Source organism: Burkholderia sp. HAN2018 (assembly GCF_024704855.1).
Classification (GTDB): domain Bacteria; phylum Pseudomonadota; class Gammaproteobacteria; order Burkholderiales; family Burkholderiaceae; genus Burkholderia; species Burkholderia cepacia.
Genome location: NZ_QOBB01000022.1, coordinates 1 through 53,665 on the forward strand (window position 1 = coordinate 1; position 53,665 = coordinate 53,665).

Here is a 53,665-nt window from a genome sequence, read left to right on the forward strand (position 1 = left end):
CGCGAGCGGCTCGCGGCCGACGGCGAGCGGCTCGCCGCACTGCTGCGCGCGCACGGCTTCGCGGCCCGCGCGACGCCGCTCTTCAGCTGGACCGACGACCCGCGGGCAGCGGCACTGCATGCGGCACTCGCGGCACGCGGGATCTGGACGCGGTACTTCCCGACTCCGTCGAGCGTACGCGTCGGCCTGCCGGGCAGCGAAGCCGAATGGCAGCGCCTCGGCGACGCACTCGCGCACTGCGTGCCGCTGCTGCAACGGGAATCCGCATGATTCCGCGCCTGTTGCGCCGGCTGACACCGGTCGCGATGCTGACCGCACTCGCTCATGCACCGCTCGTCCACGCCGACGTCACGACGCGCGACGACGCCGGCAACACCGTCACGCTGCCTGCACCCGCGCAGCGCGTGATCAGCCTCGCGCCGCACGCGACCGAGCTCGTCTACGCGGCCGGCGGCGGCGCGAAGCTCGTCGGCACGGTCACGTACAGCGACTATCCGCCCGCCGCGCAAGCGATACCGCGCGTCGGCGACAACAAGGCGCTCGACCTCGAGCGGATCGCCGCGCTGAAGCCCGACCTGATCGTCGTCTGGCGGCACGGCAACGCCGAGCGGCAGACCGACGCGCTGCGCGCATTGCATATCCCGCTGTTCTTCAGCGAACCGAAGCACCTCGACGACGTATCGTCGTCGCTGCGCCGGCTCGGCACGCTGCTCGGCACGCAACCGGCTGCCGATGCGGCCGCGGCCGCCTATACGCGCGACATCGCGGCGCTGCGCGCACGTTATGCGGCGCGGGCGCCCGTCACGATGTTCTTCCAGGTCTGGGACCGGCCGCTGATGACGCTCAATGGCGCGCACCTGATCAACGACGTGATCGAGCTGTGCGGCGGCCGCAACGTGTTCGCCTCGCTCAGGCCGCTCGTGCCGACCGTCACCGACGAGGCCGTGCTCGTGGCCAATCCGGAAGCGATCGTCACGACGAGCGCGGGTGCGTCGCGTACGGACGAACCGTTGCCGAGCCTCGCGCGCTGGCGCACGTGGCCCGCACTGACGGCGGTGGCGCGCAACAACCTGTTCGCGATCGACGGCGATCTGCTGACGCGGCCGTCGCCGCGGATCGCGCAGGGCGCGGCCGCGCTGTGCGAGGATCTCGAAGCCGCGCGTGGGCGGCGGCCGGCGCGCTGAGTTCCGGCGGCTTGAGCCCCCGTCGCGCACCTGTCGGTGTTTGAGACAGATCGACCGCGCGCCGCGTCGTCCAGATGCGGACGCCGGTGCGCCTATTCGTCCCAGTGCACCACTTCCCAGGTTCGCGTGGCGGCATCCGCACGCAGCCAGACGACACCACCGGGCGGCACCGGCCGCGACAACAGCGTATCGAGCGGCACGCACAGTACATGCGCCGCGAACACGCGGATCACGCCCGCATGCGTGACCGCCCATTGCGGCCGGTCGAACTGCGCGACGGCATCGGCCTGCCGGGCGACCCGGGCAGCGAATCGCGCGACGCTTTCGCCACCATGCGCGCACGCATGCATCAGGTCGGCCGCCCACGCATCGAGTGCCGCGCGATCGATATCGTCCCAGCGCCGCATTTCCCACGCGCCGAAATCCATTTCCTGCCAGTCCGCCTCGCGTTGCAGCGGCACGCCGCATGCCTGCGCGAGCCGCTCGGCAATGGACGCGCAGCGCGTCAGCGGGCTCGTCCAGACCTGTTCGGGAAGCGGCGCGCCGAGTACCGACAGATGCGCGCGCACGGCCTGGGCGCCGGCGTCGGCCGGCGCGGCGAGCGGCACGTCGCTGTGTCCGTAGCAGAGGCCCGGCTCGACACCGACGACCGGATGACGGATCAGGACGACGTCCATCCGAGCACCACGAGATAGATCGCCAGTTCGCACAGTTGTTGCGTGAAGCCGAGACAGTCGCCGGTATAACCGCCGATCCGCTTCACGAAATAGCGGGCTGCCCACGCGCGCACGAGCACGAGCGCCACGCAGGCGGCGACGCCCATGCGCCAGTCGGGCCAGAACAGCCACGGCAATCCGAACAGCGCGGCGACACACGCCGCGCGCGCCCCCATCCGTTGCGCGACCGGTTTCGCCTTGCCTTCGGGCCGCACGTAGTCGAGCGTCATCAGCAGGCTCACGGCCGCCGCGCGGCTCGCCGCGTGCGCGGCGATCATCGTCCATGCGGCACGCAACGGCAGCATCGACGCAAGCGCCTGCCATTTCACGCCGAGCGCGATCACGAGCGCGACCGCACCGAACGTGCCGATCCGCGAGTCGTGCATGATGCGCAGCACGTCGTCGCGCGTATAGCCGCCGCCGAACGCATCGCAGCTGTCGGCGAGGCCGTCCTCGTGGAAGGCCCCCGTTGCGAGCAACGTGGCGGCCATCGACAGCCCGACCGCGATCGACACGGGCAGCGCGCGCAGCGCGACCAGATACACGAGCGCGCCCCACGCGCCGACGCATGCGCCGACGAGCGGGAAATATCGCGCGGCCTGGTCGAGATCGCCGGCCGCGTAGCCGATCGCGCGCGGCACGGGCACGCGCGTGAAGTAGCCGAGCGCGACGAAGAAGTAGCGCAGTTCGGCCCGCACGCCGCGCGCGCGATCAGGCGTCACGATCGTCGACACCGGCGGATTCGAAGCTCGCCATTTCCGTGAGGAACGCAGCAGCCGCACGCACGAGCGGCAGCGCGAGCGCCGCGCCCGTGCCTTCGCCGAGCCGCAGGTCGAGCGCGAGCAGCGGTTTCGCGCCGAAATGCTCGAGCATGCGCCGGTGCCCGGCCTCGTGCGACGTATGCGAGAACACGCAGTAGTCGCGCACGCCGGGCGCGATGCGCTCGGCGACGAGCAATGCGGCCGTCGCGATGAAGCCGTCGACGAGGATCGTCATCCGTTCGCTCGCGGCCGCGAGATACGCGCCCGTCATCATCGCGATCTCGAAGCCGCCGAACGTCGCGAGCACGTCGAGCGGCGCAATCGCGTGCGAGTGCTTGACGAGCGCACGGCCGAGCACCGCGCGCTTGTGCGCGAGGCCCTGGTCGTCGAGGCCCGTGCCGCGCCCGACGCACGCGTCGATCGGCACGCCGAGCAGGCGGCTCATCAGGCACGCGGCCGACGACGTGTTCGCGATCCCCATCTCGCCGAAGCCAATCACGTTCGTGCCGAGCGACGCGTGCAGGCGCACGCGCGCCGCGCCGGCCGCGAGCGCCGTCATCGCCTCGTCGCGCGTCATCGCAGGTTCCGTCGCGAAGTTGCGCGTGCCGCGCGCGACCGGCAGCGACACCAGGCGGTCGGACAGCGGCAGCGGCGACGCGACGCCCGCATCGACGATCTCGAGCGTGCTCTGCGCGACGCCCGAGAACGCGTTGATTGCCGCGCCGCCGGCGAGGAAGTTCGCGACCATCTGCGCGGTCACCGCTTGCGGATAGGGGCTCACGCCTTCGGCGGCAATCCCGTGATCGCCGGCGAACACGATCATCACGGGACGCTGCACGACCGGCCGCTCGGTGTGCTGGATCAGGCCGACCTGCAGCGCGACCGCCTCGAGCTGGCCGAGGCTGCCGGGCGGCTTGGTCTTGTGGTCGATCACATGCTGCAGGCGCTTGCGCAGCACGTCGTCGAGCGGTGCGATCGCGGGCGGGAAGTGGGTCGGGGTCGTCATCGGGAAACCGTGTCGTGGGCGCGGGATGCACCGCGCATCGGAAAAGGAAACGTCATTGTCGCTCGGGCCACGCCGGCAGCAGCGCATCGCGGCCGTTCTCGCGGATCAGCACGAGCGGATAACCGAACGCGTCGCTCGCGCGCTCGGGCGTCAGCACGTCGTGCACGGGGCCGGCCCACGCGTGGCCACGGCCGTCGAGCAACAGCGCATGCGTCGCGAAACGCCGCGCGAGGTTCAGATCATGGCACGAGAACAGCACCGCGCGCGGGCCCGCGTCGAGCCAGGCGGCCAGCGCGGTCAGGCAATCGATCTGGTGATGGAGGTCGAGATGCGCGAGCGGTTCGTCGAGCAGCATCAACGGCGCGTCCTGGCACAGCGTCGCGGCCAGCGCGACGCGCTGCCGCTCGCCGCCCGACAGCGACAGCACGTCGCGCGACGCAAGCGCGGTCAGGTCGAAGGTCGCCAGCGCGTCGCGCGCGGCCGCGCGGTCGCCGTCACGCTCCCAGCCCCAGCCGCCGAGATACGGAAAGCGGTTGAGCAAGACCGTATCGAACACGGTCGCGCTGAATGCGTCGTGCAGTTGCTGCGGCATCAGCGCGCGGCGCTGCGCGAGCTGCGCGGGCGGCCATGCGGAAAGCGGCCGGCCGTCGATCTCGACGTGTCCGCCGGCCGGCGGCTGCAGCCCCGCGAGGGTCGCCAGCAGCGTCGTCTTGCCCGCGCCGTTCGGCCCGGCGACGCACCAGATCTCGCCCGGACGGAACGCCTGCGTGAAGCCGTCGAGCAGCGTGCGCGCGCCAGCCTTCAGCGTCAGGCCGACGGCCGCGCAGCTCATCTCGTCGCCGGTGGCGCGCAATGCGGCACGGGTCATCGCATCGGCCTCCTGAGCAACATCCACAGGAACACCGGCACGCCGATCAACGCGGTCATCACGCCGACCGGCAGTTGCGCGGGCGCGATCGCGGTGCGTGCGAGCAGGTCGGCGGCCATCACGCCACCGCCGCCCGCGAGCATCGCGGCCGGCAGCAACATCCGCTGGTCGTTGCCGAATGCGAGCCGCAGCGCGTGCGGCACGACGAGGCCGACGAAGCCGATCGTGCCGGCGGTCGTCACTGCGGCCGCGGCGGCCAGCGACGCGACGAGATAGATCCGCACACGCAGGCGCGCGACGGGCACGCCGAGCGCGAGCGCCGTCGCATCGCCGCGCAGCAGCACGTTCAGTTGCGGCGCGGCCGGCAGTGCGATGCACGCGGCCAGCAGCAGCGCGCCCCACGCGAACCACGGTGCGCTCACGCCGTTCAGGTCGCCCGTCAGCCAGAAGATGATGCCGCGCAGCCGCGCATCGGGCGCGAGCGACAGCAGCAGCGTGACGAGCGCGCCCCACCCCGCCGCGATCACGACGCCCGTGAGCAGCAGCCGCGGCGACGCATCGCGCGCCTCGCCGCGCCCCAGCTCGCGGCGCGCGAGTCCGAGCACGAGCGCGACCGACACGAGCGAGCCGGCGAACGCCGACACATCGACGAGCCACCATGCGCCGCCCGCGATCATCGCGACGAGCGCGAAGCCGGCCGCGCCGCCGGACACGCCGAGCACGTACGGATCGGCGAGCGGGTTGCGCAGCAACACCTGCAACAACGAGCCGGCCAGCGCGAGCAGCGCACCGCACGCGAAGCCCGCGAGCGCGCGCGGCAGGCGCAGCGTGCGGACGATGTCGGCGAACAGCGCGTCGCCGCCATGCGGCACGAGCGACGCGAGCGCCTGCCACGGCGACATCGGCACGCTGCCGATCGACAGCGACGCGACGAACAGCAACGCGACCGCCGCGGCCAATGCGGCCCAGATCGCGGTGGCGCGCGCGGCGCTCATGCGGCCCTCCGCGCGACGGACGACACTGCGCGCATCGGTGCGCTACCGCTGCGGGCCGGGCGCGACATCGGCGCAGTGCAGCGTGTTGCAGGCATACCCAAGCTCGTGATCCTTGCGGTCAGGTGGTCGACGCGCGCGGCGACCTTCCGGTGGTCGCCCGGTTCGAGAACGTCAACAAGATGGCAGAAATCGGCGCCGCCGACGATTGGGGTCAGCATCGAAGATCAATCCCGTGAAGCACTGCGCGCCCCGCTTCCCCGCAGGCCGCGCGTCACGAAGCCCGTGCGGGCTCCCCGCCTCGGCCGGTATCCGGGCTGGCGGCGGTCCGGCTCGCCTTCCCGCGCGAAGACGCGCAGTGGCCCGCGTCCGCATGCGAAACGTGCATGCGGAACGCGCCCGAGCCGGCCTGCGTCATGCAACGCGGCCGCTTACCGTTGCGGGGGCAGCGCAGGTTGGCGGCGTCCTGGCGGAGCCCGCGCCCTGCTTCCCGTTTAACCGCGCGTTGCACGCGCGAGCACCGAGGCGGCGCCAGTTTAGGAGCGGGTCGCACGAGCGTCAAGGAAGCATCCGGACACGCACGTGACGCGCCGATTCGCGGCAAGAAGCAGGGGTGTTACGACTGGAAACGTTACAGATGTCGGTTTGCGCGTTATTCCGCGCTAAAATGCTGGGTCTTTAGAGGACGCAGCAAATGCTCAACGAACTCGAAACCCTATCTCAAAATATTGGCCGTCTGATTTCGCTGAACAAGCGCTATCACTCGGAACGGCTCGCGCTCGAGGAGCAGGTCGCGCAATTGCGCGCGGACGCGGACACGGTCCGCGCGGAACTCGCGCAACTGCGCGACGAACGCAATGCGCTCGCGGCCGAGCGCGACACGCTGTCGGCAAAGATCGACGACGCCCAGGTGAAACTGAACGCGATTCTCGAAAAGCTGCCGCGCTCGAAAAGTGCGGAGCAAGCCGACAACCAGCTCGACCTGCTGGATGCGCAGGCGCGTACGGATGGCGATGACGCGGCCAGCCACGGAGAACATGCATGAGCACCAAGCAGATCGAAGTCTCGATTCTCGGTCAGGCCTATCGGCTCGCCTGCTCGGCCGAGACCGAAGCGGCACTGCTCGAAGCGGTCGCGCGCGTCGACGCCGAAATGTCGAAAATCCGCTCGAACAGCTCGGTACGCGGCACCGATCGCATCGCCGTGATGGCGGCGCTGTCGCTCGCTTCCGAATTGCTGCGGCTGCAAACGAGCGTGCGGCACGGTGAAGCATTTCCGGCGGAGGAAATCCGTCGTACAATGCACCAGATGAACGAACAGCTCGGCGCGGTGCTCGCACAGCACGAGACGCAGTAACGTTTTAATCGATGCGTCGATTCCCCTTGATCTCGGCGATCAACGGTGGTCAAATTGGCGCATCGAATCACAGTTCAGTCAGCTTCCCTGCCTGGTTCGCCAAGGTCATATATTCCTTGAACCAATGCCATGTGCACGGTTGCGGAAATTTGTAGCACGGGCGCGCGCGTCACTCTGTCTGATGTACCCGAAGTGCTGCTAACTGCGACCAATTCTGAACCTCAGGTTCAGGATGCCGGCCTAGCGGCCAAGGCGGGGGCCTATCCAACGGCATCGGGCGAAGCCCGGTGCCGTTTTCTTTTGTAGCAGCCTCTTTCTGCGTCGATCACGATCCATGCAATACTGGCTGATGAAGTCCGAACCGGACGAAGCAAGCATCGACGATCTCGCCAACGCACCGCAGCGCTCGCTGCCGTGGACCGGCGTGCGCAATTATCAGGCGCGCAATTTCATGCGCGACACGATGAAGATCGGCGACGGCGTGCTGTTCTATCACTCGAGCTGCCCCGAGCCGGGCATCGCGGGCCTCGCCGAAGTGTCGTCGACGCCCTACCCCGACCCCACGCAGTTCGATCCGAAAAGCCCCTATTACGATCCGAAGTCGACCCGGGAAGCGCCGCGCTGGCTGCTCGTCGACGTGCGCTACGTGAAAAAATCGCCGCTCGTGCCGCTCGCCGCGCTGCGCGAACACGACGAACTCGCCGACATGCGCGTGCTCGCACGCGGCAACCGGCTGTCGATCACGCCCGTCACGCGCGCCGAATGGCGGTTCATCACCGAAAAGCTGATGAAGTAGGCGCACGCCAAACGTCAAATCTGGTCAGTACGCGCCGCCGCCACGGAACTCGCGGCACTTTCGCGCGGCCTAAGCAACCGCTGCCGGCCGATCGAGCCGGCCGTCGTTTTTTCGTCGCGCGGTACGCCCGCGTCGCGCACGCGTGATCCGCGTGCGCGCCCTCGCACAAGGAGTCCAACAATGACCAAGAAATCCGCACTCGCGCTGTCGCTCGCCCTTGCCGCCGCCGTTCCCGTCGCGCTGACGCTCGCGTCACCCGCCGCGCACGCGCAGGCCGCGAACCCGCACTTTCCGGAGCCGGCAGGCGTGCTGTCGCTGTCGTCGCAAGCCAGCGCCGACGTGCCGCAGGACATCATCCACATCACGCTGTTCTACGAGCAGCAGGCCAAGGATCCGGGCAGCCTCACCGCGCAGTTGAACCAGCGCGCCGACGCCGCCCTGTCGCAAGCGAAAAGCGTATCGGGCGTCACGGCACACACGGGCGCATTCTCCGTCTATCCGAGCACCGATCGCGACGGCAAGATTTCCGCATGGCGCGGCCGCACCGAGGTCGCGCTCGAATCGCGCGATTTCGCCGCGGCGTCGAAGCTGGCAGGCCAGTTGTCGAACCTGATGCAGGTCGCGAACGTCGAGTTCTCGCTGTCGCCCGAAGCGCAGCGCGCAGCCGAGCAGAAGCTGACGACCGAAGCGATCAAGTCGTTCCGCGCCCGCGCGGACGAAGCCGCGAAGGCATTCGGCTACAGCAGCTACACGATCCGCGACGTGAACGTCGGCGGCGGCCGCAACGTGCAGCCGTATCCGCGCATGATGGCGATGGCCGCAGCACCGATGGACAGCGCAAAGATGAGCGCACCGATCGCAGTCGAAGGCGGCAAGGCCACCGTGTCGGTCACCGTCAACGGTTCCGTGCAGATGAAGTAACGCGCAGCGCGCGGCAGTCCGAAATGAAAAACGCCGGCCTTCGAGCCGGCGTTTTTCATTTCAATGCGTGGGCCGATGCACGCGCCGATCGCGCGTGCATCGCCATCACATCACGCAACGGCATTCGCCGCGCGGCGGCGATACGCCCAGACCATCAACGCGATGCCCGCGATGATCATCGGCAGCGACAGCCACTGCCCCATCGACAGGCCGAGCGCGAGCAAGCCGAGGAAGTCGTCGGGCTCGCGCGCGAACTCCACCGTGAAGCGCGCGAGGCCGTAGCCGATCAGGAACAGCGCGGACACGGCGCCCATCGGCCGCGACTTGCGCGCGAAGAGGAACAGCGCGAAGAACAGCACGATGCCTTCGAGCGCAATTTCATAGAGCTGCGAAGGATGACGCGGCAGCATCTGGTATTGCATGAACACGTCGGCGAGATGCCACTTCTCGACGAGTTCCGGATGCTTCGGCAACCATGCCGCATCGTCACGCATCGCGCCCGGGAACAGCATCGCCCACGGTGCGGACGGATCGGTCACGCGGCCCCACAGTTCACCGTTGATGAAGTTGCCTAGCCGCCCGGCCGCGAGCCCCGTCGGCACCATCGGCGCGACGAAATCGGTGACCTGCAGCCAATGGCGCTTGCGCTGCCACGCGAACAGCGCCATCGCGAGCGTCACGCCGAGGAAGCCGCCGTGAAACGACATGCCGCCCTCCCACACCTTGAACACGTCGAGCGGATGCGAGAAGTAGAAATCGGCCTTGTAGAACAGCACGTAGCCGAGGCGGCCGCCGAGCACGGTGCCGAGCACGCCGTAGAACATCATGTCGTCGATGTCCTTCACGGTCCAGCCCTGCGCCGCGACGTGCGGCAGCTTCAGGCGGATCCGGCCGACGACGATCGCCGCGATGAAGCCGACGAGATACATGAGCCCGTACCAGCGCACGGCCAGCGGCCCGAGATGAATCGCAACGGGGTCGAAATTCGGGTGAATGATCATGGGTTAGCGAAGAAGTTTTCGAATGCGGTGCGGCCGTCGCACACGCGCAGCACCGCGCGTTGGACGGCACCGGCGCGCCATCGTTCACGTCACGGGGCGAGCCCCTGCGCGCGCACGACGTCGAGGAAGCCGGCCAGCACGGGGCTCACGTCGCCGGTACGCCACACGAGGCCCGTCTCGACGACCGGCGCGTGACCGGCGAGCGGCCGGTAGACCACGCCGGTGCGCCGCAGGTTACGCAGCGATTGCGGCACCAGTGCGACGCCCATGCCGGCCGACACGAGGCTGACGATCGTCTGCATCTGGATCGCCTCCTGGCCGATGCACGGGGTTTCCCCCGCCGCGCCGTAGCAGCCCGTAATGATGTCATAAAAGCCGGGCGCCAAACGACGCGGAAAGATCACGAGCGGCAACGCGGCGACTTCCGCGAGATGGACGGGCTCGTCTTCAGGCGCGTCGCTCGCGGCCGCCGGCATCGCGATCACCAGCGGCTCGCGCAGGACGGGCAGGTACGACAGCCCGGCCGCGTGGCGCGGCGGCACGGGCGGAATGACGAGCCCCGCGTCGATGCGGCCGGCGACGAGTTCGTCGATCTGCACGTCGCTCGTCGCCTCCGCGAGTTGCAGGCGCACCTGCGGATAACGCGCGCCGAACGCTCGCAGCAGCGAAGGCAGCAGCCCGTAATCGGCGGTCGACACGAACGCGAGCGACAACGAGCCGGCCTCGCCGCGCGCGAGCCGTCGCGCCAGCGGCGGCAACGCATCGGCCGACGCAAGCAGCCGGCGCACATCGGGCAACAGCGCGGCCCCGACCGCCGTCAGCGCCACCGAACGCTTGCTGCGCACGAACAGCGCGACGCCGAGCGTGTCCTCGAGCGCGCGGATCGCCTGCGACAGCGGCGGCTGCGTCATCGACAGGCGTTCGGCCGCGCGGCCGAAATGGCGCTCGTCCGCGACGGTCGCGAAATAGCGCCACTGGCGCAGGTCGGGAGTCGGATCAGCCATGCGTCTTTCATTCAGGAAACGACCTAATAGGCGACAAATAATATATTGGACATCCCAATCCGGAAACTCCATGCTTGACTGATCCGAACCGGCGCGCCGTTCACCGGCGCCGCCCAGACAACGATGGAGTCCCCCATGGCTTACAACCGCCGCTCGAGGCACATCACGCAAGGCGTGGCCCGATCGCCGAATCGCTCGATGTATTACGCGCTCGGTTACCAGAAGGACGATTTCGACAAGCCGATGATCGGCATCGCGAACGGCCATTCGACGATCACGCCGTGCAATTCGGGCCTGCAGCGCCTGTCGGATGCAGCCGTCGCGGCCGTGAAGGCATCCGATGCGAACCCGCAGATCTTCGGCACGCCGACGATTTCGGACGGCATGTCGATGGGCACCGAAGGCATGAAGTACTCGCTCGTGTCGCGCGAGGTGATCGCCGACTGCATCGAGACCTGCGTGCAGGGGCAATGGATGGATGGCGTGGTTGTCGTCGGCGGCTGCGACAAGAACATGCCGGGCGGGATGATCGCGCTCGCGCGCCTGAACGTGCCGGGCATCTACGTGTACGGCGGCACGATCCGCCCCGGCAACTGGAAAGGCCGGGACCTGACGATCGTCTCGTCGTTCGAGGCCGTCGGCGAATTCACCGCGGGCCGGATGTCGCTGGAGGATTTCGAAGGGGTCGAGCAGAACGCATGCCCGACGTCGGGTTCGTGCGGCGGGATGTACACCGCGAACACGATGAGTTCGTCGTTCGAGGCGCTCGGGATGTCGCTGCTGTACTCGTCGACGATGGCCAACCCCGACCAGGAGAAGGTCGATTCGGCCGCCGAGTCGGCGCGCGTGCTGGTCGAGGCCGTGAAGCGCGACCTGAAGCCGCGCGACATCATCACGAAGGAATCGATCGAGAACGCGGTGTCGGTGATCATGGCGACGGGCGGTTCGACCAATGCCGTGCTGCACTATCTCGCGATCGCGCACGCGGCCGAGGTCGACTGGACGATCGACGACTTCGAGCGCATCCGCAAGCGCGTGCCCGTGATCTGCGACCTCAAGCCGTCGGGGAAGTACGTCGCGACCGACCTGCACCGGGCCGGCGGGATTCCGCAGGTGCTGAAGATCCTGCTCGACGCGGGGCTGCTGCACGGCGACTGCATGACGATCACCGGCCGCACGATCGCCGACGAACTGAAGGACGTGCCCACCGTGCCGCGCGCGGACCAGGACGTGATCTTCCCGATCGACCGCGCGCTGTACAAGGAAGGCCACCTTGCGATCCTGAAAGGCAATCTCGCGGAAGACGGCGCGGTCGCGAAGATCACCGGCCTGAAGAACCCCGTGATCACGGGCCCGGCGCGCGTGTTCGACGACGAGCAGAGCGCGATGGATGCGATTCTCGGCGACCGGATCCACGCAGGCGACATCCTCGTGCTGCGTTATCTCGGCCCGAAGGGTGGCCCCGGCATGCCCGAAATGCTCGCACCGACGTCCGCGATCATCGGCAAGGGGCTCGGCGAATCGGTCGGCTTCATCACCGACGGCCGCTTCTCGGGCGGCACCTGGGGCATGGTGGTCGGCCATGTCGCACCCGAGGCGTTCGTCGGCGGCACGATCGCGCTCGTGCAGGAAGGCGACTCGATCACGATCGACGCGCACCGGCTGCTGCTGCAGTTGAACGTGGAGGACGCGGAACTCGCGCGCCGCCGCGCCGCGTGGCAACAGCCGGCACCGCGCTACACGCGTGGCGTGCTCGCGAAATTCGCGGCCCTCGCCCGGCCCGCGAACCAGGGTGCCGTCACGGGTTGACACGGGTGCATCGCCGCATGCGACCCCGTTAAGCAGGGCCGCCGGGGGAACGCGCAAAACGCGCTTTCCCTTTGCTTTTATAATGCGCGGGTCATGAAGCCGGCCGTCCCCGCCGGCGGAGAACCGCATGAAACACTCGATATTGCGCGTCCTGCTCGCCACGCTGCTGATCGGCAGCGGGGCGGCGGCGCGCGCCGACCAGGCCGACGGGCTCGCGCTTGCCCAGCGCAAGAACTGCATGGCCTGCCACGCGATCGGCAAACCGCTGATGGGCCCGTCGTTCCGCGACATCGCCGGCAAGTATGCGGCGCGCGGCGACGCCGTCGATTACCTCGCCCAATCGATCGTGAAAGGCAGCGTCGGTGTATGGGGCAGTGTGCCGATGCCCGCCAATACGCAACTGACGAGCGCCGAAGCCCACACGCTCGCGCAATGGGCGCTGTCGGTGCGCTGATCCGGGCGCAACGGGCGGAAACCGCCGTCGCGCGGGGTTCCGCCGGCAGGTGGGCCCGCCGAGGCTGATCCGCACCTCGCCGGCCGCTTGGCCGGCCCTTACTGGAATCGCACCCTGTTTTTCACCTGAACGGTCGCGCACTCAACCGGCATGACCGGCGCGGCGGCGTGCGATTTCTTCGTCGACCGCGTCGCGAACCCAGTCCATCACCTCGGTTTCCAGCGCCAGCGCCACTTCGCGCGTGATCTGGCCGACCAGCCAGGCCGAATGCTCATGCAGCGCGTCGCGACAACGGGCCTCGATGGCGTCGCGCCCTTCCCCGGTCAGATAGTTCGTCAGGCGATTGCGCAGGCGCTCGGCGATGTGCTGGGCATCTTCCTGCGTCAGCCCGGCCACGGCCTGCGCATCCTGCTGCGGCGCGGCGGCCGCTGCGGCCACTGCGGCGGCCTCCGGCATGTGCGCTTCACGCGCGTGCCCGACAGCCTCACGCGCCACCGCGGCGAACGCATGCGGCAGCACATCGTCGTCGGCCAGCGACGAGCGCAGCGGCGCACTCATCGCCGCCGAGTCTTCGGCAACCACGTGTTCCGCGGCGCCGGGCTCCGCCGGCGCATCGGTCTCGCCGAGCGCGGCGGCGGCGACAGTCGCAGTCTCCACCGCCTCGTCTCCCGGCAGTTCGACCGCCGGCACGTGCGGCGTCGGCACGGGTTCGACCACGACGGAATCGGGGTCGAGTGCGTCGGGCATGGAATCGGCCGGCGCCGCACCCGTGGTGCGTGGCGCGACCACGTCGGTCAGCACCGGAATCGCCGCGCCGGCGGGCGGCTGCGGAGCGTCGGGCGCGGGCGCGCGCGCCGGCACCGGCTTGCCCGGCACCAGCACGTCGGTCAGCGTCGGGATCGAGGATGAATCGGCTTCTGTCACGGGAACACTCCGTCGACGGTTGCGGCTAGCTGCCCTGCTTGTAGTTGTTCAGCGCGTATCCGCGGTCGCGGTAGAACCGGTAGCGGTCGCGGCCCGCGGCCAGTTCGTCAGGCGCGTTGCCGACCACTTCGAGCAGGCGCTCGAAGCGGGCGAACTGCGCGGGCACGGCCGCGCCGAGGTTCAGCAGCACGTGATGATGCGGTGCGCGGTCGAGATCCGCGGCCAGCACGATCGGCGTTCCGGCTGCGTGCTCGCTGTCGACACCGCAATGCGGGATGAAATCGAGCGGCGAGAACGTCCAGAGCCGCTCGTCGAGCGCGCGCAGGCGCGCGGGCTCGGCGAGCACGACGACCGGCTGCCCGGCCTGGTAGGCCTTGCGCAGCAGCCGGCACGCGTATGCGAGCGAATCGCCGACGTTCGAGTGGAAATCGATCCGCGTCATTGCCCGCCTACCCGCAGCGTCGTCAACACCGCCATCACTGGCCGGCGCGGTCGATCAGGAACTGCGCGAGCAACGGCACCGGACGGCCCGTCGCCCCCTTCGCCGCACCGCCCTTCCACGCGGTGCCTGCGATGTCGAGGTGGGCCCACGGATAGCTGTCGGTGAAGCGCGACAGGAAGCACGCGGCGGTCACGGCGCCGGCCGGGCGCCCGCCGATGTTCGCGAGATCCGCGAAGTTCGACTTCAGCTGATCCTGGTACTCGTCGTCGAGCGGCATGCGCCATGCCGGGTCGTTCGCCTCGCGCGACGCGTCGAGCAGTTCGCCCGCAAGCGCGTCGTTCGTCGAGAACAGGCCGCTGTTGTGGCCGCCCAGCGCGATCACGCACGCGCCCGTCAGCGTTGCGACGTCGATCACGGCGGCCGGCTTGAAGCGCTCGGCATACGTGAGCGCGTCGCACAGGATCAGGCGCCCTTCGGCGTCGGTGTTCAGCACCTCGATCGTCAGGCCCTTCATGCTGGTGACGATGTCGCCCGGCTTCGTCGCGTTGCCGCCCGGCATGTTCTCGCAGGTCGGCACGATCGCGACGACGTTGATCTTCAGGCCCATCTCGGCGACCGCACGCATCGTACCGAGCACCGAACCGGCGCCGCACATGTCGTACTTCATCTCGTCCATGCCTTCGCCCGGCTTCAGCGAGATGCCGCCCGTGTCGAACGTGATGCCCTTGCCGACCAGCACGACCGGCGCGGCCTTCGCGGCGGCGCCCTGGTAGTGCAGCACGATGAACTGCGGCGGCTCGACCGACGCGCGCGCGACCGACAGGAACGAACCCATCTTCAGCGCCTGGATCTGCTTGAGCCCGAGCACTTCCGCCTTCAGGCCCCAATCCTTCGCGATCTTCTTCGCGGTGTTGCCGAGGTAGGTCGGCGTGCAGACGTTACCCGGCAGGTTGCCGAGGTCGCGGGTGAGATCCATCCCGTTCGCAAGCGCGACGGCCTGCTTGACCGCGACCTTCGCGGCCTTTTCGTCGGACGGATCGACGCTGAACACGACGCGCTTGAGCGTGTGCGACGCCGGTTCCGGCTTGCTCTTCATCTGCGTGAAGCGGTAGGTCTCGTTGCGCAGCGCGAGAATCGCCGCGCGCACGCCCCAGTCGGAGCTGCGCTCGTCGACCGGCAGTTGCGCGAGCGTGAACGTGACCTGGACGACCTTGGTCGCCAGCAGCGCGCGCCACGCGGCCGTCGCTGCGTCGTTATAGGCTTTCTGGTTGAAAGCATCCTGCTTGCCGAGGCCGACGAGCAGCACGCGCGACGCGCCGATGCCCGACACTTCGTGCAGGAACAGCGTCTTGCCGCGCTTGCCGTCCATGTCGCCGGCCTTCACCACGCGCGAAATCAGTCCCTTGGTGGCCGTGTCGATGTCGAGCGCCGCGCCCGAGAGGGTCTGCGCCTCGAAGATGCCGAGCACGATGCAATCGGACTTCCCGGTCAGGAACCCCTTCGCCTCGCCTTTGCTCCAATCACAGCCTTTTATGCTAAAGTCCATCGCGCTTGTCCTCGGATAAAATCTGGGCTAAGGATGAAAGCCGCAATTATCCGCTATTTTTCCCGTGGCGGCGCGAGCGCTCCGCTACGCGTGCGCAGCCTCCCGCCCTCTTCTCATCAAGAATGATCTTCGAACGCTCCCTCCAGCGCGAGCTTGCGTATACGGCTGGCGCCGTGTTCATGGTGCTGCTCACGATCATGCTCACGACGATGATGATCCGCATCGTCGGTTACGCCGCGTCCGGTGAAATCGATCCTCGGGACGTCCTCGTGCTGATCGGCCTCACCGTGATCGGCTACCTCGCCGTGATGCTCGTCGTCACGCTGTTCGTGTCGATCCTGTTCGTGCTGACCCGGTGGTACCGGGACTCCGAAATGGTCGTGTGGCTCGCATCGGGCGTAAGCCTCACGCGCCTCATCAAGCCGATCGGCGTGTTCGCCACGCCGATCATCCTGCTGATCGCCTTCTTCGCGTTCGTCGGCTGGCCGTGGTCGAACCAGCAAAGCAAGATGATCAAGGCACGCTTCCAGCAACGCGACGAGATCTCGCTGCTCGCGCCGGGCCAGTTCCGCGAGTCGGCCACGAACCACCGCGTGTTCTTCATCGAGAAGATGACGCCCGACCAGAGCAAGGTGCAGAACGTGTTCGTCACGTCGACCGAGAACGGCAAGGTCAACGTGGTCGTATCGCAGACGGGTCACACGGAAACGCGCGACGGCAGCCGCTTCGTCGTCCTGGAAGACGGCCGCCGCTACGACGGCACGCCCGGCCAGCCGAACTTCAAGATCATGGAGTTCGAGCGCTACGGCGTGAAGATCACGAGCACGCCGGTCACCAACGTGCCGACCACGAACAGCACGCCGACACCGGACCTGCTGCGCAACCCGACGCGCGACAACCTCGCGGAATTCGCGTGGCGCGCGGGGCTGCCGCTGATCGCGATCAACCTGCTGGTGCTCGGCATTCCGCTGTCGTACCAGAACCCGCGCCGCAGCCGCACGATCAACCTCGTGATGGCCGTGCTGATCTACCTCACGTACTCGAACCTGCTGAACGTCGTGCAGGCGCAGATCGAGCAGGGCAAGATGTCGTTCGGCGTCGGCCTGGTCGGCCTGCACCTCGTCGTCGCCGCGATCGTCGCGTTCATCTTCTGGTTGCGCGTGCGCAATCGTCCGCTGTTTACACGCGCGCTGTTCGGCCGCTCGGGAGCATGATCGATGCGGCTCTATGAAAAGTACTTCGCGCGACAGATCTACGTCACGTTCGTCTTCATCCTGTTCGCGTTCTCGGGCCTGTTCTTCTTCTTCGACCTGATCAGCGAACTGAACTCGGTCGGGCACGGCAACTACAAGTTCGGCTACGCGGTGCTGCGCGTCGCGCTGCAGACCCCGTCGCGCTTCTACGAGATCATCCCGGTCGCCGCGCTGATCAGCGCGATCTACGTGTTCGCGCAAATGGCCGCGAACTCGGAATTCACGATCTTCCGCGTGTCGGGTCTCGCGACCAACCAGGCGCTGCGCTCGCTGCTGAAGATCGGCATTCCGCTCGTGATCGTCACCTACCTGATCGGCGAATTCGTCGGCCCGTACGCCGATCAGCTGTCCGAGCGCGTGCGGCTGCAGGCGCTCGGCGCATCGGTGTCGTCGAATTTCCAGTCGGGCGTGTGGGTGAAGGACACGCTCGCGGCCCGCGAAAACGGCGAGCAGGTCACGCGTTTCGTCAACGTCGGCAGCCTGTCGCCAGACTCGACGATCAGCAACGTGCGCATCTACGAATTCGACTCGAAATTCCAGCTGCAGAACGTACGGATCGCGCAGACGGGGCGCTACGAGCCGCCCGGCCACTGGCTGCTGAAAGGCGTCTCCGAGACCGAGCTGACGCCGATCAAGCCGATCAGCGGCCAGCCGGCCGACGCGCTCAACCCGGTGTACCGGTCGCAGCAGGTATCGCTGCCCGAATACCGGCTGCGTTCGGACCTGACGCCGCAGATCCTGTCGGTGCTGCTCGTGTCGCCGGAGCGCATGTCGCTCATCAACCTGTTCCGCTACATCCAGCACTTGCGCGAGAACCAGCAGGACACGCAGCGCTACGACATCGCACTGTGGCGCAAGCTGCTGTATCCGTTCGCCGTGTTCGTGATGCTCGTGCTGTCGCTGCCGTTCGCTTACCTGCACACGCGGGCTGGCGTGGTCGGCGTGAAGGTGTTCGGCGGCATCATGCTCGGCATGAGCTTCCAGCTCCTCAACACGCTGTTCTCGCACATCGGCACGCTGAACACGTGGCCCGCGCCGCTCACTGCCGCGACGCCGGGCCTGATCTATCTCGCGCTCGGCCTGTTCGCGCTCAAGTGGGTCGACCGGCACTGAGCGCCGCGTCACGACGGAGGCTTCGACATGAGTTCGCACGGCATCGTCCTGTTCGGCCACGGCGCCCGCGACCCGCGCTGGGCCGAGCCGTTCGAGCGGCTCGCCACGCGGCTGCGCGGCGCCGCCTCCCCCGCGGCCCACGTATCGCTCGCGTTCCTCGAACTGATGACGCCGACGCTCGGTGACGCGGTCGCCGCGCAGGTCGCGGCCGGCTGCTCGCACATCACCGTGGTGCCCGTGTTCTTCGGCCAGGGCGGCCATGTCCGCCGCGATCTGCCGCAACTCGTCGATGCGTGCCGCGCCGCGCATCCGGGCATCGAGATCCGCTGCGCGACGGCCGTCGGCGAAGACGACGGCGTGCTCGACGCGATCGCGCGCTACTGCATCGACCAGATCGACGGCAACGCGTAAGCCGCGGTTAGCGGTTAACGTGCACAAAGAAAAAGCGCCGGCTTGATGAAGCCGGCGCTTTTTTGTTTCGGACTGCGGCGGGATCCCGCTCAGGCCGCCCCGCTCAGGCCGCATTTCGCAGCGAATCGCCCTCTTTCGCCTGTCCGGCGCGCTCGGCGAACGCATCGCCGATCATCAGCAGGCTCGGTTCCGCGGGATCGAGCCACGCCTGCGCGTCGCCCGCCGCCATCTGCGCGAGCGTCAGCGTCAGCGTGCGCTCGCGCGCCGTGCTGCACGCCTCGACGATCGCCACGGGCGTCGCCGGCGCACGGCCTGCGTCGATCAGTTCCTGCGCGATGCCGGGCGCGCTGTCGCGGCCCATGTAGTACACGATCGAATCGGCGCGCGCGGCTTCGCGGATCTCGTCGCTGCCCGGCGCGCGGCTGTGCGTCGCGAACGCGACGCTGCGCGACACGCCGCGCAGCGTCAGCGAACGCTTCAGCGTCGCCGCGCCGGCCAGTGCCGCGGTGATGCCCGGCACGACCTCGTAGTCGATGCCGGCCGCTTCCAGCGCGCGCATCTCCTCTTCGGCACGACCGAACAGCATCGGGTCACCGCCCTTGAGCCGCACGACGCACGCGTGCTCGCGCGCCGCATCGACGATCTGCTTGTTGATGAAGTGCTGCGCGGTCGAGCGCTGCCCGCAGCGCTTGCCGACCGCGATCCGGTGCGCGTTCGGCGCGTAGTCGAGCATCGCGGGCTCGACGAGCGCGTCGTGCAGCACGACGTCCGCCTGCGCGAGCAGCCGCGCGCCGCGCACCGTGATGAGGTCCGCCGCGCCCGGCCCTGCTCCGATCAGATACACCTTGCCCATGTTTGTCGCTTCGCTTCGTCCATGCGGACGTTTGCATACGGCCCGCGCCGCCGTGTGGCAGCGCGGTTTGCCGCGCAGATTGACGATTACGCCGAGAACGCCCGGATCATGCCCGCGGCGACCGTGTGATGCGTCGCCTCGTCGATCAGCACGAACGCACCGGTACCCGGATGCGCGTCGTACGTGTCGCAGACGATCGGCTTCTGCAGCGTCAGCGCGACACGGCCGATGTCGTTCATCTTCAGGTCGTGACGGTCGGTCGCATGCGACAGCGTGTGCACGTCGAGCACCTGCTTGACGCCGCCGATCTTCGCGAACACCGTGCTGGTGGTCTGCTTCAGCAGGTACTTGCGCTGCGGCGACAGCGGCGTCTCGTCGAACCAGCACAGATCGGCTTCGAGCTTCTTCGCCGGTGCAACCGGCTCGCCGGAGGTGACGAACATGTCGCCGCGCGACACGTCGACGTCTTCCGCGAGGCGGATCGTCACGGTCTGGCCCGCGAACGCGTGCGCAACCGACGCGGTGCCGCCCGGCACCGGCGCGACGATCTCGGCGACCGTTGCCGTGCGGTTCGACGGCAACACGGCGATCTCGTCGCCGACCTTCACTTCGCCCGACTCGATACGGCCCATGTAGCCGCGGAAATCGTCGGCCGAGCTGCCGTCCTGGCGCGCAACCCACTGCACCGGGAAGCGCAGCGCGTCATGCGCCTGCGTCTCGACCGGCAGCGATTCGAGCACGTCGAGCAGCGGTTCGCCCGCGTACCACGGCATGCGTTCGCTCGCACCGACGATGTTGTCGCCCTTCAGCGCCGACACCGGCACGAAGCGCACGTCGGTGAGGCCGAGCTGCTTCGCCAGCGTGACGTACGCGTCGCGGATCTCGTTGAAGCGCGCTTCGCTGTAGTCGACGAGGTCCATCTTGTTGATCGCGACGATCACGTGCTGCAGCGCGAGCAGCTTGACGATCGCGCTGTGACGCTTGGTCTGCGGCAGCAGGTCGGCGACACCGTTCTCGACCGTCACGCGCGTCGCGTCGATCAGGATGATCGCCGCATGCGCGGTCGATGCGCCCGTCACCATGTTGCGCGTGTACTGCTCGTGGCCCGGCGTATCGGCGATGATGAACTTGCGCTTCGCGGTCGCGAAGTAGCGGTACGCGACGTCGATCGTGATGCCCTGCTCGCGCTCGGCTTCGAGACCGTCGGTCAGGAGCGCGAGGTCGAGCTCGTCGCCGACCGTGCGCTTGTTCTTCGCGCGCGACAGCGCGGACAGCTGGTCGGACAGCACGGCCTTGCTGTCGTACAGCAGGCGGCCGATCAGCGTGCTCTTGCCGTCGTCGACGCTGCCTGCGGTGATGAAGCGCAACACGCCGAGGTCTTCGGTGTTCTCGATGATGCTCATGATGTGAATGTCCTCGTGTGCTTCAGAAATAACCTTGCTTCTTGCGCTGTTCCATCGCGGCTTCGGAGGCCTGGTCGTCCATCCGGGTCGCGCCGCGCTCGGTGATCTCGGTCACCGCCGTCTCGGCGATGATCTTCTCGACGTCGTCCGCGTCGCTCTCGACCGGGCACGTGCAGCTGATGTCGCCCACGGTACGGAAGCGCACCTGCGCGAGCTCGCTCGTCTCGCCGTCACGCATCGGCGTGAGCGGCGTGACCGGCACGAGCAGGCCGTTGCGGCGCACGATCTCGCGCTGGTGCGCGTAGTAGATCGACGGCAGTTCGAGGTTCTCGCGCGCGATGTACTGCCACACGTCGAGTTCCGTCCAGTTCGAGATCGGGAACACGCGCAGGTGCTCGCCGTTGTGCAGGCGGGCGTTGTACAGGCTCCACAGTTCCGGGCGCTGCGCCTTCGGATCCCACTGGCCGAATTCGTCGCGGAACGAGAAGATCCGCTCCTTCGCACGTGCCTTCTCTTCGTCGCGGCGCGCACCGCCGATCAGCGCCGTATAGCCGTGCTGTTCGATCGTCTCGAGCAGCGTGACGGCCTGTGCGGCGTTGCGCGAATCGGTTTCGCGGCGCAGCACGACCGTGCCGCGCTTGATCGAATCCTCGACGTGACCGACGACCAGCTCGGCGCCGAGTTCTTTCGCGCGGCGATCGCGGAAGTCGATCACTTCTTCGTAGTTGTGGCCCGTGTCGATGTGCACGAGCGGGAACGGCAGCGTCGTCTTGCGGTTCGCGCCGAGGCCGAACGCCTTCAGTGCCAGATGCAGCACGACGACCGAATCCTTGCCGCCCGAGAACAACAGCGCCGGCTTGCTGCATTCGGCGACCAGTTCGCGCAGGATGTGGATCGACTCGGCTTCGAGCCAGTCGAGGTGGCCCATGCGCTTGTCGGCACCGGCGGGCGGGGCAAAGGCGGATTGCTCGAGCGTCGTGCTCATGATTTCAGTCCTTCTCTTCTGGGTTCGTGCCGCCCGCTGTCGCGGGCGGCGCAATATTCAGTTTCTTGTCAGGCTTTCAGTGCGTGGCGCCGGCAACGGCGTCCGCGGGAATCGGCGTGATCGTGATGTGCAGGCCGCATTCCTTCGTGTCGCGCGACTCCCACCACCAGCGGCCCGCGCGGCTGTCCTCGCCGGGGCGGATCGCCCGCGTACAGGGCTCGCAGCCGATGCTCGGATAGCCGCGCGCATGCAGCGGGTTCACCGGCACGTCAAACGCGTTAAGGTACGCCCACACGTCGCTTTCCGTCCAGTCGGCGAGCGGGTTGTACTTCGCGATCCCGCGCGCTTCGTCCTGCTCTTCCTCGTGCAGCTCGGCACGCGTGACCGACTGCTCGCGGCGCTGGCCCGTGACCCATGCCCCGACGTCGGCCAGCGCGCGATTCAGCGGCTCGACCTTGCGGATGTGGCAGCACGACTTGCGCAGCTCGACGCTTTCGTAGAACGCGTTCAGGCCGTGCTCGGCGACGTACTGGTCGACCGCGTCCTGCTGCGGGTGAAACTGCTCGATCTCGTAGCCGTAGCGCTCGCGCACGCGGTCGATCATGCCGAGCGTTTCCGCGTGCAGGCGGCCCGTGTTCAGCGAGAAGATGCCGATCCGGACGCCCTTCGACAGGATCGCGTGCGTCAGCAGCATGTCTTCCGCCGCGAGACTGCTCGCGAACTTCACCTTCTCGTGACGCGCACCGATCTGCGCGAGCAGCGCGTCGAGGCGCTCGACCTTCGCGGCGAGTTCCGGGCTCAGCGCGGTGGCGGCGGCGGTGCTCATGCGCCCACCTTCGCTTGCGCCAAGCCGGCCGCCGCGGCACGGCGGCGGAACAGCGGTTCGGGCTGGTCGAACGCGCCCTGATAACGCTGCGTGAATTCCGTGAACGCGTTCAGCGCGTCGTGGATGTCCTTGTCGGCGCGCACCGCGAACGCGTCGAAGCCGCAACGCGACATGTACAGCAACTGGTCGCGCAGCACGTCGCCGATCGCGCGCAGTTCGCCCGTCCAGCCGTGGCGCTCGCGCAGCAGGCGCGCGATGCTGTAGCCGCGGCCGTCCGCGAAGCGCGGGAAGTCGACGGCGACCAGCGAAATCGCGCCGAAGTCGGCCACGAGATCGGCCGGCTCGCTGTCCGGTGCGAGCCACACGCCGAGCTCGTCCTTCGTCTTCGCGGCGACGAGCGCTGCGCGCTCGGCCTGCCACAATGCGAACGGCACCAGCACCTTGCCGGCCGGCAACGCGTCGACCGCGGGCAGTGCACCGTCTTCCGCCGCGCGCACGACCTGCCATGCATCGTCGATCACTGCGCGGTTCTTGATAATCGAAGCCATCTGCTAATTCCTTCTACCCGGTTGGTTACGCGTTCACTGCCTGGCGCGCCGCATACACGCGCTCCTTGAACGGCGCGATGCCGATGCGGTCGTACGTGTCGACGAAGCGCTCGCCGTCGACGCGCGATTCGACGAACGTGTCGATCAGCTTCGCGATCACGTCGGGCACTTCCTCCGCCGAGAACGACGGCCCGATCACGCGGCCGAGGCGCGCGCCGTTGCGGCCCGTGCCCTGCTCGCCGCCGAGCGACACCTGGTACCACTCGGCGCCGTCCTTGTCGACGCCGAGGATGCCGATGTTGCCGACGTGGTGGTGACCGCACGAGTTCATGCAACCGGAAATGTTCAGCGACAGGTCGCCGAGGTCGTACACGTAGTCCAGATCGTCGAAACGCTGCTGGATCGCCAGCGCGATCGGGATCGACTTCGCGTTCGCGAGCGAGCAGAAGTCGCCGCCCGGGCACGCGATGATGTCGGTCAGCAGGCCGATGTTCGGCGTCGCGAAACCGGCCGCCTTCGCCTTTTCCCAGACCTCGAACAGGTCGCGCTTCTTCACGTTCGCGAGAATCAGGTTCTGCTCGTGCGACACGCGCAGCTCGCCGAACGAGTAGGCGTCGGCCCAGTCGGCCACCAGGTCCATCTGCTGGTCGGTCGCATCGCCCGGCGCGATGCGGTGATCCTTCAGCGACAGCGTGACGGCGGCATAGCCGGCCACCTTGTGCGGTGCGACGTTACGCTCGACCCAGCGCGCGAACGCCTTGTTCTCGAGCAGGTGCTGTTCGAACGATGCATCGGTATCGGCCAGCTTCTCGTAGACGGGCGACTGGAAGTACTGCGACACGCGATCGACTTCCGCCTGCGTGAGCGTCGACGGGCCGTCCTTCAGGTGCTGCCACTCTTCCTCGACCTGCTGCGCGAACTTCGCGGGCGACAGCGCCTTCACGAGGATCTTGATGCGCGCCTTGTACAGGTTGTCGCGGCGGCCGTAGCGGTTGTACACGCGCAGCACGGCTTCGCAGTAGGTCAGCAGGTGCTGCCACGGCAGGTCTTCCTTGATCACCGCGCCGATGATCGGCGTACGGCCGAGGCCGCCGCCTGCGAGGATGCTCGCGACCACTTCGCCCTGCGCGTTCTTCTTCAGGTACACGCCGAGGTCGTGAATCTGCACGGCCGCGCGGTCGTCCTTCGAGCCCGACACCGCGATCTTGAACTTGCGCGGCAGCCACGCGAATTCGGGATGGAACGTCGACCACTGGCGCAGGATTTCCGACCACGGGCGCGGATCGATCTCTTCGTCCTGGGCAACGCCGGCGAACTGGTCGGCCGTGATGTTGCGGATGCAGTTGCCCGACGTCTGGATGCCGTGCATCTGCACCGACGCGAGCTTCGCGAGGATCTCGGGCGTTTCCTCGAGCTGGATCCAGTTGAACTGGATGTTCGAGCGGGTCGAGAAGTGGCCGTAGCCGCGGTCGTGTTCGCGGGCGATGCGCGCCAGCATCCGGAGCTGGTCGCTGCGCAGGTTGCCGTACGGAATCGCGATGCGGTGCATGTACGCGTGGCGCTGCATGTACAGGCCGTTCTGCAGGCGCAGCGGACGGAATTCTTCTTCGCTCAACTCGCCCGACAGCCGGCGGCGCACCTGATCGCGGTACTGCGCGACACGCTCGTCGACGATCGTCTGGTCGTATTGGTCGTACTGATACATTCGGGGACCCCAGGGTTTTCGTGGTGACCGCGCGACGTCCTAGCCACGTCGCGCCCGAATCTCCGTTCCGCCGTCACCGCCCCCAACCGCTGGCGGCTGGATTGCTAATGACGAAAACAGATATCCATATTTGAAAAACTCCGGTGAATCGTAATAAACTCGCCTTATATTTCAAACGACTAAAAAATTCTGTTGATATGCGGAAGGGTTATAAATGAACCTGCACCAATTTCGCTTCGTGCGCGAGGCCGTCCGGCAGAATTTCAACCTCACCGAGGCCGCCAAGGCGCTCTACACGTCGCAACCGGGGGTATCGAAGGCGATCATCGAGCTCGAGGACGAGCTCGGCGTGGAGATCTTCACGCGGCACGGCAAGCGCGTGCGCTCGCTCACCGAGCCGGGCAGGATCATCCTCGCGTCGGTCGAGCGGATTCTTCAGGAGGTTGAAAGCCTTAAAAGGGTCGGGAAAGATTACGCCGCGCAGGATCAGGGCAACCTGACCATCGCCGCGACCCACACGCAGGCCCGCTACTCGCTGCCGGCCGCGATCGCCGAATTCAAGAAGCGCTTTCCGAAGGTGCACCTGTCGATCCTGCAAGGCAGCCCGACGCAGGTGGCCGAGATGGTGATCCACGACCAGGCCGATCTCGCGATCGCGACCGAGGCGATCTCCGACTACAAGGAGCTCGTGTCGCTGCCCTGCTTCCAGTGGCATCACGCGGCCGTCGTGCCGGCCGACCACCCGTTGCTCGAACGCAAGCCGGTCACGCTCGACGATCTCGCCCAGTACCCGTTGATCACGTACGACGACGCGTTCGCGGGCCGCAAGAAGATCAACCATGCGTTCGCGCTGCGCGGGCTGTCGCCGGACATCGTGCTCGAGGCGATCGACGCCGACGTGATCAAGACCTACGTCGAGCTCGGCCTGGGCGTCGGGATCATGGCCGACATCGCGTTCAATCCCGAGCGCGACCGCAACCTGCGGCTGATCCCGGTCGGCCACCTGTTCGGCAGCAACGTGACGCGTGTCGCGCTCAAGCAGGGCGCCTACCTGCGCAGCTATGTGTATACGCTCGTCGAACTGCTGTCGCCGACGCTGAACCGCAAGCTGATCGAACAGGCGCTCAAGGGCGAATCCGAATCGTACGAGCTTTGACCGGCCTGTATAAACACAGGGGCGCGAATCTGAACCGCGCCCCTTTTCGTTGCCCGACGGAGAATCCCGCATGACGCTTCCCGCCCTGTTGCGCCGCGCCGCCGCCGGCGCGCTCGCGCTCGCCTGTGCCGCCGCCCATGCCGACCTGAAGGTCGGCGTCGACCTGTCGTCGACCGGCCCGGCCGCCGCGATCGGCATCACGAGCAAGAACGCCATCCTGATGTGGCCGAAGACGATCGCCGGGCAGCCGGTGCAGGTGACGGTGCTCGACGATGCATCCGACCCGGGCACCGCGGTGCGCAACATCCGCAAGCTGGTCGACGAGGATCACGTCGACGTCGTGGTCGGGCCGAACATCACGCCGGCCGCGCTCGCGGCGCTCGATGCGGTCGCGGCCGGGCAGACGCCGATGATCACGCTGGTCGGCTCCGGCGCGATCGTCGAGCCGCAGGAAGGCGCGCGGACCTGGGCGTTCAAGATGGCGCAGAGCGACCGCGCGATGGCCGACGTGATGACGCGCTACATGGCCAACCACGGCGTGAAGACGGTCGGCTTCATCGGCTTCGCGGACAGCTACGGCGACAGCTGGCTGAACGAGTTCACGCGCTTCGCGGACCTGCGCAAGATCCGCGTCGTCGCGACCGAGCGCTACAACCGCACCGACGCGAGCGTCACGGGCCAGGCATTGAAGCTGATCGCGGCGAAACCCGACGCGATCCTGATCGCGGGCTCGGGCACGCCGGCCGTCCTGCCGCAGCGCACGCTGATCGAGCGCGGCTACAAGGGCCCGGTCTACCAGACGCACGGGATCGCGACGCCGGAATTCATCAAGCTCGGCGGCAAGGACGTCGACGGGACGCTGTTCCCGACCCAGCCGGTGGTCGTCGCGCGCACGCTGCCGGCCGATCATCCGGCCCGCAAGGCCGCGCTCGCGTTCGTCGACGCGTACGAGGCGAAATACGGCGCCGGCACGGTCACGCAGTTCGCGGGCGACGCGGCGGGCGTGTACCCGCGCCTTGCCGATGCGGTCGGCCGCGCGCTGAAGGCCGCTCAGCCCGGCACGCCCGCGTTCCGTGCGGCGCTGCGGCGCGAACTGGAACGCGCGCACGAGCTCGTCGTGCCGAACGGCGTCGTCAATACCAGCGACAAGGATCATGTGGGGCTCGATCAGCGCGCGAGCGTGATGGGGATCGTCAAGCAGGGCCGGTTCGTCTATCTGAGCCAGTGACGTGCGCGACCGGCACCGGGGCAGCTTGCCCGGCGTCGGGATTTCAGACATAATCCGCGTTTCGCCGCGCACAATCGCATGCGCGGCCAGGATCAAGCCCAGGTGGTGAAATTGGTAGACGCAGGGGACTCAAAATCCCCCGCCGCAAGGCGTGCCGGTTCGATTCCGGCCCTGGGCACCATGACATAGTTCCGGAAAATTCCCGGAAGTCCCAAAACCCGCGACAGCACAAGGCTTCGCGGGTTTTTTCATTCCGGCAAAGTGCCGTGTGGTGCGTAGACAGCCGGGGGCAAGCGGGGGCAACATTGGGGGCAACCGATCCGAAATTGCCTTACCTGTCAGGAGTTGCCCCCATGCCATTAACCGATACAGCCATCCGGAACGCCAAGCCTGCCGACAAGCCCGTGCGCCTGTTCGACGGAGGCGGCCTCTATCTGGAAATCGCCCCGAGCGGGGGCAAGTGGTGGCGCCTCAAATACCGATTTGGGGGCAAGGAAAAGCGCTACTCGCTCGGCGTCTACCCGGAAGTTACATTGGCGACCGCACGGAAGAAGCGCGACGAAGCCCGTGAAAAGCTCGCTGCCGGCATCGATCCAGGTGAAGCGAAGAAGGCGGAAAAAAGGGCCAGCCTGCTCGCGGCCGCCCATTCGTTTGAGGTTGTCGCCCGTGGCTGGATGGCCGAGCGCAAGACGACCGTGGAGCCAGCGCAGCATGCCAAGACGCTCGCCCGCATGGAGAACGATGTATTCCCATGGCTCGGCAAGCGCCCTATCGCTGAAATCGACGCCCCGGAGATACTGGCCGTGCTGAAGCGCGTAGACGGGCGTGGAGCCAGATTTACCGCCCATCGCATCCGCAGCGAGATTAGCCGGGTATTCCGCTACGGCATCAAAGAGGGGCACTGCAAGGCCGATCCGGCCCGAGACCTGGTAGATGCAATCCCGCCCGCGCAGACAACACACTTTGCCTCAATCACTGAGCCGGAGAAAGTGGGCGAGATGCTTCGCGCGTTCGACGGCTTCACGGGCACGTTCCCGGTTCTCTGCGCGCTCAAGCTAGCCCCCATGCTGTTCGTTAGGCCGGGCGAGTTGCGAAAGGCAGAATGGGCGCAATTCGACCTCGACAAAGGCGAATGGCGCTATTTCGTCAACAAAACGAAAACGGATCACCTTGTTCCGCTGGCCGCGCAGGCTGTCACGATTTTGCGCGAGCTTCATGCCCTGACTGGCGAAGGCGTCTACGTGTTCCCTGGTGCTCGCGACCGAAATCGGCCGATGAGCGAGGCCGCTATCAATGCAGCCCTTCGTCGGCTCGGCTACGACACTCGCACCGAGATTACCGGTCACGGCTTCCGGGCAATGGCACGGACGATCCTGCATGAAGAGTTGGAGGAAAAGCCGGAAGTGATCGAGCACCAACTAGCGCATACGGTCCCTGACAGCCTTGGGCGGGCGTACAACCGAACAAAGTTCATCAAGGCACGACGCTCGATGATGCAACAGTGGGCGGACTACCTCGACAAGCTCAAAGCCGGGGCGGAAATCATTCCGATCGCGGCGGCAAGATAGATCCTTGCCGCCACGCGTATGACCCCCTTGCTGCGCACCTCCCACCGGTTTCTCAGAGTTGGCACCGCACTGTCGGCCCCCTGCATGTCGGTATGAATATGACCCCCCTTAGGCGCGCCGGGAGTAGGAAAAACACGCGGGTGTGAGCCCCCGCGTCTTTGCCCTAGACGCAGGGTCCCCCGCTTTCCGGCCGCCATGACACTTACAGCCGGCGCAACAATGCCCGACCGAGGCGCGTCGCGGACACCCCCCTCGAAGACACGGTTTCGACGCCCCTCGAATCCCGGAGAGCCGCACCCCGTCTAGCTTCACGGTAGAAGCAGACGGTCGACGCCTGTCCGGTCAATGCAAAATGAGTTGGAGAGTTGGAGATAAACGCCAGAATCGGCCGCAAATCCTTACGGGGTAAGGCTTTGCCTGTCTCCAAACGATTTGGAGAGCGCTGGAGATACTGGAGATAAACCGGGCTGGATTGTTACATCCTCAGCAAGAGTCGAGGCAACCGCCCGCCCGGTTCCGTCTGGTGCGTATCGCTCAAAGTAACTTTGACGCACGGGCCAAAAGTGCCGCGCAAAGGGATGCCCGCCACCGCCCTCCCGGACGGCGGCGGTGCAGCTTAGATTTCGAGTGAGAAGATGGACGGCAGGACGCGATAGACCATGAGGCGCTTTGTCATGCCGGGGATATGTTCCTGTCGATACGGACGCCCATCGCTACGCAGCATCAGCACACCCCGCTTCATCAAAGCCTTCTCGACGATCCTATGGTCGTAACCGGCGCATACTTCCTTGCGAAACACGGTTAACTCGATCAGGTATTCCGTCTCGACGCTTTCCGCGTCTTCGGCGCTCATCTTCTCGCCGAACTCAGCGTAATACGCTTGATCCGACTCGATGGCGATGCTGCTCTTATCGTGTTTCACGAGTCGCTTCCAGCCCGCACGGTGCGGCGCGTTCGGTCGATGGTCGTCCTGCGCCCGGTTCATCCAAACGAAACGGTTGTCGCCGTGCGCGACGAGGAAGTGCAGCACTTGCCGCACCGCATCCGCCTCGTCGGAATTACCCGTGCCGCCGCGCAGTTCGAGCCAGCCTTCGAAGCAGCGACGCGCGGCCTCGACCGCTTCGCCCTGCGGCCAGCCCGTTAGCCCGTGCGCCGTCGCCAGCTCGCCGGCCACCGCGACGAGGCAGAACCGCTTGGCGACGCGCGCGACCTGCGAATGCGAGCCGTCCGGCACCCATTGCCCGACCAGCTCATCGACGCGCATGCGCAGATGCTCGGCCAGCTCGTCGGCCTGCGACGACGCCCATTCGATAAACGCGGGGCCGGCCGTGCCGTAGTGCCGGCCGGCGTGCCGCTCTAGATGCTCGATCAGCGCGGCCGGCGTCGGGAAGCCGTGCAGGTTTTCTACGACGCCCATTTCGCCAACCTCGGCGGGAATCGCGGGCAAGCGCACCTCGATACCGCCTTTCATCGGCTTGTTGCCTTCGGCCATCAGCGCGGACACGCTCTTTTCGCCGTTCGACAGGAACAGCAGCCGCCACGTGAGAACCGGCTTTGCCGAGCCGCTACGCGACGCACGGGCCTTGCCCGACTCGTTCGCAAGCATGTAGATCACATCGCCAACCAAGCGCGGCTCGACCTGTCCGATTTCGTCGAGGATCAGCAGCGCGTCGCTGTGCTGCGTGGCGACCGCTTCGAGCGCGTTGTCGGTCGCCTTCCAGCTCCGCACATAGTCCGGCGAGCCGAACACGGACGCGGCGATGACGCCGCCCGTCGACTTACCCTTGGACGTCGTGCCGAGCAGGTGGAAGCCGCCCGACTGAAGCCCGGAGAAGTGCAGCAACGGACCAGCGAAGGCGGTAGCGACGCAGAACAGCAGCCGGCTATTGCCGACGCAGTAGGCTGCAACCTCGCGTTGCCAGTCGTCCAGCGTGCCACGCTCCTTGAACTGGCTCTGGATCGGTGTATCGGCCTGATAGATCAGGGCCTCTTTGCCGGTGCCGATGACGCGATCGGGCAGCACGAACGCGCCGTGATGCCAGCCGACGCGCGGCACGCAGCGCACGCGCTCGTCGGGTTGCGCCATCTGCACATAGTTCGCGATCTGCGTGCGGGCGATCTGCGTCACGCCAAGCTTTACGCCCATATCGAGCAGCATGCGGCGCAGCTCCGTGCCGTCGCCGGCAAAGAGGCCGGCCGGCACCGCCCACCGTTTCAGGATGCCGTCGCGATCGGTGAATTCGAGCAGGTAGCCCCACTCGCTGTTCATCTCGTTGCGCGTCTCCGCAATCACGTCGATACGCGTGCTGACCCAATGCGGCGGGAGCGGGTCGCCCTGATTGTTGAAGCCGTGAAACCACACGCCCTTGTCGTCGACGACGAACCGCGACTTGCCGTCCTGCGCGCGGGCCGTTTTCGGGCGCTTGGCGGGCTTCGCGGCGGCTGGAGCAGCCTTGGCCTTGCCGGCATCCGCCGAGCCGGCCGGCGCGAGCGCAGCGCGCACGGCAGCGGCCACCGCATCCGGGCCGAGGTGCGCAGCCAGGTCGTTAAAGTCGGTCCCGGCCGCTGGGCGGTTCGGACCGAAGTCGGGCACGGCGACGATGCCGGCAACGGCCTCGGCCGCCGCGCGAGCCTTCGTCACGCCCGGATTGCCCTTCGTCGTGTGGTCGTCGTCCGCGCATACGACGATGCGGGCGTCCGGATACTGGCCGCGCAGCGCCGTGGCGACCGCGTGCAGGTTGCCGGCGTCGAACGCGACGGCGGCCGAATAGCCGGTCGCGGCCGCGAGCGTCGCGCACGTGGCGTAACCCTCGCCAATCAGCAGCGTCGACGACACCGGACCACCGATCAGCGAGAAGCAGCCCGCTTTGCGGCCGTTCGGCAGATAGCGTTTCTGGCCGTCCGTGAGGACGAATTCCAGCGTCCACAGCTTGCCGTCCGCGTCACGGGCCGGGATGACGAGTGCGCCGTCGCATGCGGCCGTGCCGATACACAAGCTGCCACGGTAGACGCGCAGCGCGTCGACCGGGATGCGCTTGCGAACGAGATACGGGTGATCGGCCGGCGCAGGCTCGGCCGCCGACCATATCGATTCGGCAAGCGCTGACGCGGCCCGCTGTTTCTCTGTCAGCTCGGCCAGCTCGGCTGCCTCGCGGGCCGCGCGTTCGGCTTTCTGCCGCTCGCGCTCCGCTGGATCGATCGGTTTGGCTCGATGCGCACGCGGATCGAAGCCGCCTTGCTTGGCAAGGTGAAACAGCGTGTTGATGGTGATCTTGCCGCCCTTGAACGACTTCCACACATCGCGCGCGTCCTTCCCGTTGTAGTTCTGCGCGCCTTGGCTCCATTCGTTCCAGAGGGCGAAGCCCTCCTCGTCAAACTCGGCCTTAAGCGCCATCCCCACCTGACGCCATGTATCGCGGTCGTCAGGCGGGACATAGCCGAGCGCGACTCTCGCCCGCTCGAATTCGGACATGGGTGTGTTACTCATAGGTTCCCACTGGACGCGCGTCGGTCGACTTCCGATTAGTAGTCCATATCGGGCAAGCAGCTACCCGACGCGCGAAGAATTGAATGATGCGAAGATGCCTAGCGGCGGGTCTTAGCCGGCCGCACGAGGCACCGACAGAACCGCACCGCCCGCCGTGACGTCGTTGCTGTAGACGTAGCGGCCGAGCCGCGACTCGCCAAGGGCGTCGTTCGCCGCCTCCAGCGCCGCGCCGATCGACGGCAGGGACGCGCGGAACAGGCTCAGCACAAGCCAGTAGTCGTCATCGGACATGGCCTTGTCGGCCGCCCAGTGCAGGCTGTCCAGCAGCTCCATGGCGTCACTGATCCGCGTGCCAATGCGGTTACGGTCAGGACGGTTCACCTCGGCCACGAAGTGCGACGCGAGCGGTTGCACGGCGTTCTTGTTCGTCTTTGCCATGACCGCCCCTCAGTGCGTCGTGCGCGGTTCGCGCGTGACGAGCCCGAGCGCCGCGAACAGGTGCTGTTGCACGCGCCCCATCAGGCCGGCCGCAAACGCTTGGCGGCTGATCGTCACGCGGTGCGCGTCGACGTCGCCGGCATCCTGCATGGCGGCCTCCATGCCGCGCGCGAACGCGGCGGCTTGATGTGCCGCGTAGTCGTGCAGCCGCACGTCGCCTTTCAGGTCGAGCCATGCGTCGGCGCAGATCGCGCCCAGGTCGACGGCGAATTGCAGCTCGATCGGAGCGCCGGTATCGAGTGGCGGTGCGTTGTCGAATCCGTCGACAACCGCGGTTCGGATGCGCTGGTCAGTCATGGCACACCTCCGGCTGCGCAGTGCGGCGCATGTCGGCCGAATACCGGCTCGCAACGCTTTGCCCCATGTCGACGAGCGCGCGCTCGTAGGTGCCCTCCGCAAGATGCGAACGCACAGCATCGAACAGCGCTTCGAGCTGGGCGAACTGATGGGCCGCGCACATGGCAATCATCTTGACTTCGTTCGGCAGGCGGTATTTAGACATGGCGGACCTCCAGAATCGACGCGAGGAGTTGCCCGACATCGATCGGGCAATCCAGCTCCGCTTCGCCGCGAATCGGCGTGAGGTTCCAGTCAAAAACGGCCGCGTGCGCGAAATCGCCAGACCGGCGACCGCAGACGCTACGCCCCGAGACGGGGCCGCCCAAGATCCGCACGCGCCAATCGTGATCGGGCGTCGGACGAGCCGATGCCACCTCGACCAGCATGCCGATACGCGAGCGAGCATCGCACTTCGTGACGATCGCCAGATCGCCAATCTTGCAGCGCAGGTCAGCCATGACGCACCTCCGCACGAACGAGCGCCGCGATCGCGGCCAATGCCGCGCCGGTTGCGTCGAGCGCGTCTTGATACGTGCTGGCGGTTGCTGCGTCGCGCAGTGCTGCGCGGACGATGGATTGAATGAGGTGGGATTGCTGCCCGGTACGGGCGTGCGTGGACTGGCGCATGGATTGCGACCTCCTCTGGTGGGTTGAACCACCCGGACCTCAACGCCAATTGAGGTGGCCGGGCGCATGGCGGCGTTGGCGTACCGGACCCAGAGGAAACCGGCGAGCGCGAGCGCTCCACCACCAAGGCCCGACCGTAGAAGGCGCTTAGTGTGCGGACGTAAAAAAACCGCGCTGAGGCGGTCATCCGCCTCTGGAGATTGCCGGACGCCAATCCGGGCCGCTGCTGTCTCAGCGACGCGCATAGGATACCGCGCGATGCTGGACGACGCAAATCGCGACGCCCACGCCGTGTATTGACCAGTGCAAAGCGACTTTGGGGGAGCATCAGGCGGTTTCCCCCTTGAGCACGGCGGTCGCCAGCTTGAGCTGTTCGATATCCAGTCGCGAGCTGCCATGCGCCAGGGACTGGCCGAGCGCGACGCCCCGCAGCAGGGCGCTAACTTGTAAGCGGCGCGTCCCGTCCGTGCACTGCGCATCGATGTCGTTGTAAAGCGCACGATAGGCTTTCCGCAGCTGTCGGTACTGCCGACGACGATAGTTCGCCGAATCCTGTTCAGCAGCGGCGATCGCCTGGACGAACTTCTCGCAGGCGGTGCCAAGTTGCTTTGTCGTCAGGCGCGGGGCTTCGAGCGCGAGCGTCGAGGCGAGCGTGACGGCGATCGCTACGAGCTTCCCGGTGTCGTCGCCACGGTTCCAGAAGCAACCCTCGATGTCATCGAGGATTCCTGCGAGCTTGCGGAGTCGGGCGTCGCGGCAACGCACGAACGCGGCGTCGCGCGCCGTGAGGGCCGCGCCCATCGCGCGACCATACGGGCCGCCGCGGTCGGTCATAAGGGAGGGCGCGCTCATGCTTGCTCCCGCGTCGATTGGCGGGATTCGACCCAGTTCTGGACGTCTTGCGCGCGCCAGCCGACGCTCCTGGCCCCTAACTGGACCGGCGCTGGAAACTTGCCTTCACGAATCCAGCGATACAGCGTTGTTTTCTTGACGCCGACGCAATCCAGCACACCAATAAGTCGAAGAATCTTAAGAGCCATTTTCTATTCAGAAATGGCCTGTTCCGCAAGAAGGAGGAAAGCGGCGGCAATAAACCGCGCCGTACTATCAAAGTACGGGCGCAATGAAGTTTCCGGGAGACGCACAAAGTAACTTTGCAAAGTTACTTTGCACGGCGCGGCGCGCGCGGTATCATTCGTCCTAACAAGAGCTATGCGTTTCCTAGGCGCGGTGGCTCTTGTGGTTCCTCCAATTATGGAACAGGCAGCCAAGCCAAAAAATCGCCGGTGGGATGTGTTGGTAGCACACCCCCGGCACCCTCTCGTCAGCTCGACGAAATATGCTCAACGATTGAGTATTTCCCGCCTTTTTTCCTTGCATCGCCCACAGATTCCTAGAGCCGTGTTCGATTAGGTACCAACAAGTACCGCAATTATATCGAAAGGTCTGCCCCCATAAAAGATTTGTCTCAGATTATCTAAGACCGCAATACAAGGTGTCCCTGTTCGGCCATTTTCGGATCTTAGCTGCGAGCGCTTAAACGTCCGTTATGCAGCGCACGGCGGACAACCACTGGATGTTGCCGTTCTTTCCGGCATCCTGACCGACCGTAAGCGTGACGCTATGGCGACAGATCGACAATCCGACGATCTGGTAGATTTGTAAACTCAACGTCGCTCCGAGATTCGATGACGCGGTTCGTGGCGTAGGTTGTCTGCCAGGTCCTCGCCAGGTATCGCATCGATACAGCAATTGCTCTACGAATATCGGCTTAATGCAAAGCGCAAACGGTTCAACAATCTCCCATCTTGGCTTGCCAAGGAATACGGGCGAAGATTTGCGACGTCCGGGCGGCTTCGACTTTTCTGTAAAGGATTCGGATCTCATGGAGCAGGCTTACGCGGCGATCGGACGCGCGGCGATCGCGATGCAGATGTTCGAGGTGGCCTTCGTGTCGATCCACGAAGGCTTCAAGATGATGAATGACGAAGCGTATCGTGAGGCAACGGGCGGCTTCATCACACCCGAGAAGTACAAGACCGCGACGGCGAACGTGGTGAAGGTGCTCTCGCAGCGCGGGCAGATTGCGGCGGATCTGGAAGATCGCCTCAACACCTTGATCGACCGGCGCAACGAACTCATGCACCGCTGGATTCTCCATAAAGGCTGGCCTGCGAATGACGATAACGATGCAGCAAGCTATGCTGAGGTGATGCAACTTGCGGAGTGGGTGCATGCCGAAGCGAACACGGTCACGCACATGATGGCGGGTTACATGGTCAGACACGCGAATCCTGACGCTGCCGGGAAAGACCCCGAGGCATACAGGCAGGCAATGGCCGAACTTTTCCACAAACTGCACGTGCAGGAGTAGCACGGTGGACGAAAGCAACGCCGTTGACGAAATCCCGGACGGCGAGGAGGCGCGCCGCGCTGCTCGCTTTCCAGCCATCTCGTTGAGCGCCGAGTACCTTGTGATGGGCCACCTGCTGCGCAGAAACGTCCTCACCTACAAGGCCCCGCCGATGAACGAAGGCTACGACCTCATCTGCATCCATCCGGACCCGCGCAAGGCGTCCCGGCAATTGCGCGTGCAGGTGAAGAGCCGCTATGCGACCGATTGCGATCGCGGGTTCCCGGTCAAGGAGCGGTCGATCGACGCGTTCGATTTCCTCGTGGTCGCTTTTCTGAACGTTGGTTACTACCTTTCTAAGGCGAAGAAGCACGCGGCGATAGACGGGGTGGCGGAGCCGGAGTTCTACGTGTTGACGCCCGAGTTTATCCGCACGCACCACCGCAAGAGCGGCGGGTGGGAAAAGGTCATGCTGCGTGGGCTTGACATCGATGCGTATAAAGGGAGTAAGGGCTTCGACCTGATCGCGCAGGCGCTGGATATCCCATATCCAGCGAAGTGAAACGGTGCATCGCGCTCCTAGAGAAGAATTTCTTCGCGGGACGAGCAGAATACGCGACTGTGGCAAAAGTAGATTGCGTTCCGATTGAATGCTCGTAGGCATTCGAGATTGTCCGCAAGATAGTAAAGCTGGACCGGATGGTTCTGTTTCTGATGGTGCTCAATTAGTTCGCGCGGCGCGTGGGGGACCAGCCCCGCGTGATCAGCAAACAAGTAACGAATAAAAGCATTGTGGCGAAGATTAAACTCCAAGCCGATCTGGTCCTGCCGGTCCGTAAATTGGCTGAAACCACGATCAGACAGTAGGCATCGTGCTTCGCTATAGCTACAGACCATGACTGCCGCAGCATGGCTTTTTCGCTCAAACACTGCTTTGACCATACTTTCGAGCATAGAGAGACTCCCTTCCCCCGATTCCACAAAGAGCATGAACAGCATCCGCAGCCATCGGCCATAGTCGGTGTCGGATATGCCAAGTCGCGAACAAAGCCGTGCCTGATGAGGCTTGCGACCATTGAGCACACGTTCGAACATCCGTTTTGCATCCGGTGCGGTCGGCTCATAGTTCGCGAGCACGCCGAACGTGTTCAGGATTTTGCCCACCGAAAAGGGGTTGCGCGCGAAGTTAAGTAGTTTGGCCGTGAAGATACTGGCGATCTCGCCACCGACATTGTTGTCGCCCGACGCGAGCTTCTGAAGCAAGCTCCCGGTGGTGACGGCTACCTCCTGTTCGAAGCGCTGAAAGCTCGCTTCGAAGTTGAGTCGCGAAGCGCGGTCCGAAGCGACGTCAAACGTGAAGAGGTCATCGAGCGAAAGATTGCTAGAGATCAGTCTTCCCCTCTTGCTCTCAAGTCGAATGGTAAAAGATTCCCGCTCTTGGACTTTGAACGAAAAGATCCGTTGATCTCGCGGCGGTGCGAAAGGGTTCGCCGCGTTGAGGCGTTGCTCGACCTGCGGGACAAAGTGCTGGTTTCGGGTTGCGTTTGAATAGTCCATTTGGCTGCGGAGCATGACGGGTACCCCATGATAGCGGGTGGTCCGTGGTGTCCTGATGCCCATGCCCGAGGCGCGAATCGGCGCATGGCGGTGACTGAGCGACTCAAACGGGTCGATCTGCGCCGGTCGAGCGTGACAGGGCGGCGGCCGGCCGCGTTCGGCCAGAACCCGCCATTCGACACGGACACCAAGATCGCCGACGATCGCTTCACCGACAAGGGCGATACCCTGGTGGACGCCCCTGGAGACAAGGGAAATGCTGCGCAGATTGCGCTCGGCATATCCCAAGCCTTTCGAGCTCGGCCTCCACGAGCACACACCCGCCTTTTCGTTCGCCTGATTGCAGAGCTCGTCTGCCTTTAGGGCGTAAGCGTCTGGGTGACTGCACGGAATACGTCAGGCTCCAGCGCAATGCCGCTCTCGTGGCTTGCTGGTGCCGCGGCGAAGACACGCCAAAATCCTCCGTTTGCCGCGAGAACATGCGCGCGAACGGTTATAGCTTCCGTGGAATCTGACGCCACACCTGCGCCGCTTCCAGTCCAGACCTGACTAGCGCCATCCGCAACGACGCTGCCGTTCCGGATGACTGCGAGCGTGGGATTTCCCTTCAGCAGTGCGTCGACATACTCATCAAGACCGACGTTCGCAGCCTCAAAGCCTACGCCAACAACCACCTGATTCGTCGCGTCGGCATACAGCCATGTGTTCGGTGGGAGGTTGCTGCTCTGAGGCAACAGCCGCCAACCTGCTGGCAAAATGGTTGCCGTCTCACGGGTTAGGGGATTCTGCCAACTGACTGGCGGGAGGTTCTGAGTGTCTTTCTGGCGCTGCTCTTCCATCTTCCCGTAGCCCAACACCGCAATGAAAGCCAAAAACAACGCTAAAGCGGTGAGATAGTGGCCAAACTTGCGAGGCGCCCGAGAAACACGGCAACCGTACTTGATGTCCCAACTGGTGCGCTTGCCGCCCAATAGGGCCCGATAGCTCGCGAGTTCGGTGAAAAGTGCCACGATTGGGATGCCCAATCCGATGCCTCGAATCCAGACGTCGACGCTGCGCGCGGCGTACGTGCGCGCAGGCAGCGGAGCACAATCGAGCATCTGCACCTTAACGCCAAGCAAGCCCTTGCCTATCGAGTTGCCAAAAGCGGCGTAGACCAGAACGTCGCACACGATGGCAATCGGGATAATCAAGATTCCACTGAGCATGTCTTGAGACGACGACGGCATGTCTGTGAACGCGAGCAGAGACCACCCGAATCTTGCGTTCAGGATTCCGACCACGAACCCCACCACTAGTGACCAGATGTACAGGTCTAGCGTACGGGCAAAAAACCGACGCCATGGACCTGCAAGCGGCGACGCAATCGTCGAAGGCGCCCAATCCTGCGCCGACTCGTCCAGAGCACCCTTCACCACGGTCATCGCGATTGCTCCAGCGGGCTCTGGACCTGTCGGGGCTGCGATCGGGGTTGCGGCCTCTACCCGCCCTGCCCGCTGCCGAAACACTCCCGCCAGAACCCAGCCAATGCCCCAAAAGACACACAGCGGAATTAGCCCCAGCACCGCGAAGGACGCGCCCGAAAAGCTGCTGTCTCCGTAGGAAAGGGCGTATGCGACAACTGCCCACACTACAGATATCACGACTGCCAGCCGAAACGGCCACTTGGTTTCTCTCATGCGGTCCCCCAGAGTGGTTTGCTTATTGTGATCACCACCAATCTACTGGCTCGCCTCTGCGAAGTAAATCGTCTGAAAAACGTATACGGGCCGGCTGCCGAATGGCCGCTTCGTCGAGTCACGAGTGGCCGCCGTCGGGTCGATCTGCACCGGTCGTGCGTCACAGGGCGGCGGCCGGCTGCATTCGGCCGAGGCTGTGTAAAACGTGTGCCGGGGCCGACCGACGGAAAAGGCGACCGACCAGAAGGCAATCGGCCTCCAATCAAATGCGCTTGTCCAAAACCGATCCCTTCCGGACAGGGGCATTTTGCCCTGTCCGAAAATAAGGGTTGAAATGTTTTGGACATTGCCTTATATTCGGACATCTATTTCGTACAGATTGAGTGCCCGATATGTCCCGAACCTTTGCCTATGCCCGCGTCAGTACGTCCGACCAGACCACCGCGAACCAGTTACGAGAGATCGAGGCGGCCGGCTTCTCGGTCGACAAGCGCCGCGTTGTGTCGGAAAGCATTTCGGGGAGCGTAAGCGCCGATCAGCGGCCGGGGTTTGCGCAGTTGCTCGTCAAGATGGAAGAAGGCGACGTGTTGATCGTGACGAAGCTCGACCGACTCGGCCGCAATGCGATGGACGTTCGGGCCACGGTCGAGGGATTGACCGAACGCGGTATCCGGGTTCATTGTCTCGCCCTGGGCGGCGTAGATCTGACGAGCGCGGCCGGCCGGATGACGATGCAGGTGTTGAACGCGGTGGCCGAATTCGAGCGGGATCTGCTGATTGAGCGCACGCACGCTGGTATCGCTCGCGCGAAGGCGGAAGGCAAGGCGATGGGGCGGCCGTCCGCCCTGTCGGACGAGCAGCGGGCGGACGTGCTGCGCGAGTTGGACGCGGGGGCAAGCGTGGCCGCGCTTGCTCGGCGATTTGGCACGAGCCGCCAGACGATCATGCGGGTACGCGACGCAGTCTAAGCGGCGTGCGCCGTTCAACTCACGCCCTGCTGGAGCCCGGCTCGCTGGGTGACTATCGCTGCCAAATTTCAAGACAGCCTGGTCGGTAGGCTGATGCGTGCCATAATTCCACACATGCCTTCCGTGTGCGCCATGCGGAAATGGCTGTCATGCTATCGGACGGAAAGGTAAGGGCCATGGATCATCCGCGTACCACCGTGACGATGCCAATCGTCACTTCCGGGCCGACGCTATGGTTTTCGGCATACGCGTTCGGGTGGGGCTATTGCGCCTTTTCACTGACGTCCGAAGTGATTTGCGAACAACTTGGCGCTGCCGATGGGACATCGAGACAGTTGCTGCTTGCGTTTGAATTGGGCAAGCGGCGGGTCTTGCATGCGGTCGAGCGGATAAAATTGCCGCAGACAGGCGAACGGATCCCACTCTCGGCGAAGGATCTGGCGCAACCCGGCGTTCGTGAGGTGGAAACGACGACGGCCACCTGAAGGTCGCTATCGCGTCCCACCCACCGCACTCAATCCACCAACGCTTTCCCGGAGGCGTCCTTGATTTTCGCCTTCCATTGCTTGCGGATTTCGGCGACGACCGGATCCGGAAGCGAGATGTAGTCGAGATCCGTGGCGGCCTGGTTGCCATTGCTAAACGCCCAGTCGAAGAACTTCAGCGTTTCCTTGCCCTGTTCCGGCTTGACCTGCTTCGTGTACATCAGCACGAACGTCGCGCCGACGACCGGCCATGCATCCTTGCCCGGCTCGTCCGTCAGGATCTGGTAGAACGACTTCGACCAGTTCGCGCCGGCCGCAGCGGCCTTGAAGGTTTCCGTTTTCGGCTCGACCACCATGCCCGTCGAGTTCTTCAGCGCGGTGTAGGTCATGTTGTTCTTCTTCGCATACGCCCACTCGACGTAGCCGATCGCGCCCGGCAGGCGCTGCACGAAGGCCGCGACGCCGTCGTTGCCCTTGCCGCCCGTGCCCGTCGGCCAGTTGACCGTCGTGCCTTCGCCAACCTTCGACTTCCACTCGCCGTTGACCTTCGACAGGTAGTTCGTCCAGATGAAGCTCGTGCCCGAGCCGTCAGCGCGGCGAACGACCGCGATGTCCGTATCCGGCAGCTTGACCTTCGGGTTTAGCGCGGCGATCGCCGGGTCGTTCCACTTCTTGATCTTGCCGAGGTAGATGTCGCCGAGCACCGAGCCCGACAGCGTCAGTTCGCCTGACTTCACGCCCGGCACGTTGACGACCGGCACCACACCGCCGACCACCGTCGGGAACTGGAACAGGCCTTCCTTCGCGAGCTCGTCATCCTTCAGCGGCGCGTCCGAACCGGCAAAATCGATCGTCTTCGCATTGATCTGCTTCAGGCCGCCCGACGAGCCGATGCCTTGATAGTTGACCCTGCCGCCGCCCGCCTTCTTGTACGCATCGGCCCACTTTGTGTAAATCGGTGCTGCAAACGTACTCCCGGCACCGGTGATATCGGCAGCTTGAGCGGCGGTGGCAACAAGAGCGAGGGCGCAGGGAATCAGGATCCGGATGTTCATGTATCACCTCCTGTCTGCGGTCGGCACGCTGGCCCACACGCTGGTTCCGATCTAGAAGTCTGATTTGTCGAGCTGGATGTGCCGGCCGTCGCTCGGCAATGCATGTCGATTGACCGCGATCGTGATCTTCTCGCGATTGCTTTCAAATGCGGTGAGCAGTTGCTCGGGGGTCGCTGCGTTTGCGCCGAGCTTGTCTCGAATGATGTCGGACGGGAGCTTGATCGCAACGTACCCCCAACCGGTGCCATACGCAGAGAACGACAGGCTCAGATCGTCACGGACGATCGGGCATGTCAGACAAGTAGCGGAGTCCGTCATGGCGCGCGGCGAGTGGTCTCGCATCGGAGGGTGATACGAGTATTGCATCTGGATGTGAAAACTCAAGGAGCGTGCAACTGCCGGAAACGCTCAGTTCCCGTCACTTGCCGCGATGGAGGCCAACGCTCGATCGCCGTCGCGTTGGGCAGTGTCTTCAACGGAAAAGGTGTGCTCGCTGAACGCGATCAGTTTGAAGCCGCTTCCCGTGGCGCGAGGAACCGTGATGCCCCAATGCCAACCCCCGTCTTGTTCGAATACGTGGAGGGCGGGGAGCGTCTGACTCAGTGCTGGTGAAGAAGTCGTCATGGCGTGCTCTCCCGTCATGGGGCGACTGCGGGGCAACTGCATCGAAGGTGCGAACCCAGTCTACGGGCATTTTTGCTGCGCCGCAATATTCGAGTTTCTGTAAAAAATCCGATGCGTCAAGCGTCACAATTTTGAAATACCGATATGCGCCGCGAGAGCTTGCTGGCATATTGATATGACGATTGCGATTCCTCGGAGGCTTTATGGACAGCGGTTCGCTTGTTTGGGCCGGAGTGCCGCACAACAGCGATGGCGTGGTCTTTCAGGTTCGTGTTGGGCGCGGACTTCAGCGTTTTCACATCGCGCGGACGGTTCTTGAAAAGGCGCTCGATCTTGAGCGATTGGCATCCGATGCGCGACAGCTTGAATGCTTTTATGAGCAACTGAGCCCGATTCTGAGCGTCGCCCGGAAAGCGCGCTCGAAGGCCAAGGCGGATACTGTCTCGCTGAACATTGTCGATTTCTTGCGAACGAGCAAGGCGCGCGCCGGGCAGGATTCTGTGGCGGTAACGCGGTGAGCGCCATAGAGAGGTTGATAAGCGTCAAGCCTTGGAGGCTACCCTCGTCGCACACTATCCTATGACTGCGTTCACTCGGAATTTGCTAAGGTGCTGCGATGGATCTCCCGTCTTCAAGCGCAACAAAGCCTGCGTCCGAGAAAGGGCCCAATTACCGGGCGGCCGGTGCCAGCCAAAGCCTCGAAATTTCGGGCGCCACCGTCGCAGAGGCGTTCGTGCTGTCAGCGTCATCTACCGTTCGCGAAGCAGTGCGATGGGCTGCTCAACTCGATCCACAAGAAGATCCGGAGGTGTTTCATAAGTTGCGGGTTGCCCTGCGGCGCATGCGGTCGCTTTGGTGGGCATATGGTCCGTTGCTTGACAAAGGGGATGCTGCGAACTGGCGTGCCCAATTTAAAACGCTCGCCAACATTGCAGGCAAAACGCGAGACTGGGACATTTTGCAGGGGCTGCTCACCCAATACGAAGCGGCCAAGCATCCTCGCGTATCGTTGCTGATGTTCGTAGCCAGTTGTCGCAGCGACGCGGCGTTGTTCAGTTGCAAGGCGATACGAGAGGCCGATGTTAAGCACGTACTTAACCGCGCTGTCGAAAGCGCTCGGCATCAACTGACCACCTCTGCCGAGACGCCTGCATTCGAAAAGTTCATCAGGAGCCGCGTGCTTGTTGCGGAACGCGCCCTGGAAAAGCGGCTCAGGCGTGCAACATCGCACGGCGAGTCGAGCTATGCGGCGCTCCACGAAGTCCGAATTGCGGGAAAGAGATTGCGGTATCTGCTCGAGTTTTTCTCACCAGTTCTTGATATTGGCCACCGCGAGACAATCAAACGATTAAAGGCTGCCCAAGACGAGCTGGGCGAGCTGAACGACGTCGTGGCGAGCGAGGCGCTGCTTCAAGAATATGGGCCTCAATTTGGCCAGCGCGAAATAGTGGATGCGGCTGTCAGCTATCTTCACGATCAAAAAAAACGACGTGTGCACCGCGCGTACGAAACGCTACGCCATTCCCGATAGCTCGAAAATTACTCAACCAGACGAATCTGCCGTTATCAAGATGAAGCCGTCGCTTCATAGAAGGCGTGATGGATAGCGCAAGATATTCGCAGGACGCCTGTCTGGCTGACGCAACCAAGCGAGCGTCGGTTGCAGCCTGGAAGCGGTCGTTTCGGCCGAGGGCCCGAAAGTCGGCTGTGGGTCGATCTGCGCCGGTCGTGCGTCACAGGGCTGCGTGTTCGCGCTTTTGAGCAAGTGTCGAGGTAATCACCACGCCAACTAGGGCGAATAAGCCGGATGCGAGCGCGGCAAGCACTGCCGATAGCACTGCGGCGTTTGTCATGGCCAGCCCCCGAATCAGCAATCTTGTCGCGATTATGCTGCGCTTGCTCGTGCCAATCACTGACGTTATGCGATGGTTGCAAAGTAACTTTCTAGCGTAACGGCGGCTCGGGGGTGTGGGCGCGCGGGGCGTTCTTTGCGCGCAGCGTTCCAGAAGGCGGGGCAACTCTCAACGTCGTCGTACGGGCCCCATGGCTAAGCAGCCTGTCTCCAACTTTATCTCCAAGAAAATGTGTACTTTGGAGATAGACTTGGAGATAACCACAGCCTTACCAGACAAGGCTTACAGCCCGATACAACCGTCTATCTCCAAATCTCCAAATATTTTTGCTTCCGGCGGCACAGCAACGTTCCGCACGGCACGGGCCTTCGACTGATCGAGCCTACGCCGATACGCCCGTCGGTATCTTCTGAACGACCTCGCCCGAACGGCACACGCAGCAGAGCGATATGAATTCTGCGGCTGCCAGAAGCGCGGGGGGCAACTCTGGGGGCAACTCAGCAACACCCAACAAGCGATGCCCTTACACTACGGGCATCACAGAGAATTATTTCATTCCGGCCCTGGCACCAGTATTTCGCAGCGTCGTGCGCTGCATCTGTCGAAACCCGCGCAAGCTCGCCGCTTCGCGGGTTTTTTGTTTTTGCCGCACGCGCCGCAACGCGCGCCCCCGCCCAACAGTCCAAGCATCATGAGGATGCGCGGCACGGAGGCACGCCATGTCCATGCGCACGATTTCATCCCCGCTCCGCCGCCGCGTGCTCACCGTGGCGCTCGTGCTCGTGCTGGGCGGATGCGACGTCCTGACCGCGCCGCCGGTGCCTGACTGGCCGGGCCCGCACGCACCGTATCCGTTCCCGGACAACATCCCGCATCGCACCGAATGAAGCGCCGGCCGTCCTGCCGCCGGCCGCGTCTCGCGCTCAGGCCATCAGTTCGCGAACGAAGTCGAGAAACACCCTCACCTTCGCCGAGACGAGGTTTGACGCGTGGTGATACGCGTAAAGCGGAAACGTCTCGTCCGCCCATTCCGGCAACAGCAGCACCAGCCGCCCTTCAGCCAGGATGTCCCGCGCATAGAGCTCCAGCAATTGCGCAATCCCCGCGCCGCCCAGGCACGCACCGAGCAGCATGCCCGTATCGTTGACCATCAGCCGGCCGGCGGCATCGAACGGCACCACTTCCTTGCCGCGATGGAATTCCCATTCGAACGGCCGCCCCGTCACCGGGTCGCGGATCAGCACGCAACGGTGCCCGTCCGCGAGGTCGCGCGGATGCCGCGGTTCGCCATGACGCGCGACATAGGCTGTCGACGCGCAGGTGAGCACGCGCGTTTCCAGCAGCAGCCGCGCACGATACGACGACGGTTCCGGAATGCCGAATCGCACGGCCACGTCGAACCCGTCGGCGACGAGGTCGCCCATCCGGTCGCGCACGCTGATCTCGACGGACAGGTCGGGGAAGCGCTCGAGAAACTCGGCCATCTTCGGCGCCAGCACGTAGTGGCCGAAGGTCGCGTCGACATTGACGCGCAGCCGCCCCCTGACACGCGCCTTCGACTGGCCGGCGTCGATCGCCGCCTCCTCGATGCCGGCCAGCAGCGGCGCGACCGCCTCATAGAAACGCCGGCCCTCGTCGGTCAGCGTGATCGCGCGCGCCGTGCGGTTGAAGATCCGGATGCCGACGCGCTCTTCCAGCCGGGCGACGGCACGGCTCACCGCCGGCTGCGTCAATCCCATCGCTTCGCCGGCCCGCGCGAAGGTGCCGGCCTCGATCACCGCCGAAAGTACGCCGATCCCGCTCAAAAGCCTGCTGTCGAATGCCATAAGACATACTTTTAGTCATTCTTGATCTTCTTATTATTCATTATTTTTATTGGCCGAGGAAGCCTACATTAGTCCTGTCGCCGGATCGCTCGGCACTCACGAACCAAGGAGCAGGACATGAGCACATCGGAACAGGTCGCCCTCGTCACGGGTTCATCGCGCGGCATCGGCGCGGAAATCGCGCGCCAGCTCGCCCGGGACGGCTTCCGGGTCATCGTCAACTATGCCGGGAGCGCCGGCCCGGCCCGCGAAGTGGTCGACGCGATCGTCGCCGACGGCGGCCATGCCGTCGCGGTGCAGGCGAACGTCGCCGACCCGGCGGCCGTGGCCGCGCTGTTCGACGCCGCGCAAGCTGCATTCGGCAGCGTGGATGTCGTGGTCAATTCCGCGGGCGTGATGAAGCTGGCGACCATCGCCGACTGCGACGATGCGCTCTTCGACGAAACGATCGCCACCAACGTGAAAGGCACGTTCAACGTATGCCGCGAAGCGGCCAGGCGGGTGCGCGACGGGGGACGCATCATCAACCTGTCGACCAGCGTGATCGGCATGCGCATGCCGACTTACGGCGTGTACGTCGCCAGCAAGGCGGCAGTCGAAAGCCTGACGCAGGTGCTCGCGCAGGAAATGCGCGGGCGCGGCGTCCGCGTGAATGCCGTCGCGCCGGGACCGGTCGCGACCGAGTTGTTCCTGCAGGGCAAGAGCCCCGAACTCGTCGATCGGCTCGCGAAGCTGAACCCGCTCGAGCGGCTCGGCCAGCCCGACGACATCGCGCGCGTCGTCGCATTCCTCGCCGGCCCCGACGGCGCGTGGATCAACGGCCAGATCCTGCGCGCCAACGGCGGCATGTGCTGACGGGCCGCCTGCCTCGCCCCCCGCTTACCGGAGATCGATCATGAAGGAAGTCATTCTCGTCACGGGTGCGTCCAGCGGCTTCGGCCTGCTGACGGCCCAGGCGCTCGCCCGCGCCGGCCATACCGTCTACGCGTCGATGCGCGAAAGCACCGGCCGCAACGCGCCGCGCGTCGCCGCCATTGCCGCCTACGCGCAGGAACACGGGGTCGACCTGCGCACCGTCGAGCTCGACGTCGGCGACGACGCGTCCGTCGGTGCGGCCATCGATCGCGTGATCGCGGACAACGGCCGCCTGGACATCATCGTCCACAATGCCGGCCACATGGTGTTCGGTGCGGCCGAAGCGTTCACGCCCGAGCAGATCGCCCAGCTCTACGACATCAACGTCGTGTCGACCCAGCGCGTCAACCGCGCGGCGCTGCCGCACCTGCGCCGTCAGGGCCGCGGCCTGCTCGTCTGGGTGTCGTCGTCGTCCGCACGCGGCGGTACGCCGCCGTTCCTCGCCCCTTACTTCGCCGCGAAGGCCGCGATGGATTCGCTCGCGGTGTCCTATGCCGCCGAACTCGCCCGCTGGGGTATCGAGACGTCGATCGTCGTGCCGGGCGCCTTCACCCAGGGCACGAATCACTTCGCCCACGCGGGCAAGCCGGCCGATGCGGCCGTGCAGGCCGCCTACGACGACGGCCCCTATGCGGGCGTCGCCGGGCAGGCACTGCAGGGCCTCGCCGCGCTCGAACCGGCAGACGCCGATGCCGGCACCGTCGCGACGGCGATTGCCGACATCGTCGCCGCACCCGCCGGCAAGCGTCCGTACCGCGTATTCGTCGATCCGTCGCAGGACGGCGCGGAGGAAGTGTTCCGCGTCGGCGATCGCGTCCGCCGCGAGATGTTCAGGAACATCGGCCTCGCCGACCTGCTGGCCGCCCGCGTCGGCAGTTGATCCGGTGCGCGCCGGGCGCCGCGCGCGCCGGCGCGCATCAGCGCGGCCCGCAGAACCCGAGGATCGCTTCCGCAACCGCCGCCGGCGCCTCGCGCTGCGGAAAGTGGCCGACGCCGTCCAGCACCTGCCGCGCGTAGCGGCCCGTGAAGAAGCGCTCACGCCCGGCCGAGCTGTCCGGGTGATTGCAGGTATCCGCGCCGCCGTGCAGCACCAGCGTCGGCAATGCCAGCACCGGCGCGGGATTCAGGCGCGCGTCGTCATCGGCATGGGCCGGCGTGCCCGGCACGAATCCCCACCGATGCCGATACGAATGCAGGACGACGTCGATCCAGTCGGGCCCGTCGAACGCGTCTGCCGCCGCCTCGAAATCGCCATCGCGATACCAGCCCGGTGGCGACCACGTGTCCCACATCAGACGGGCAAACGCGCGGCGATCGTCGCGCAACGCCTGTTCGCCGCGCGGCGTCGCCATGAACCAGTGATACCAGTAATTGCGCGCCTGCTGCAGCGACAGCGGCTGCCCGGGGTCGTTGGTGCCGTATCCGACCGACAGCATCACGAGATGCGATGCGGCGTCATCGCGCAGCCCGCACGCGTTCGCGGCCGCCCGGGCGCCCCAGTCGTGCCCGACCAGCACGGGCCGCTCGAGACCGAGCGCATCGACGAAGTCGAGCGCATCTCGTCCGAGCGCCGCGAGCTGGCCGCTGCGCGGCACGGATGCGTCACGAAAGCGCGTCGGCGCAAAGCCGCGCAGCGCAGGCGCGAGCACGCGGTAGCCGCGCGCGGCAAGGGTCGCCGCCACGGCGTCCCAGCCGATCGGGCTGTCCGGCCAGCCGTGCAGCAGTACCGCCACGCGCTCGCCGCGCGGGTTCCATTCGAGATAGGCAATATCCAGCGACGCGGTCGTCGCATGCGCGTAGGTCGTCATCGTGCACTCCGTCGGGTCGATCCGAGTGCACGATGGTAGGCCGGTCGTTCATCACGATTCGCGGAGTATCATTGTTCATTCCTCGAGTATTGTGTTGAATCGAACCATGGAACCGCTGACCGATCCCGCGTCGACCGCGCTCGACATCACGCTGCTGCGCACCTTCCTCGAAGTCGTCGACAGCCGCGGGTTCGCGCCGGCCGCGGAACGGCTTGCGTTGACGCCGTCGGCGGTCAGCGGCCACATCAAGCGGCTCGAACAGGCGGCCGGCACGGTGCTGCTCGCGCGCACGACGCGCCGCATCGCGCTCACGCCGGCCGGAGACACGCTGTACGCGTACGCGCGCAACATCGTCGACATGGAGCGCGAAGTGCGCGCGAGGCTGCGCGGCGCGCCGGCGCACGGGCCGCTGCGGGTCGGCGCGTCGGAGGATTTCGCGGGCGCGTGGCTGCCGCACGTGCTGCGCACGTTTCGCGACCGCCACCCGCGCACGTCGATCGAACTGAAGGTCGGCATCACCGCGTCGCTGCTGCGCGAGCAGACGCTCGGCCGGCTCGACGTCGTGTTCGGCAAGCAGTGCCGGCAGGTCGACACGCCGGGCGAACTGCTGTGGGAAGAGCCGCTCGTATGGGCGTTCGCGTCGGATCGCACGCTCGACTCCGAAGGTGAGGTGCCGCTCGCGCTGTTTCCGCAGCCGTGCGTTTATCGCGAAGCCGCCGTCGCGGCACTCGCCGCCGCGCTGCGCCCGTTTCGCGTGCTGTTCGAGAGCGGCAGCATGGCCGGCTGCGTGTCGGCCGCGCTCGCCGGCTTCGCGGTCACCGCGCTGGCGCGCAGCCAGCTGCGCGACGACTTGCGCGAATGCGGGCCGCAAGACGGTCTGCCGGCGTTGCCGGCCGCACGCTTTTACGCGTTCGCGGCAAAACCGGACGGCGCGGGGGCGGCGTTGATCGATGCAGTGCGGGATACCGGGCGCAGCCGGCGGTTCGCGGCGCTGCCCGGCTGAACCCGGCGCGGCGGCACGCGACGCGAACCGCGCGCCGGTCAGTCGCCCTCTCCGCCCTCCCGGTCCTCCCCGCCCCTCGTCAGCGCGCTCGCCATCAGCTCGCCGAACCACTCGACGAATGCATTGAGCCGGCGCGAACGATGGCGCCGGTGCGGATACACGGCCGACACGTCCATCGGCGCGGCCCGATGGCCCGGCATCACCTCGACCAGCGCCCCGCTGTCGAGCAGATGCTCGACATCGAAGCGCGGAATCTGGATCAGCCCCATCCCGGCGATGCAGCTGGCGATATAGGTTTCGGCGTTGTTGACGATCACGCGGCTCGGCAGCGTGAGGGTGTACCGCTGGCCGTCCGAGCAGTATTCCCAGTCGAGTTCACGCCCGGTCGTCGGCGACGCATAACCGATCGCCCAGTGTCCGTGCGCGAGCGCATCCGGATGCTCGGGCACGCCGCATTCGCGCAGGTAGTCGGGGCTCGCGCAGTTGATCAGCGTGAACTGCCCGAGCGGCCGCACGACGAGACTGCTGTCCGCGAGCCGCCCGACGCGGATCGCGCAGTCGACGCCCTCCTGCACCAGATCGATCGACCGATCCGTCGAGCCGAGCGACAGTTGCAGCTTCGGGTGACGGCGAAACAGCGACGGCAGCGCGGGCGCCACCATGCGCCGCGCGATCCGGCTCGGCACGTCGACGTTCAGCCGGCCGATCACGTCGCGGTCGCGGCGGCGGAACAGGCGGTCGAGTTCGTCGGCTTCCGCGAGCAGGCGCCGGCCGCGTTCGAGCAGCAACGCGCCGTCGGCAGTCAGCTGCACCTGGCGCGTCGTGCGATGCAGGAGGCGCGTGCCGAGCCCCGTCTCGAGCTGCTGGACGGCCGCCGACACGGTCGCGCGCGGCACGTCGAGTGCGTGTGCGGCCTTGATGAAGCTGCCCATCTCGGCAACCTGCAGGAAGATTCTGACCTGATCCAGCTTGTCCATCGGCAGGGAGCGTAGGTTCGGAAGCGCGTCGTCGCCGGATGTCGCGCGTCGCGGCAAGGTCCGGCGGCACAGAAAAACGGGCGCGCAGCCGCGAGGCCGCGCGCCCGTCCATTGTCCACGCAAACGCGCCATTGCGGTGCACGCCGCACCCCGCGACGTCCGCCGAAGCGGCGCGTTGCCCGAACGATTACTTGGTCGATTACTTGGTCGTGTAGCCGCCGTTGATCAGGATCGTCTGGCCCGTGATCCACCAGCCGTCGGTGACGAGATGGCGAATGAACGGCACGACGTCCTCGATGTCGGTCAGGCCCGTCTTGCTGAACGGCGACAGCGCGGCCGCCGTCTTGTGATACGCGACCGCATCGGCGCCCTCGGCCGGATAGAAGAACGGCGTGTCCATCGGACCCGGCCCGACGGCCGTCACCGAGATCCCGCGCGCGCCGTATTCCTTCGACGCCGCACGCGTGAAATGCTCGACCGGCGCCTTCGATCCTTCGTACGCCGCATAGAACGGCGTGAACGCGCCGAGCAGCGACGTCACGAGCGTGACGAGTTTGCCGTGATCCTCGAGGTGCCGCCCCGCTTCCTTGATGAAGAAGAACGCCGACTTGCTGTTGACCGCGAACATCTCGTCGTACTCGGCCTCGCTGATCTCGGTGAACGGCTTCTTCAGCACCTTGCCGACCGTGTTGATCGCGATGTCGATCTTGCCGAAGCGCTGTTTAGCGTCGTCGAACAGCTTCTCGACCGCGGCGGCCGTCGTCAGGTCGCCCTGGAACGTGGCAGCCTCCGCGCCGGCCGCGCGCACCGCGGCGGCCGTCTCCTCGGCCTGTGCCTGAGATGCGGCGCTGTTGTAATGAATTGCCACTGCCTTCGCGCCGTGGCTCGCCAAATCCCGGGCGATCAGGCCGCCGAGATTCTTTGCGCCGCCTGCGATCAGGACGACCTTGTCTGCGAGCGAATGAATTGCCACGGTGGACTCCTTTTCTCGATGAACGAATCCTGGAGTGTAGGCACGCGCGACGCACCGGTCAGCCGGTCGCGGCTGGATGGATTATCCAGAAAATCGATCCAATTGCCGCAAGGTAATGTGGCCTGCCGCACCGACAAGATTTCCGGAATCACCGATCGATGCCGCGGATGCCGGCCGGCTCAGCGCGCGTACAGCGCCGCGTCGATCTTGCCGAGCAGCCATTGCATGCCGGCCAGATGCTGCTGGTCGTGGCTGCACAGGTAGTGGACGAGCCCGCGCACGGTCAGCGAGCCGTAACCGTCGAACGCCCCGGTGCGTGCGAGCTGCTCGGGCGTGAGGCGCGACACGAGGTCCAGCGTCTCGCGCCGTGCTTCGCGGATCGCCGCGAGCACGTCGGACGCATACGCGTCGTTGTAGCGGCGCTCGATCGCGAGCGCGTCGCCATCGATCGACACGAGCAGCGGCCGGTCTTCCTCGAGCATCCGCCGCAGCCGCACGTGATAACCGTCGGTCTCGATGTCGCGCACGTGGCAGAGCTGTCCGAGCGGCGAAAAGTGCTCGCTCGGGATTCCGGCCCAGTCGTCGGGCGTCCAGCGCGCGTAGCCGTCGGGGACGGCCGCGAAATGAGCTTCGAGCTGACGGGGAAAATCGGCGAGTGCGTCGAGCGTCGTCGGATTCATGCGGGACTCCCTGTCGAATGGAGGCGACGGCAGCCCTGGCACGGGCCTGCCGTCGCCGTTGCGTCACGTCACTTCACGCTGAAGCCGTACGCGCCCTGCGTGCGGTGCCCGTCGGTCGCGACGGCCACCCATTTCACCGTATAGGCGCCCGTGCCGACCGCCGTGAGCGGCACCGTCATCCGCTTGCGGTTCGACGCGTCGATGCGCGCACGGCCGTCCGACACCGTCTTGCCGTTGCCGTCGACGACGACGATCGAGCTGAACGCCGGCTCCAGCGGCTCGGTGAAGTCGATCGTGACGGCAGCCGGTGCGGCGGCCACCGCCGCGCCCGCCGCCGGGTCGCTCTTCGCGAGATGCGCGTGCGCGAACGCAACCGACGAGACGGTTGCGGCGAGGATGACGGCGGCAGCCTTGCGGCCGAACGGGAACGAAGCGAAAGGCATGGACTTTCCGTGAAGAATGAACGGGCGCCGCACCCCGCGCGGCGTACCGGCAGCTTACCAGCGCATGCGGGTTCACGCCGGCCGCGCGCCGCCGCTTGATAGAATGCGCGCGCTATGGATCTCGAAAGCATTCTCTACACCCAGGGCTTCGGCTCGCGCCGCCAGTGCCGCGGCCTGATCGAAGCGGGCCGCGTCAGCGTGGCGGGCGCGCGCGCGGCCGACCCCGACGCCGCGTTCGATACCGACGGCCTTGTGTTCTCGGTCGACGATACGGCGTGGCCGTTCCACGCGCGCGCGTATCTCGCGCTCAACAAGCCGGCCGGCTACGAGTGTTCGCGCGATCCGCAACACCACGCGAGCGTGTTCAGCCTGCTGCCCGCGCCGCTCGTCGCGCGCGGCGTGCAGTGCGTCGGACGTCTCGACCAGGACACGACGGGCCTGCTGCTGCTGTCGGACGACGGCCAGTTCGTGCACGCGTACACGTCGCCGAAGCGCAAGGTGCCGAAGACCTACGTGGCCACCGTGCGCCATCCGCTCGACGATGCGCAGCTGAATGCGCTGCGCACCGGCGTGCAGCTGCACGGCGAGCCGAAGCCGATCGCGGCGGTCGCCGCCGACGCGCGCGCACCGCACGCGCTCGCGCTGACCGTCCTCGAAGGCAAGTATCACCAGGTCAAGCGCATGGT

Annotated in this window: 59 protein-coding genes, 1 tRNA gene, 1 other RNA gene, 1 pseudogene and 1 riboswitch (1 of these 63 cut by a window edge); of the genes and pseudogenes, 27 read left to right on the forward strand and 35 right to left on the reverse strand. The window is 65.8% G+C overall.

What is annotated here, in order from left to right; genetic code table 11:
- Positions 1 to 270, forward strand: a pseudogene (locus DPV74_RS07680) (threonine-phosphate decarboxylase); the annotation flags it as partial.
- Entirely contained in the window at positions 267 to 1,184 is a 918-nt protein-coding gene (locus DPV74_RS07685; RefSeq protein ID WP_119336905.1) for a cobalamin-binding protein, read from the forward strand. The pseudogene DPV74_RS07680 and the gene DPV74_RS07685, both read left to right, overlap by 4 nt.
- A 92-nt stretch (positions 1,185 to 1,276) precedes the next feature.
- Here DPV74_RS07685 and cobC read toward each other — a convergent pair whose 3' ends face one another.
- From cobC to DPV74_RS07710, 5 genes are read right to left on the reverse strand one after another with little or no spacing between them, the layout of a single operon-like run.
- Positions 1,277 to 1,861 carry an alpha-ribazole phosphatase gene (gene cobC, locus DPV74_RS07690; protein ID WP_119336906.1) on the reverse strand — a complete coding sequence of 195 codons (585 nt, stop codon included), beginning with the start codon at positions 1,859 to 1,861 and terminating at the stop codon, positions 1,277 to 1,279.
- A complete protein-coding gene (locus DPV74_RS07695; protein ID WP_042975792.1) occupies positions 1,846 to 2,622 on the reverse strand; it encodes an adenosylcobinamide-GDP ribazoletransferase in 777 nt (258 codons plus the stop codon). The genes cobC and DPV74_RS07695 overlap by 16 nt, the downstream gene beginning before the upstream one ends.
- Complete coding sequence (gene cobT, locus DPV74_RS07700; protein ID WP_042975791.1) at positions 2,612 to 3,667, reverse strand: nicotinate-nucleotide--dimethylbenzimidazole phosphoribosyltransferase; 1,056 nt, start codon at positions 3,665 to 3,667, stop codon at positions 2,612 to 2,614. The genes DPV74_RS07695 and cobT overlap by 11 nt, the downstream gene beginning before the upstream one ends.
- Positions 3,668 to 3,719: 52 nt before the next feature.
- On the reverse strand, positions 3,720 to 4,535 hold the full coding sequence (locus tag DPV74_RS07705; RefSeq protein ID WP_059697713.1) for an ABC transporter ATP-binding protein: 816 nt from the start codon (positions 4,533 to 4,535) through the stop codon (positions 3,720 to 3,722).
- Positions 4,532 to 5,530, reverse strand: a complete 999-nt coding sequence (locus DPV74_RS07710) for an iron ABC transporter permease (protein WP_119336907.1) — start codon at positions 5,528 to 5,530, stop codon at positions 4,532 to 4,534. The genes DPV74_RS07705 and DPV74_RS07710 overlap by 4 nt, the downstream gene beginning before the upstream one ends.
- A 282-nt stretch (positions 5,531 to 5,812) precedes the next feature.
- Positions 5,813 to 6,067, reverse strand: a riboswitch (cobalamin riboswitch).
- 154 nt (positions 6,068 to 6,221) lie between these two features.
- Between DPV74_RS07710 and DPV74_RS07715 the strand changes: the two genes are divergently transcribed.
- The 5 genes from DPV74_RS07715 (at position 6,222) to DPV74_RS07735 (ending at position 8,600) form a co-directional block, all read left to right on the forward strand.
- Positions 6,222 to 6,572, forward strand: a complete 351-nt coding sequence (locus DPV74_RS07715) for a hypothetical protein (RefSeq protein ID WP_021160796.1) — start codon at positions 6,222 to 6,224, stop codon at positions 6,570 to 6,572.
- Complete coding sequence (locus tag DPV74_RS07720) at positions 6,569 to 6,883, forward strand: cell division protein ZapA (RefSeq protein WP_011352906.1); 315 nt, start codon at positions 6,569 to 6,571, stop codon at positions 6,881 to 6,883. The genes DPV74_RS07715 and DPV74_RS07720 overlap by 4 nt, the downstream gene beginning before the upstream one ends.
- A gap of 81 nt (positions 6,884 to 6,964) precedes the next feature.
- Positions 6,965 to 7,146: non-coding RNA, 6S RNA (ssrS, locus tag DPV74_RS07725), on the forward strand.
- A gap of 71 nt (positions 7,147 to 7,217) precedes the next feature.
- Entirely contained in the window at positions 7,218 to 7,679 is a 462-nt protein-coding gene (locus tag DPV74_RS07730; RefSeq protein WP_021160795.1) for an EVE domain-containing protein, read from the forward strand.
- Between the two features lie 180 nt (positions 7,680 to 7,859).
- Entirely contained in the window at positions 7,860 to 8,600 is a 741-nt protein-coding gene (locus DPV74_RS07735) for an SIMPL domain-containing protein (RefSeq protein ID WP_048022579.1), read from the forward strand.
- Between the two features lie 110 nt (positions 8,601 to 8,710).
- Here DPV74_RS07735 and lgt read toward each other — a convergent pair whose 3' ends face one another.
- Positions 8,711 to 9,601, reverse strand: coding sequence for a prolipoprotein diacylglyceryl transferase (gene lgt / locus DPV74_RS07740; protein ID WP_060359501.1), 891 nt, complete (start codon positions 9,599 to 9,601; stop codon positions 8,711 to 8,713).
- A gap of 89 nt (positions 9,602 to 9,690) precedes the next feature.
- Positions 9,691 to 10,605, reverse strand: coding sequence for a LysR substrate-binding domain-containing protein (locus tag DPV74_RS07745; protein WP_060083232.1), 915 nt, complete (start codon positions 10,603 to 10,605; stop codon positions 9,691 to 9,693).
- Between the two features lie 135 nt (positions 10,606 to 10,740).
- On the opposite strand from DPV74_RS07745, the gene ilvD reads away from it, so the two are divergent.
- On the forward strand, positions 10,741 to 12,414 hold the full coding sequence (gene ilvD, locus DPV74_RS07750) for a dihydroxy-acid dehydratase (protein ID WP_119336908.1): 1,674 nt from the start codon (positions 10,741 to 10,743) through the stop codon (positions 12,412 to 12,414).
- 127 nt (positions 12,415 to 12,541) lie between these two features.
- On the forward strand, positions 12,542 to 12,868 hold the full coding sequence (locus DPV74_RS07755) for a c-type cytochrome (protein ID WP_027786715.1): 327 nt from the start codon (positions 12,542 to 12,544) through the stop codon (positions 12,866 to 12,868).
- A 141-nt stretch (positions 12,869 to 13,009) separates the two neighbouring features.
- On the opposite strand, the gene DPV74_RS07760 is transcribed toward DPV74_RS07755, so the two are convergent.
- From DPV74_RS07760 to DPV74_RS07770, 3 genes are read right to left on the reverse strand one after another with little or no spacing between them, the layout of a single operon-like run.
- Positions 13,010 to 13,792, reverse strand: coding sequence for a DUF2486 family protein (locus tag DPV74_RS07760; protein WP_119336909.1), 783 nt, complete (start codon positions 13,790 to 13,792; stop codon positions 13,010 to 13,012).
- Positions 13,793 to 13,817: 25 nt separating this feature from the next.
- Entirely contained in the window at positions 13,818 to 14,234 is a 417-nt protein-coding gene (locus DPV74_RS07765; protein ID WP_021160787.1) for a DNA polymerase III subunit chi, read from the reverse strand.
- 34 nt (positions 14,235 to 14,268) lie between these two features.
- Complete coding sequence (locus DPV74_RS07770) at positions 14,269 to 15,780, reverse strand: leucyl aminopeptidase (RefSeq protein ID WP_021160786.1); 1,512 nt, start codon at positions 15,778 to 15,780, stop codon at positions 14,269 to 14,271.
- A 122-nt stretch (positions 15,781 to 15,902) separates the two neighbouring features.
- Here DPV74_RS07770 and lptF point away from each other — a divergent pair, with 122 nt between their 5' ends.
- The 3 genes from lptF to DPV74_RS07785 are packed head-to-tail and all read left to right on the forward strand — an operon-like array spanning position 15,903 to position 18,557.
- Entirely contained in the window at positions 15,903 to 16,994 is a 1,092-nt protein-coding gene (gene lptF, locus DPV74_RS07775; RefSeq protein ID WP_021160785.1) for an LPS export ABC transporter permease LptF, read from the forward strand.
- Between the two features lie 3 nt (positions 16,995 to 16,997).
- Positions 16,998 to 18,146 carry an LPS export ABC transporter permease LptG gene (gene lptG, locus DPV74_RS07780; RefSeq protein WP_027786712.1) on the forward strand — a complete coding sequence of 383 codons (1,149 nt, stop codon included), beginning with the start codon at positions 16,998 to 17,000 and terminating at the stop codon, positions 18,144 to 18,146.
- A gap of 27 nt (positions 18,147 to 18,173) precedes the next feature.
- The gene (locus DPV74_RS07785; protein ID WP_027786711.1) at positions 18,174 to 18,557 is read left to right on the forward strand and encodes a sirohydrochlorin chelatase; all 384 of its coding nucleotides are present in this window, start codon (positions 18,174 to 18,176) and stop codon (positions 18,555 to 18,557) included.
- A 103-nt stretch (positions 18,558 to 18,660) separates the two neighbouring features.
- On the opposite strand, the gene cobA is transcribed toward DPV74_RS07785, so the two are convergent.
- From cobA to DPV74_RS07815, 6 genes are all read right to left on the reverse strand, one after another.
- The gene (gene cobA / locus DPV74_RS07790) at positions 18,661 to 19,410 is read right to left on the reverse strand and encodes a uroporphyrinogen-III C-methyltransferase (RefSeq protein WP_027786710.1); all 750 of its coding nucleotides are present in this window, start codon (positions 19,408 to 19,410) and stop codon (positions 18,661 to 18,663) included.
- An 86-nt stretch (positions 19,411 to 19,496) separates the two neighbouring features.
- Entirely contained in the window at positions 19,497 to 20,813 is a 1,317-nt protein-coding gene (locus DPV74_RS07795; RefSeq protein ID WP_021160781.1) for a sulfate adenylyltransferase subunit 1, read from the reverse strand.
- A gap of 22 nt (positions 20,814 to 20,835) precedes the next feature.
- Positions 20,836 to 21,798 (reverse strand): sulfate adenylyltransferase subunit CysD, encoded by a 963-nt coding sequence (gene cysD / locus DPV74_RS07800; protein ID WP_027786708.1) that lies wholly within the window; start codon positions 21,796 to 21,798, stop codon positions 20,836 to 20,838.
- Positions 21,799 to 21,874: 76 nt separating this feature from the next.
- Positions 21,875 to 22,624, reverse strand: a complete 750-nt coding sequence (locus DPV74_RS07805) for a phosphoadenylyl-sulfate reductase (RefSeq protein WP_027786707.1) — start codon at positions 22,622 to 22,624, stop codon at positions 21,875 to 21,877.
- Positions 22,621 to 23,172, reverse strand: a complete 552-nt coding sequence (locus DPV74_RS07810) for a DUF934 domain-containing protein (protein ID WP_119336910.1) — start codon at positions 23,170 to 23,172, stop codon at positions 22,621 to 22,623. The genes DPV74_RS07805 and DPV74_RS07810 overlap by 4 nt, the downstream gene beginning before the upstream one ends.
- A gap of 25 nt (positions 23,173 to 23,197) precedes the next feature.
- On the reverse strand, positions 23,198 to 24,877 hold the full coding sequence (locus tag DPV74_RS07815) for a nitrite/sulfite reductase (protein ID WP_119336911.1): 1,680 nt from the start codon (positions 24,875 to 24,877) through the stop codon (positions 23,198 to 23,200).
- A gap of 214 nt (positions 24,878 to 25,091) precedes the next feature.
- On the opposite strand from DPV74_RS07815, the gene DPV74_RS07820 reads away from it, so the two are divergent.
- The 4 genes from DPV74_RS07820 to DPV74_RS07835 all read left to right on the forward strand — a co-directional run bounded on the left by DPV74_RS07820 (position 25,092) and on the right by DPV74_RS07835 (position 28,829).
- Entirely contained in the window at positions 25,092 to 26,033 is a 942-nt protein-coding gene (locus DPV74_RS07820; RefSeq protein ID WP_014896306.1) for a CysB family HTH-type transcriptional regulator, read from the forward strand.
- Positions 26,034 to 26,103: 70 nt separating this feature from the next.
- Complete coding sequence (locus tag DPV74_RS07825) at positions 26,104 to 27,261, forward strand: ABC transporter substrate-binding protein (protein WP_021160776.1); 1,158 nt, start codon at positions 26,104 to 26,106, stop codon at positions 27,259 to 27,261.
- Positions 27,262 to 27,357: 96 nt separating this feature from the next.
- Positions 27,358 to 27,442: transfer RNA gene (locus DPV74_RS07830), tRNA-Leu, on the forward strand.
- A 172-nt stretch (positions 27,443 to 27,614) separates the two neighbouring features.
- Positions 27,615 to 28,829 (forward strand): integrase arm-type DNA-binding domain-containing protein, encoded by a 1,215-nt coding sequence (locus DPV74_RS07835; RefSeq protein WP_089446242.1) that lies wholly within the window; start codon positions 27,615 to 27,617, stop codon positions 28,827 to 28,829.
- A gap of 616 nt (positions 28,830 to 29,445) precedes the next feature.
- On the opposite strand, the gene DPV74_RS07840 is transcribed toward DPV74_RS07835, so the two are convergent.
- The 8 genes from DPV74_RS07840 to DPV74_RS07875 form a co-directional block, all read right to left on the reverse strand.
- Complete coding sequence (locus DPV74_RS07840; RefSeq protein WP_162922977.1) at positions 29,446 to 32,301, reverse strand: DUF927 domain-containing protein; 2,856 nt, start codon at positions 32,299 to 32,301, stop codon at positions 29,446 to 29,448.
- A gap of 126 nt (positions 32,302 to 32,427) precedes the next feature.
- Positions 32,428 to 32,754 carry a hypothetical protein gene (locus DPV74_RS07845; RefSeq protein ID WP_004556769.1) on the reverse strand — a complete coding sequence of 109 codons (327 nt, stop codon included), beginning with the start codon at positions 32,752 to 32,754 and terminating at the stop codon, positions 32,428 to 32,430.
- 9 nt (positions 32,755 to 32,763) lie between these two features.
- Complete coding sequence (locus DPV74_RS07850) at positions 32,764 to 33,111, reverse strand: hypothetical protein (protein ID WP_009908645.1); 348 nt, start codon at positions 33,109 to 33,111, stop codon at positions 32,764 to 32,766.
- A complete protein-coding gene (locus tag DPV74_RS07855; RefSeq protein ID WP_059617988.1) occupies positions 33,104 to 33,316 on the reverse strand; it encodes a hypothetical protein in 213 nt (70 codons plus the stop codon). Before DPV74_RS07855 ends, DPV74_RS07850 begins: the two co-directional genes overlap by 8 nt.
- Positions 33,309 to 33,611: a hypothetical protein gene (locus DPV74_RS07860; protein WP_119336935.1), complete on the reverse strand. Its 303-nt coding sequence runs from the start codon at positions 33,609 to 33,611 to the stop codon at positions 33,309 to 33,311. The genes DPV74_RS07855 and DPV74_RS07860 overlap by 8 nt, the downstream gene beginning before the upstream one ends.
- A complete protein-coding gene (locus DPV74_RS07865; protein ID WP_017432173.1) occupies positions 33,604 to 33,780 on the reverse strand; it encodes a hypothetical protein in 177 nt (58 codons plus the stop codon). Before DPV74_RS07865 ends, DPV74_RS07860 begins: the two co-directional genes overlap by 8 nt.
- A gap of 327 nt (positions 33,781 to 34,107) precedes the next feature.
- Positions 34,108 to 34,632 (reverse strand): hypothetical protein, encoded by a 525-nt coding sequence (locus DPV74_RS07870; protein WP_119336913.1) that lies wholly within the window; start codon positions 34,630 to 34,632, stop codon positions 34,108 to 34,110.
- Complete coding sequence (locus tag DPV74_RS07875) at positions 34,629 to 34,820, reverse strand: AlpA family transcriptional regulator (protein WP_042967671.1); 192 nt, start codon at positions 34,818 to 34,820, stop codon at positions 34,629 to 34,631. The genes DPV74_RS07870 and DPV74_RS07875 overlap by 4 nt, the downstream gene beginning before the upstream one ends.
- Positions 34,821 to 35,554: 734 nt before the next feature.
- On the opposite strand from DPV74_RS07875, the gene DPV74_RS07880 reads away from it, so the two are divergent.
- A complete protein-coding gene (locus DPV74_RS07880) occupies positions 35,555 to 36,154 on the forward strand; it encodes a hypothetical protein (protein WP_240439940.1) in 600 nt (199 codons plus the stop codon).
- A gap of 4 nt (positions 36,155 to 36,158) precedes the next feature.
- Positions 36,159 to 36,695 (forward strand): hypothetical protein, encoded by a 537-nt coding sequence (locus tag DPV74_RS07885; protein WP_059715971.1) that lies wholly within the window; start codon positions 36,159 to 36,161, stop codon positions 36,693 to 36,695.
- Between the two features lie 17 nt (positions 36,696 to 36,712).
- On the opposite strand, the gene DPV74_RS07890 is transcribed toward DPV74_RS07885, so the two are convergent.
- Both DPV74_RS07890 and DPV74_RS07895 read right to left on the reverse strand, forming a co-directional pair.
- Entirely contained in the window at positions 36,713 to 37,978 is a 1,266-nt protein-coding gene (locus tag DPV74_RS07890; RefSeq protein WP_162922978.1) for a hypothetical protein, read from the reverse strand.
- A gap of 71 nt (positions 37,979 to 38,049) precedes the next feature.
- Entirely contained in the window at positions 38,050 to 39,114 is a 1,065-nt protein-coding gene (locus DPV74_RS07895) for an RDD family protein (RefSeq protein WP_162922979.1), read from the reverse strand.
- A gap of 647 nt (positions 39,115 to 39,761) precedes the next feature.
- Between DPV74_RS07895 and DPV74_RS07900 the strand changes: the two genes are divergently transcribed.
- Positions 39,762 to 40,337 carry a recombinase family protein gene (locus tag DPV74_RS07900; protein WP_119336918.1) on the forward strand — a complete coding sequence of 192 codons (576 nt, stop codon included), beginning with the start codon at positions 39,762 to 39,764 and terminating at the stop codon, positions 40,335 to 40,337.
- A 176-nt stretch (positions 40,338 to 40,513) separates the two neighbouring features.
- A complete protein-coding gene (locus DPV74_RS07905) occupies positions 40,514 to 40,822 on the forward strand; it encodes a hypothetical protein (RefSeq protein ID WP_119336936.1) in 309 nt (102 codons plus the stop codon).
- 29 nt (positions 40,823 to 40,851) lie between these two features.
- Here DPV74_RS07905 and pstS read toward each other — a convergent pair whose 3' ends face one another.
- The 3 genes from pstS to DPV74_RS07920 form a co-directional block, all read right to left on the reverse strand.
- Positions 40,852 to 41,877 carry a phosphate ABC transporter substrate-binding protein PstS gene (gene pstS, locus DPV74_RS07910; RefSeq protein WP_119336919.1) on the reverse strand — a complete coding sequence of 342 codons (1,026 nt, stop codon included), beginning with the start codon at positions 41,875 to 41,877 and terminating at the stop codon, positions 40,852 to 40,854.
- Between the two features lie 51 nt (positions 41,878 to 41,928).
- Positions 41,929 to 42,195, reverse strand: a complete 267-nt coding sequence (locus DPV74_RS07915) for a hypothetical protein (RefSeq protein WP_162922980.1) — start codon at positions 42,193 to 42,195, stop codon at positions 41,929 to 41,931.
- A gap of 90 nt (positions 42,196 to 42,285) precedes the next feature.
- Positions 42,286 to 42,501 carry a hypothetical protein gene (locus DPV74_RS07920; protein WP_119336937.1) on the reverse strand — a complete coding sequence of 72 codons (216 nt, stop codon included), beginning with the start codon at positions 42,499 to 42,501 and terminating at the stop codon, positions 42,286 to 42,288.
- A 203-nt stretch (positions 42,502 to 42,704) separates the two neighbouring features.
- On the opposite strand from DPV74_RS07920, the gene DPV74_RS07925 reads away from it, so the two are divergent.
- The 3 genes from DPV74_RS07925 to DPV74_RS07935 all read left to right on the forward strand — a co-directional run bounded on the left by DPV74_RS07925 (position 42,705) and on the right by DPV74_RS07935 (position 45,241).
- Positions 42,705 to 43,019, forward strand: coding sequence for a hypothetical protein (locus tag DPV74_RS07925; RefSeq protein ID WP_119336921.1), 315 nt, complete (start codon positions 42,705 to 42,707; stop codon positions 43,017 to 43,019).
- Positions 43,020 to 43,117: 98 nt separating this feature from the next.
- Entirely contained in the window at positions 43,118 to 44,032 is a 915-nt protein-coding gene (locus tag DPV74_RS07930; RefSeq protein ID WP_119336922.1) for a CHAD domain-containing protein, read from the forward strand.
- Positions 44,033 to 45,073: 1,041 nt separating this feature from the next.
- Positions 45,074 to 45,241 (forward strand): hypothetical protein, encoded by a 168-nt coding sequence (locus tag DPV74_RS07935; protein ID WP_162922981.1) that lies wholly within the window; start codon positions 45,074 to 45,076, stop codon positions 45,239 to 45,241.
- A 36-nt stretch (positions 45,242 to 45,277) separates the two neighbouring features.
- Here the strand turns inward: DPV74_RS07935 and DPV74_RS07940 are convergent, their stop codons facing one another.
- On the reverse strand, positions 45,278 to 46,180 hold the full coding sequence (locus DPV74_RS07940; protein ID WP_119336924.1) for a LysR family transcriptional regulator: 903 nt from the start codon (positions 46,178 to 46,180) through the stop codon (positions 45,278 to 45,280).
- A 117-nt stretch (positions 46,181 to 46,297) separates the two neighbouring features.
- On the opposite strand from DPV74_RS07940, the gene DPV74_RS07945 reads away from it, so the two are divergent.
- Positions 46,298 to 47,035 (forward strand): SDR family oxidoreductase, encoded by a 738-nt coding sequence (locus tag DPV74_RS07945; protein ID WP_119336925.1) that lies wholly within the window; start codon positions 46,298 to 46,300, stop codon positions 47,033 to 47,035.
- A 40-nt stretch (positions 47,036 to 47,075) separates the two neighbouring features.
- A complete protein-coding gene (locus DPV74_RS07950) occupies positions 47,076 to 47,975 on the forward strand; it encodes an SDR family oxidoreductase (RefSeq protein WP_119336926.1) in 900 nt (299 codons plus the stop codon).
- Between the two features lie 37 nt (positions 47,976 to 48,012).
- On the opposite strand, the gene DPV74_RS07955 is transcribed toward DPV74_RS07950, so the two are convergent.
- Positions 48,013 to 48,903, reverse strand: a complete 891-nt coding sequence (locus DPV74_RS07955; protein WP_119336927.1) for an alpha/beta fold hydrolase — start codon at positions 48,901 to 48,903, stop codon at positions 48,013 to 48,015.
- Between the two features lie 106 nt (positions 48,904 to 49,009).
- Here DPV74_RS07955 and DPV74_RS07960 point away from each other — a divergent pair, with 106 nt between their 5' ends.
- Positions 49,010 to 49,906: a LysR family transcriptional regulator gene (locus DPV74_RS07960; protein ID WP_119336928.1), complete on the forward strand. Its 897-nt coding sequence runs from the start codon at positions 49,010 to 49,012 to the stop codon at positions 49,904 to 49,906.
- A 38-nt stretch (positions 49,907 to 49,944) separates the two neighbouring features.
- Here DPV74_RS07960 and DPV74_RS07965 read toward each other — a convergent pair whose 3' ends face one another.
- The 4 genes from DPV74_RS07965 to copC form a co-directional block, all read right to left on the reverse strand.
- Complete coding sequence (locus DPV74_RS07965) at positions 49,945 to 50,883, reverse strand: LysR family transcriptional regulator (RefSeq protein ID WP_119336929.1); 939 nt, start codon at positions 50,881 to 50,883, stop codon at positions 49,945 to 49,947.
- 199 nt (positions 50,884 to 51,082) lie between these two features.
- The gene (locus DPV74_RS07970; RefSeq protein ID WP_119336930.1) at positions 51,083 to 51,856 is read right to left on the reverse strand and encodes an SDR family oxidoreductase; all 774 of its coding nucleotides are present in this window, start codon (positions 51,854 to 51,856) and stop codon (positions 51,083 to 51,085) included.
- A gap of 179 nt (positions 51,857 to 52,035) precedes the next feature.
- Positions 52,036 to 52,536, reverse strand: a complete 501-nt coding sequence (locus tag DPV74_RS07975; protein ID WP_027786684.1) for a DinB family protein — start codon at positions 52,534 to 52,536, stop codon at positions 52,036 to 52,038.
- Positions 52,537 to 52,604: 68 nt separating this feature from the next.
- Positions 52,605 to 52,979 carry a copper homeostasis periplasmic binding protein CopC gene (gene copC / locus DPV74_RS07980; RefSeq protein WP_027786683.1) on the reverse strand — a complete coding sequence of 125 codons (375 nt, stop codon included), beginning with the start codon at positions 52,977 to 52,979 and terminating at the stop codon, positions 52,605 to 52,607.
- 114 nt (positions 52,980 to 53,093) lie between these two features.
- Between copC and DPV74_RS07985 the strand changes: the two genes are divergently transcribed.
- A protein-coding gene (locus DPV74_RS07985) for a pseudouridine synthase (RefSeq protein WP_027786682.1) crosses the window boundary here: on the forward strand, positions 53,094 to 53,665 show its 5' portion. It continues 145 nt past the right edge of the window; only the first 572 of its 717 coding nucleotides appear in the window; the start codon lies at positions 53,094 to 53,096; its stop codon lies beyond the right edge, outside the window.

What these genes read in the sequence shown, in the direction of transcription:
- DPV74_RS07685 (WP_119336905.1), top strand. Translation starts at nt 267, where the DNA reads ATGATTCCGCGCCTGTTGCGCCGGCTGACACCGGTCGCGATGCTGACC.
- cobC (WP_119336906.1), bottom strand. Translation starts at nt 1,861, where the DNA reads ATGGACGTCGTCCTGATCCGTCATCCGGTCGTCGGTGTCGAGCCGGGC.
- cobT (WP_042975791.1), bottom strand. Translation starts at nt 3,667, where the DNA reads ATGACGACCCCGACCCACTTCCCGCCCGCGATCGCACCGCTCGACGAC.
- DPV74_RS07705 (WP_059697713.1), bottom strand. Translation starts at nt 4,535, where the DNA reads ATGACCCGTGCCGCATTGCGCGCCACCGGCGACGAGATGAGCTGCGCG.
- DPV74_RS07710 (WP_119336907.1), bottom strand. Translation starts at nt 5,530, where the DNA reads ATGAGCGCCGCGCGCGCCACCGCGATCTGGGCCGCATTGGCCGCGGCG.
- DPV74_RS07715 (WP_021160796.1), top strand. Translation starts at nt 6,222, where the DNA reads ATGCTCAACGAACTCGAAACCCTATCTCAAAATATTGGCCGTCTGATT.
- DPV74_RS07720 (WP_011352906.1), top strand. Translation starts at nt 6,569, where the DNA reads ATGAGCACCAAGCAGATCGAAGTCTCGATTCTCGGTCAGGCCTATCGG.
- DPV74_RS07730 (WP_021160795.1), top strand. Translation starts at nt 7,218, where the DNA reads ATGCAATACTGGCTGATGAAGTCCGAACCGGACGAAGCAAGCATCGAC.
- DPV74_RS07735 (WP_048022579.1), top strand. Translation starts at nt 7,860, where the DNA reads ATGACCAAGAAATCCGCACTCGCGCTGTCGCTCGCCCTTGCCGCCGCC.
- lgt (WP_060359501.1), bottom strand. Translation starts at nt 9,601, where the DNA reads ATGATCATTCACCCGAATTTCGACCCCGTTGCGATTCATCTCGGGCCG.
- DPV74_RS07745 (WP_060083232.1), bottom strand. Translation starts at nt 10,605, where the DNA reads ATGGCTGATCCGACTCCCGACCTGCGCCAGTGGCGCTATTTCGCGACC.
- ilvD (WP_119336908.1), top strand. Translation starts at nt 10,741, where the DNA reads ATGGCTTACAACCGCCGCTCGAGGCACATCACGCAAGGCGTGGCCCGA.
- DPV74_RS07755 (WP_027786715.1), top strand. Translation starts at nt 12,542, where the DNA reads ATGAAACACTCGATATTGCGCGTCCTGCTCGCCACGCTGCTGATCGGC.
- DPV74_RS07765 (WP_021160787.1), bottom strand. Translation starts at nt 14,234, where the DNA reads ATGACGCGGATCGATTTCCACTCGAACGTCGGCGATTCGCTCGCATAC.
- DPV74_RS07770 (WP_021160786.1), bottom strand. Translation starts at nt 15,780, where the DNA reads ATGGACTTTAGCATAAAAGGCTGTGATTGGAGCAAAGGCGAGGCGAAG.
- lptF (WP_021160785.1), top strand. Translation starts at nt 15,903, where the DNA reads ATGATCTTCGAACGCTCCCTCCAGCGCGAGCTTGCGTATACGGCTGGC.
- lptG (WP_027786712.1), top strand. Translation starts at nt 16,998, where the DNA reads ATGCGGCTCTATGAAAAGTACTTCGCGCGACAGATCTACGTCACGTTC.
- DPV74_RS07785 (WP_027786711.1), top strand. Translation starts at nt 18,174, where the DNA reads ATGAGTTCGCACGGCATCGTCCTGTTCGGCCACGGCGCCCGCGACCCG.
- cobA (WP_027786710.1), bottom strand. Translation starts at nt 19,410, where the DNA reads ATGGGCAAGGTGTATCTGATCGGAGCAGGGCCGGGCGCGGCGGACCTC.
- DPV74_RS07795 (WP_021160781.1), bottom strand. Translation starts at nt 20,813, where the DNA reads ATGAGCATCATCGAGAACACCGAAGACCTCGGCGTGTTGCGCTTCATC.
- cysD (WP_027786708.1), bottom strand. Translation starts at nt 21,798, where the DNA reads ATGAGCACGACGCTCGAGCAATCCGCCTTTGCCCCGCCCGCCGGTGCC.
- DPV74_RS07805 (WP_027786707.1), bottom strand. Translation starts at nt 22,624, where the DNA reads ATGAGCACCGCCGCCGCCACCGCGCTGAGCCCGGAACTCGCCGCGAAG.
- DPV74_RS07810 (WP_119336910.1), bottom strand. Translation starts at nt 23,172, where the DNA reads ATGGCTTCGATTATCAAGAACCGCGCAGTGATCGACGATGCATGGCAG.
- DPV74_RS07815 (WP_119336911.1), bottom strand. Translation starts at nt 24,877, where the DNA reads ATGTATCAGTACGACCAATACGACCAGACGATCGTCGACGAGCGTGTC.
- DPV74_RS07820 (WP_014896306.1), top strand. Translation starts at nt 25,092, where the DNA reads ATGAACCTGCACCAATTTCGCTTCGTGCGCGAGGCCGTCCGGCAGAAT.
- DPV74_RS07825 (WP_021160776.1), top strand. Translation starts at nt 26,104, where the DNA reads ATGACGCTTCCCGCCCTGTTGCGCCGCGCCGCCGCCGGCGCGCTCGCG.
- DPV74_RS07835 (WP_089446242.1), top strand. Translation starts at nt 27,615, where the DNA reads ATGCCATTAACCGATACAGCCATCCGGAACGCCAAGCCTGCCGACAAG.
- DPV74_RS07840 (WP_162922977.1), bottom strand. Translation starts at nt 32,301, where the DNA reads ATGTCCGAATTCGAGCGGGCGAGAGTCGCGCTCGGCTATGTCCCGCCT.
- DPV74_RS07845 (WP_004556769.1), bottom strand. Translation starts at nt 32,754, where the DNA reads ATGGCAAAGACGAACAAGAACGCCGTGCAACCGCTCGCGTCGCACTTC.
- DPV74_RS07850 (WP_009908645.1), bottom strand. Translation starts at nt 33,111, where the DNA reads ATGACTGACCAGCGCATCCGAACCGCGGTTGTCGACGGATTCGACAAC.
- DPV74_RS07855 (WP_059617988.1), bottom strand. Translation starts at nt 33,316, where the DNA reads ATGTCTAAATACCGCCTGCCGAACGAAGTCAAGATGATTGCCATGTGC.
- DPV74_RS07860 (WP_119336935.1), bottom strand. Translation starts at nt 33,611, where the DNA reads ATGGCTGACCTGCGCTGCAAGATTGGCGATCTGGCGATCGTCACGAAG.
- DPV74_RS07865 (WP_017432173.1), bottom strand. Translation starts at nt 33,780, where the DNA reads ATGCGCCAGTCCACGCACGCCCGTACCGGGCAGCAATCCCACCTCATT.
- DPV74_RS07870 (WP_119336913.1), bottom strand. Translation starts at nt 34,632, where the DNA reads ATGAGCGCGCCCTCCCTTATGACCGACCGCGGCGGCCCGTATGGTCGC.
- DPV74_RS07875 (WP_042967671.1), bottom strand. Translation starts at nt 34,820, where the DNA reads ATGGCTCTTAAGATTCTTCGACTTATTGGTGTGCTGGATTGCGTCGGC.
- DPV74_RS07880 (WP_240439940.1), top strand. Translation starts at nt 35,555, where the DNA reads ATGCAAAGCGCAAACGGTTCAACAATCTCCCATCTTGGCTTGCCAAGG.
- DPV74_RS07895 (WP_162922979.1), bottom strand. Translation starts at nt 39,114, where the DNA reads ATGACCGTGGTGAAGGGTGCTCTGGACGAGTCGGCGCAGGATTGGGCG.
- DPV74_RS07900 (WP_119336918.1), top strand. Translation starts at nt 39,762, where the DNA reads ATGTCCCGAACCTTTGCCTATGCCCGCGTCAGTACGTCCGACCAGACC.
- DPV74_RS07905 (WP_119336936.1), top strand. Translation starts at nt 40,514, where the DNA reads ATGGATCATCCGCGTACCACCGTGACGATGCCAATCGTCACTTCCGGG.
- pstS (WP_119336919.1), bottom strand. Translation starts at nt 41,877, where the DNA reads ATGAACATCCGGATCCTGATTCCCTGCGCCCTCGCTCTTGTTGCCACC.
- DPV74_RS07915 (WP_162922980.1), bottom strand. Translation starts at nt 42,195, where the DNA reads ATGACGGACTCCGCTACTTGTCTGACATGCCCGATCGTCCGTGACGAT.
- DPV74_RS07920 (WP_119336937.1), bottom strand. Translation starts at nt 42,501, where the DNA reads ATGACGACTTCTTCACCAGCACTGAGTCAGACGCTCCCCGCCCTCCAC.
- DPV74_RS07925 (WP_119336921.1), top strand. Translation starts at nt 42,705, where the DNA reads ATGGACAGCGGTTCGCTTGTTTGGGCCGGAGTGCCGCACAACAGCGAT.
- DPV74_RS07930 (WP_119336922.1), top strand. Translation starts at nt 43,118, where the DNA reads ATGGATCTCCCGTCTTCAAGCGCAACAAAGCCTGCGTCCGAGAAAGGG.
- DPV74_RS07935 (WP_162922981.1), top strand. Translation starts at nt 45,074, where the DNA reads ATGTCCATGCGCACGATTTCATCCCCGCTCCGCCGCCGCGTGCTCACC.
- DPV74_RS07940 (WP_119336924.1), bottom strand. Translation starts at nt 46,180, where the DNA reads ATGGCATTCGACAGCAGGCTTTTGAGCGGGATCGGCGTACTTTCGGCG.
- DPV74_RS07945 (WP_119336925.1), top strand. Translation starts at nt 46,298, where the DNA reads ATGAGCACATCGGAACAGGTCGCCCTCGTCACGGGTTCATCGCGCGGC.
- DPV74_RS07950 (WP_119336926.1), top strand. Translation starts at nt 47,076, where the DNA reads ATGAAGGAAGTCATTCTCGTCACGGGTGCGTCCAGCGGCTTCGGCCTG.
- DPV74_RS07955 (WP_119336927.1), bottom strand. Translation starts at nt 48,903, where the DNA reads ATGACGACCTACGCGCATGCGACGACCGCGTCGCTGGATATTGCCTAT.
- DPV74_RS07960 (WP_119336928.1), top strand. Translation starts at nt 49,010, where the DNA reads ATGGAACCGCTGACCGATCCCGCGTCGACCGCGCTCGACATCACGCTG.
- DPV74_RS07965 (WP_119336929.1), bottom strand. Translation starts at nt 50,883, where the DNA reads ATGGACAAGCTGGATCAGGTCAGAATCTTCCTGCAGGTTGCCGAGATG.
- DPV74_RS07975 (WP_027786684.1), bottom strand. Translation starts at nt 52,536, where the DNA reads ATGAATCCGACGACGCTCGACGCACTCGCCGATTTTCCCCGTCAGCTC.
- copC (WP_027786683.1), bottom strand. Translation starts at nt 52,979, where the DNA reads ATGCCTTTCGCTTCGTTCCCGTTCGGCCGCAAGGCTGCCGCCGTCATC.